The 57671-nt window shown below is 32.5% G+C and carries 53 protein-coding genes and 1 tRNA gene (2 of these 54 cut by a window edge); 25 read left to right on the top strand and 29 right to left on the bottom strand.

What is annotated here, in order from left to right; translation table 11 throughout:
* A protein-coding gene (locus Q4487_RS12055) for an N-acetylmuramoyl-L-alanine amidase (RefSeq protein ID WP_100894887.1) crosses the window boundary here: on the top strand, positions 1-745 show its 3' portion. The gene continues 272 nt to the left of window position 1, outside the view; the window shows 745 of its 1017 coding nt (coding positions 273-1017); the start codon falls outside the window, past its left edge; the stop codon is at positions 743-745.
* Here the strand turns inward: Q4487_RS12055 and Q4487_RS12050 are convergent.
* The 7 genes from Q4487_RS12050 to Q4487_RS12020 all read right to left on the bottom strand — a co-directional run bounded on the left by Q4487_RS12050 (position 742) and on the right by Q4487_RS12020 (position 4563).
* Positions 742-1440: a TIGR04283 family arsenosugar biosynthesis glycosyltransferase gene (locus Q4487_RS12050; protein ID WP_303543068.1), complete on the bottom strand. Its 699-nt coding sequence runs from the start codon at positions 1438-1440 to the stop codon at positions 742-744. The genes Q4487_RS12055 and Q4487_RS12050 overlap by 4 nt on opposite strands.
* Positions 1427-2173 (bottom strand): DUF547 domain-containing protein, encoded by a 747-nt coding sequence (locus tag Q4487_RS12045; RefSeq protein WP_303543070.1) that lies wholly within the window; start codon positions 2171-2173, stop codon positions 1427-1429. The genes Q4487_RS12050 and Q4487_RS12045 overlap by 14 nt, the downstream gene beginning before the upstream one ends.
* 45 nt (positions 2174-2218) lie before the next feature.
* Complete coding sequence (locus tag Q4487_RS12040; protein WP_100894890.1) at positions 2219-3034, bottom strand: purine-nucleoside phosphorylase; 816 nt, start codon at positions 3032-3034, stop codon at positions 2219-2221.
* Position 3035: 1 nt separating this feature from the next.
* Complete coding sequence (locus Q4487_RS12035) at positions 3036-3683, bottom strand: TIGR04282 family arsenosugar biosynthesis glycosyltransferase (protein ID WP_303543072.1); 648 nt, start codon at positions 3681-3683, stop codon at positions 3036-3038.
* Positions 3664-4161, bottom strand: a complete 498-nt coding sequence (locus Q4487_RS12030; RefSeq protein ID WP_303543074.1) for a rhodanese-like domain-containing protein — start codon at positions 4159-4161, stop codon at positions 3664-3666. Before Q4487_RS12030 ends, Q4487_RS12035 begins: the two co-directional genes overlap by 20 nt.
* Before the next feature lie 121 nt (positions 4162-4282).
* Positions 4283-4441, bottom strand: a complete 159-nt coding sequence (locus Q4487_RS12025; RefSeq protein ID WP_303543076.1) for a GIY-YIG nuclease family protein — start codon at positions 4439-4441, stop codon at positions 4283-4285.
* A gap of 49 nt (positions 4442-4490) precedes the next feature.
* A tRNA-Phe gene (locus tag Q4487_RS12020) sits at positions 4491-4563 on the bottom strand.
* Positions 4564-4661: 98 nt separating this feature from the next.
* Here Q4487_RS12020 and Q4487_RS12015 point away from each other — a divergent pair.
* The 7 genes from Q4487_RS12015 to Q4487_RS11985 all read left to right on the top strand — a co-directional run bounded on the left by Q4487_RS12015 (position 4662) and on the right by Q4487_RS11985 (position 12384).
* Positions 4662-5390 carry a type III pantothenate kinase gene (locus Q4487_RS12015; RefSeq protein WP_100894893.1) on the top strand — a complete coding sequence of 243 codons (729 nt, stop codon included), beginning with the start codon at positions 4662-4664 and terminating at the stop codon, positions 5388-5390.
* Positions 5391-6668, top strand: coding sequence for a hypothetical protein (locus tag Q4487_RS12010; RefSeq protein ID WP_303543079.1), 1278 nt, complete (start codon positions 5391-5393; stop codon positions 6666-6668).
* Between the two features lie 38 nt (positions 6669-6706).
* Positions 6707-8095 (top strand): hypothetical protein, encoded by a 1389-nt coding sequence (locus Q4487_RS12005; protein ID WP_303543081.1) that lies wholly within the window; start codon positions 6707-6709, stop codon positions 8093-8095.
* 55 nt (positions 8096-8150) lie between these two features.
* Positions 8151-8702, top strand: coding sequence for an LPS export ABC transporter periplasmic protein LptC (lptC, locus tag Q4487_RS12000; RefSeq protein WP_303543083.1), 552 nt, complete (start codon positions 8151-8153; stop codon positions 8700-8702).
* Positions 8699-8899 carry a hypothetical protein gene (locus Q4487_RS11995; protein ID WP_100894897.1) on the top strand — a complete coding sequence of 67 codons (201 nt, stop codon included), beginning with the start codon at positions 8699-8701 and terminating at the stop codon, positions 8897-8899. Before lptC ends, Q4487_RS11995 begins: the two co-directional genes overlap by 4 nt.
* Positions 8900-8901: 2 nt before the next feature.
* Positions 8902-10191, top strand: a complete 1290-nt coding sequence (locus Q4487_RS11990) for a hemolysin family protein (protein WP_303543086.1) — start codon at positions 8902-8904, stop codon at positions 10189-10191.
* 90 nt (positions 10192-10281) lie between these two features.
* Positions 10282-12384, top strand: coding sequence for a SurA N-terminal domain-containing protein (locus Q4487_RS11985; RefSeq protein WP_303543088.1), 2103 nt, complete (start codon positions 10282-10284; stop codon positions 12382-12384).
* A 52-nt stretch (positions 12385-12436) separates the two neighbouring features.
* Here Q4487_RS11985 and Q4487_RS11980 read toward each other — a convergent pair whose 3' ends face one another.
* Both Q4487_RS11980 and Q4487_RS11975 read right to left on the bottom strand, forming a co-directional pair.
* A complete protein-coding gene (locus tag Q4487_RS11980) occupies positions 12437-13360 on the bottom strand; it encodes a GYDIA family GHMP kinase (RefSeq protein ID WP_303543090.1) in 924 nt (307 codons plus the stop codon).
* Positions 13353-14672, bottom strand: coding sequence for a hydroxymethylglutaryl-CoA reductase, degradative (locus Q4487_RS11975; protein WP_303543092.1), 1320 nt, complete (start codon positions 14670-14672; stop codon positions 13353-13355). The genes Q4487_RS11980 and Q4487_RS11975 overlap by 8 nt, the downstream gene beginning before the upstream one ends.
* A 262-nt stretch (positions 14673-14934) precedes the next feature.
* On the opposite strand from Q4487_RS11975, the gene Q4487_RS11970 reads away from it, so the two are divergent.
* Positions 14935-16467: a peptide MFS transporter gene (locus Q4487_RS11970; RefSeq protein WP_303543094.1), complete on the top strand. Its 1533-nt coding sequence runs from the start codon at positions 14935-14937 to the stop codon at positions 16465-16467.
* Between the two features lie 76 nt (positions 16468-16543).
* Here Q4487_RS11970 and Q4487_RS11965 read toward each other — a convergent pair whose 3' ends face one another.
* The 6 genes from Q4487_RS11965 to surE form a co-directional block, all read right to left on the bottom strand.
* The gene (locus Q4487_RS11965) at positions 16544-17272 is read right to left on the bottom strand and encodes an MIP/aquaporin family protein (RefSeq protein ID WP_303543095.1); all 729 of its coding nucleotides are present in this window, start codon (positions 17270-17272) and stop codon (positions 16544-16546) included.
* A 103-nt stretch (positions 17273-17375) separates the two neighbouring features.
* Entirely contained in the window at positions 17376-19379 is a 2004-nt protein-coding gene (locus Q4487_RS11960) for a ComEC/Rec2 family competence protein (RefSeq protein WP_303543097.1), read from the bottom strand.
* 3 nt (positions 19380-19382) lie between these two features.
* On the bottom strand, positions 19383-19940 hold the full coding sequence (locus Q4487_RS11955; protein ID WP_303543099.1) for a C40 family peptidase: 558 nt from the start codon (positions 19938-19940) through the stop codon (positions 19383-19385).
* A gap of 54 nt (positions 19941-19994) precedes the next feature.
* Positions 19995-21119, bottom strand: coding sequence for a lipid-A-disaccharide synthase (gene lpxB, locus Q4487_RS11950; protein ID WP_303543101.1), 1125 nt, complete (start codon positions 21117-21119; stop codon positions 19995-19997).
* Between the two features lie 16 nt (positions 21120-21135).
* Positions 21136-21420 carry a hypothetical protein gene (locus Q4487_RS11945; RefSeq protein ID WP_100894907.1) on the bottom strand — a complete coding sequence of 95 codons (285 nt, stop codon included), beginning with the start codon at positions 21418-21420 and terminating at the stop codon, positions 21136-21138.
* Positions 21410-22192 (bottom strand): 5'/3'-nucleotidase SurE, encoded by a 783-nt coding sequence (surE, locus tag Q4487_RS11940; RefSeq protein ID WP_100894908.1) that lies wholly within the window; start codon positions 22190-22192, stop codon positions 21410-21412. Before surE ends, Q4487_RS11945 begins: the two co-directional genes overlap by 11 nt.
* A 219-nt stretch (positions 22193-22411) precedes the next feature.
* Here surE and Q4487_RS11935 point away from each other — a divergent pair, with 219 nt between their 5' ends.
* The 3 genes from Q4487_RS11935 to Q4487_RS11925 all read left to right on the top strand — a co-directional run bounded on the left by Q4487_RS11935 (position 22412) and on the right by Q4487_RS11925 (position 25915).
* Positions 22412-24538, top strand: coding sequence for a carboxy terminal-processing peptidase (locus Q4487_RS11935; protein WP_100894909.1), 2127 nt, complete (start codon positions 22412-22414; stop codon positions 24536-24538).
* Between the two features lie 117 nt (positions 24539-24655).
* Entirely contained in the window at positions 24656-25015 is a 360-nt protein-coding gene (locus Q4487_RS11930) for a lipocalin family protein (RefSeq protein WP_303543108.1), read from the top strand.
* A gap of 93 nt (positions 25016-25108) precedes the next feature.
* Positions 25109-25915: a DNA/RNA non-specific endonuclease gene (locus tag Q4487_RS11925; protein ID WP_303543110.1), complete on the top strand. Its 807-nt coding sequence runs from the start codon at positions 25109-25111 to the stop codon at positions 25913-25915.
* On the opposite strand, the gene rodA is transcribed toward Q4487_RS11925, so the two are convergent.
* The 6 genes from rodA to Q4487_RS11890 all read right to left on the bottom strand — a co-directional run bounded on the left by rodA (position 25912) and on the right by Q4487_RS11890 (position 33661).
* Entirely contained in the window at positions 25912-27195 is a 1284-nt protein-coding gene (gene rodA, locus Q4487_RS11920) for a rod shape-determining protein RodA (RefSeq protein ID WP_100894912.1), read from the bottom strand. The two genes, Q4487_RS11925 and rodA, sit on opposite strands and share 4 nt — an antisense overlap.
* A gap of 36 nt (positions 27196-27231) precedes the next feature.
* Complete coding sequence (locus Q4487_RS11915) at positions 27232-29112, bottom strand: penicillin-binding protein 2 (RefSeq protein WP_303543113.1); 1881 nt, start codon at positions 29110-29112, stop codon at positions 27232-27234.
* A gap of 505 nt (positions 29113-29617) precedes the next feature.
* Positions 29618-30430 carry a rod shape-determining protein MreC gene (mreC, locus tag Q4487_RS11905; RefSeq protein WP_100894915.1) on the bottom strand — a complete coding sequence of 271 codons (813 nt, stop codon included), beginning with the start codon at positions 30428-30430 and terminating at the stop codon, positions 29618-29620.
* Positions 30431-30495: 65 nt separating this feature from the next.
* On the bottom strand, positions 30496-31524 hold the full coding sequence (locus Q4487_RS11900; protein WP_013620356.1) for a rod shape-determining protein: 1029 nt from the start codon (positions 31522-31524) through the stop codon (positions 30496-30498).
* Positions 31525-31580: 56 nt separating this feature from the next.
* Complete coding sequence (gene purH, locus Q4487_RS11895; RefSeq protein WP_303543119.1) at positions 31581-33113, bottom strand: bifunctional phosphoribosylaminoimidazolecarboxamide formyltransferase/IMP cyclohydrolase; 1533 nt, start codon at positions 33111-33113, stop codon at positions 31581-31583.
* Positions 33114-33208: 95 nt separating this feature from the next.
* Positions 33209-33661 carry a GAF domain-containing protein gene (locus tag Q4487_RS11890; RefSeq protein ID WP_100894917.1) on the bottom strand — a complete coding sequence of 151 codons (453 nt, stop codon included), beginning with the start codon at positions 33659-33661 and terminating at the stop codon, positions 33209-33211.
* A gap of 176 nt (positions 33662-33837) precedes the next feature.
* Here Q4487_RS11890 and Q4487_RS11885 point away from each other — a divergent pair, with 176 nt between their 5' ends.
* The 3 genes from Q4487_RS11885 to Q4487_RS11875 all read left to right on the top strand — a co-directional run bounded on the left by Q4487_RS11885 (position 33838) and on the right by Q4487_RS11875 (position 36973).
* Positions 33838-34242 carry a hypothetical protein gene (locus Q4487_RS11885; protein ID WP_100894918.1) on the top strand — a complete coding sequence of 135 codons (405 nt, stop codon included), beginning with the start codon at positions 33838-33840 and terminating at the stop codon, positions 34240-34242.
* Positions 34243-34357: 115 nt separating this feature from the next.
* The gene (locus Q4487_RS11880; protein ID WP_303543122.1) at positions 34358-36607 is read left to right on the top strand and encodes a TonB-dependent siderophore receptor; all 2250 of its coding nucleotides are present in this window, start codon (positions 34358-34360) and stop codon (positions 36605-36607) included.
* A gap of 12 nt (positions 36608-36619) precedes the next feature.
* Positions 36620-36973, top strand: coding sequence for a heavy-metal-associated domain-containing protein (locus tag Q4487_RS11875; protein ID WP_100894920.1), 354 nt, complete (start codon positions 36620-36622; stop codon positions 36971-36973).
* A gap of 73 nt (positions 36974-37046) precedes the next feature.
* Here the strand turns inward: Q4487_RS11875 and groL are convergent, their stop codons facing one another.
* The 7 genes from groL to miaB form a co-directional block, all read right to left on the bottom strand.
* Complete coding sequence (gene groL / locus Q4487_RS11870) at positions 37047-38678, bottom strand: chaperonin GroEL (RefSeq protein ID WP_100894921.1); 1632 nt, start codon at positions 38676-38678, stop codon at positions 37047-37049.
* Between the two features lie 108 nt (positions 38679-38786).
* The gene (gene groES, locus Q4487_RS11865; protein ID WP_100894922.1) at positions 38787-39065 is read right to left on the bottom strand and encodes a co-chaperone GroES; all 279 of its coding nucleotides are present in this window, start codon (positions 39063-39065) and stop codon (positions 38787-38789) included.
* A 139-nt stretch (positions 39066-39204) separates the two neighbouring features.
* On the bottom strand, positions 39205-39555 hold the full coding sequence (gene secG, locus Q4487_RS11860) for a preprotein translocase subunit SecG (RefSeq protein WP_303543126.1): 351 nt from the start codon (positions 39553-39555) through the stop codon (positions 39205-39207).
* A gap of 3 nt (positions 39556-39558) precedes the next feature.
* Positions 39559-40599 carry a hypothetical protein gene (locus Q4487_RS11855; protein WP_303543128.1) on the bottom strand — a complete coding sequence of 347 codons (1041 nt, stop codon included), beginning with the start codon at positions 40597-40599 and terminating at the stop codon, positions 39559-39561.
* Positions 40600-40603: 4 nt separating this feature from the next.
* On the bottom strand, positions 40604-41134 hold the full coding sequence (locus Q4487_RS11850; RefSeq protein WP_100894924.1) for an LptE family protein: 531 nt from the start codon (positions 41132-41134) through the stop codon (positions 40604-40606).
* Between the two features lie 4 nt (positions 41135-41138).
* Positions 41139-42419 (bottom strand): sigma-54-dependent Fis family transcriptional regulator, encoded by a 1281-nt coding sequence (locus Q4487_RS11845; protein ID WP_100894925.1) that lies wholly within the window; start codon positions 42417-42419, stop codon positions 41139-41141.
* Positions 42420-42423: 4 nt separating this feature from the next.
* A complete protein-coding gene (gene miaB / locus Q4487_RS11840; protein ID WP_100894926.1) occupies positions 42424-43866 on the bottom strand; it encodes a tRNA (N6-isopentenyl adenosine(37)-C2)-methylthiotransferase MiaB in 1443 nt (480 codons plus the stop codon).
* 142 nt (positions 43867-44008) lie between these two features.
* Here miaB and Q4487_RS11835 point away from each other — a divergent pair, with 142 nt between their 5' ends.
* The 9 genes from Q4487_RS11835 (at position 44009) to Q4487_RS11795 (ending at position 55821) form a co-directional block, all read left to right on the top strand.
* Entirely contained in the window at positions 44009-44773 is a 765-nt protein-coding gene (locus tag Q4487_RS11835) for a hypothetical protein (RefSeq protein ID WP_303543133.1), read from the top strand.
* A 62-nt stretch (positions 44774-44835) separates the two neighbouring features.
* Complete coding sequence (locus Q4487_RS11830) at positions 44836-46068, top strand: LVIVD repeat-containing protein (RefSeq protein ID WP_303543134.1); 1233 nt, start codon at positions 44836-44838, stop codon at positions 46066-46068.
* Between the two features lie 118 nt (positions 46069-46186).
* Complete coding sequence (gene topA / locus Q4487_RS11825; RefSeq protein WP_303543136.1) at positions 46187-48703, top strand: type I DNA topoisomerase; 2517 nt, start codon at positions 46187-46189, stop codon at positions 48701-48703.
* Between the two features lie 6 nt (positions 48704-48709).
* Positions 48710-49867, top strand: a complete 1158-nt coding sequence (locus Q4487_RS11820) for a formimidoylglutamase (protein WP_100894929.1) — start codon at positions 48710-48712, stop codon at positions 49865-49867.
* A 114-nt stretch (positions 49868-49981) separates the two neighbouring features.
* Positions 49982-51340 carry a gliding motility lipoprotein GldK gene (gldK, locus tag Q4487_RS11815; RefSeq protein ID WP_100894930.1) on the top strand — a complete coding sequence of 453 codons (1359 nt, stop codon included), beginning with the start codon at positions 49982-49984 and terminating at the stop codon, positions 51338-51340.
* Positions 51341-51403: 63 nt separating this feature from the next.
* A complete protein-coding gene (gene gldL / locus Q4487_RS11810; protein ID WP_303543140.1) occupies positions 51404-52057 on the top strand; it encodes a gliding motility protein GldL in 654 nt (217 codons plus the stop codon).
* Positions 52058-52110: 53 nt separating this feature from the next.
* Complete coding sequence (gene gldM, locus Q4487_RS11805; RefSeq protein ID WP_303543142.1) at positions 52111-53670, top strand: gliding motility protein GldM; 1560 nt, start codon at positions 52111-52113, stop codon at positions 53668-53670.
* Between the two features lie 78 nt (positions 53671-53748).
* Positions 53749-54648, top strand: coding sequence for a gliding motility protein GldN (gldN, locus tag Q4487_RS11800; protein ID WP_100894933.1), 900 nt, complete (start codon positions 53749-53751; stop codon positions 54646-54648).
* A gap of 108 nt (positions 54649-54756) precedes the next feature.
* Positions 54757-55821 (top strand): FAD-binding oxidoreductase, encoded by a 1065-nt coding sequence (locus Q4487_RS11795; protein ID WP_100894934.1) that lies wholly within the window; start codon positions 54757-54759, stop codon positions 55819-55821.
* Here the strand turns inward: Q4487_RS11795 and Q4487_RS11790 are convergent.
* Entirely contained in the window at positions 55802-56203 is a 402-nt protein-coding gene (locus Q4487_RS11790; protein WP_100894935.1) for a DUF983 domain-containing protein, read from the bottom strand. The genes Q4487_RS11795 and Q4487_RS11790 overlap by 20 nt on opposite strands.
* A gap of 65 nt (positions 56204-56268) precedes the next feature.
* Between Q4487_RS11790 and Q4487_RS11785 the strand changes: the two genes are divergently transcribed.
* Positions 56269-57671, top strand: partial view of an ABC-F family ATP-binding cassette domain-containing protein gene (locus tag Q4487_RS11785; RefSeq protein WP_303543145.1) — the 5' portion only. Its footprint extends 508 nt past the window's final position; 1403 of the gene's 1911 nt are visible here — the first part of the coding sequence; it begins with the start codon at positions 56269-56271; the stop codon falls past the right edge of the window.

Here is a 57671-nt window from a genome sequence, read left to right as displayed (position 1 = left end):
AGCAATAGTAAATGGGTATCCTATTTTTGGAAGAAAGCACGCTACAGTGCAACAAAAAAGTACAAAACTTAAAGGTGCTGTTTACTATTTAATTTCTGGTCACGGTGGGCCAGACCCTGGAGCCGTAACTAAATATGGTAAAAAACTAATTTCTGAAGATGAGTATGCTTATGATATTACATTGCGTTTGGGTAGAGAGTTAATTTCACACGGAGCCTTAGTGTATATTATTATAAGAGATGAAAATGATGGAATTAGAGATGATAAAATTTTACCCTTAGATTATGATGAGGTTTGCTATCCTAATAAAACTATTCCGTTAAACCAGGTACAGCGTTTAAAGCAGCGCGTAGATGCTGTAAATGATTTGTATTTAAAAAATAAAGGTAAATACCAAAGGTTAATAGTTACACATATAGATAGTAGAAGTGTTGGGCAAAATATAGATGTTTTCTTTTACCATCATGAAAAAAGTAGTAATGGTAAACGCTTAGCAGAAAGCATTCACAAAACATTTGATTCTAAATACAGAGAATACCAGCCAAACAGAGATTATACAGGTACATTTTTAGATAGAAGTGGTTTGTATTTAGTTAAAAATACCATACCTGCTATGGCGTATATAGAGATAGGGAATATTAAGAATAAAAAAGATCAAAAAAGAATATTGGTTGCAGAAAACAGACAAGCACTTGCAAAGTGGATTAGTGAAGGTGTTTTGCTAGATCATTCTAGAAACAACTAGTTAGCTATATTTTTTTTGTAGTAATTATGTAATTCCTGCGGAGTTTTGCCTAAAATTTTTTTAAGGTGAATAACACCAAAATGGTATTGTAATTTTACCATTCCTTTTTCTTGGTATTTACGAGCAGATGTAGTTACCTTATCTTGTATTACGCTAAAATTTGTGGCTTTATATAGTCGTTCTATAAACTCGCCATCTTCATAAATTATGTACTCTTCGTTAAAGCCATCAAGTTTAAAGAATAAATCTTTGGTAATAAATAAAGATTGATCACCGCCTCTACATACTTTGTGATTAATACGAGTAAACCACGCAAAAAATTTCAGAAAAATACTTTTACTATCAAATTGCATTCTAAAGCTACCAGCAGCATTTTGGTCTGTTATGGCTTTTAATATTTTACAGTCAAATTGATAAGGAGGAATTGTGTCTGCGTGTAAAAAATAGAGAATATCACCATTGGCTACTTTTGCACCTGCATTCATTTGCTTGGCGCGTCCTTTTTCTGAAGAAATAACAGTTACATTTAAAGTAGTAGCAACAGTGGTAGTATTATCTGTACTACCACCATCTACAACTATTATTTCATCTATTTGTTTAAAGGTGCTACGTGTGTTAATCTCTTTAATTAGTTTGGCAATAGATGCCTCTTCATTAAAAACGGGTATTATAATGCTTAGCTTATTTTGCTTCATTTAAGCTCCAATTATAATCAATATATTTAACCTTGGCGTTATCTTTTACTTGTGTAGAGGAGTATTTGTTTATAAAGCCAATTAAAGTTGTGTTCTCTGTAAAATCGCTCTTAAACCATTTAAAAATTTCAGACAATTCTACTTTATTCGTGTTAATGATGTTTCGTTTTTTATCAGCAATAAAATCTAAAGCAGCAGTTTCTAATTGTGCGTCCATAGTATCTGCTAAAAAGGCTTTATTAACTAGTTTAGGACAAGAGTAAGATGCGCAATTTATAGCAAAATGTATGCGAGGTTCGTTCATTTTGCGCAAAACCTTGTGTTCTACATAGCCCAAAGAATACATTTTGTCGCCAATGGCAACAACATCTTTATCCCAAGGAGATTTAATGTCTTTAATGCTTTTAGTAGGGTAGTTGTCTATAATTAATTTTACTGTCCCAGCATTGTAAAGGTTTATATAATAAGCTAATTTTTGGTTTTTAGACCAATTTTTAGCAGGAGCATTTTTTTGCAATAGTGTTAGGTAAGCTTCTAGTTCTTTTTTATCATTTACAAAAGCCTTATAATTAACATCGCCATTAGAGTTTACATTTTTTTGTAATAATGTATTCCATTTTTGGTGACTAGGTACCTCGCTAAAATTTTCTTCTATAATTTTAGGTGTAGACCCAAAATAAAAGAACCCTATTATTGATAAAAATGCAGCTACCGCAGATATTTTATAAACCATTTTCAAAATGTATTTTTATAGTTTGTCCTTTTTAAGCTTTAAAACTTACAGAGTTTTAATTAGCTCTTTAAAAAGTTTAATCATTTTTGGTTCTGTTTCTCCTGCTATTTTAATTATTTCTTTAATGTCTGCAGTTGCTAAATTATCTGGGTCACACTCATCTGTTAGTACAGAAACGGCAATTATAGGTAATTTTAAATGGTTTGCTACAATTACTTCTGGTACGGTACTCATACCTACGGCATCTGCTCCAATAATTTTTAACATTCTATATTCTGCCTTTGTCTCTAGTTGAGGTCCAAGTACAGCAGCATAAACACCAGAGTGTAATGTAATACCTTCTTTTTTAGCAATGTTTTTTAAGGTATTAGTCATTTCTGTATCGTAAGGGTTACCCATGTCTACAAAACGTTCTCCAAACTGTGAAACTCCTTTAAAAGCAAGTGGAGAGCCTCCTAAAAGATTAATGTGATCTTCTAGCAACATCATATCGCCCTTTTTAAAATCTAGATTTATTGCACCAGCAGCATTAGATATAAAAAGCTTTTTAATTCCAAGTTTATGCATAACGCGTATTGGGTAGGTAACGTCTTGCAAGTCGTACCCTTCATACATATGAAAACGTCCTTGCATAACAACAACAGTTTTACCTTGTAATGTGCCGTAAATAAGTTTACCAGAATGAAACTCTACTGTTGCTAATGGGAAAAAAGGAATATGGTTATAATGAGCCTCAATAGGATTTTCTATTTCGTTAGCTAAGTTGCCTAAGCCGGTACCTAAAACTATTCCAATTTCTGGGGCATTAAATCCTTTGTTTTGTAAATACGCTACAGAATCTTCAATCTCTTGTTTAATCATTTTATATATTTTTTAAAAAAGGTTTAAAAGCATCAATGTCTTTTATATCTTCATAGTAATCAACATCGTTTTTAGCTTCTAATAAAATTGTTTTTTCGTCTTTTAAATTATTTAATGTGTCTTTTAAAACAGTGTCAGTACCCCATTTTTTGTTTTCAAAAATAGCTGAATTAAGTTTTTTCATTCCTAATAAATAGTAGCCGCCATCTGTTGCAGGACCAATAACAAAGTTATTTTTATTTAACTGCTTAAAAGCATTTTCTAGATCTGCTTTTGTAATATCATACATATCACTACCAATAATTATTATGTTTTGGTAACCATCTGCAAACCCCTGCTTAAAAGCATTTTCCATACGTATACCAAGATCGTCGCCATTTTGTAATTTTTTATTATAAATGCTGGCGTCCCAGATGTCGTTTTCTCTTATGGCAACAGAATAATGAACCTGCTTGTCTATATTTTTTAAGTTTTGCGTAACAGAAACTGTATGGTCTAATAAAAATTTATAAATATCCAATGCAGTTTTATCTCCCGTTTTTGCAGCTAAACGAGTTTTGCATTTTCCTAATTCTGGGTTACGGGTAAAAATTAACAGTAAGTTTTTATTCAATTTTTTCAAAATATAATTAATAAATTTTCTCGGCATTGGTCACTAATTTAGACCAATACTTACTGTGTGTATGTATTTTGTTTGTCTCTAGGCTGTCTTTAGAGTAAACAGGATTGTTTTTGTTTTTCCATTCAAAAATACCTCCGTAAAGATTTTTAATGTTAGTGTAGCCAGCTGCAGCTAGTTTTTCTCCAACATCTTCAGATCTTATACCAATAGAGCAATAAACTACTATTTCTGTGTCTTTATTTTTTATTGTTGATGTTACTTTTTCAATATTAAAAAAATCATAACCAACACAAATAGCATCTTTAATGTGGCTAACGTTGTATTCTTTCTCTTCTCTGGTGTCTAGTAAAACATACTCTTTTTTGGTTAAAAGGGAATCTAATGTAATGTATGGTATACTTTCTTTATTATGCTTTTTAAGTAGTTTTTTTATAGTTGGTTGTGCAGTACTTAAAAGCGGAACCAGCAGAAAAAGGTAAAAAAGTAATGTAAGTTTTTTAATCACAAGTATGCATATTTTAGGTAAAGATAAGATTTTGTGTTTTGTTATAAAACCAATAAAATTAAAATAACGTTCAGGGTTAATAAACTTAAATTAAAGATAACTTTTTCAATCAATATTTTTTTCAGAATACAATTTTCCAATCTTTAGCGCTTTTAGTAAAGCTATGTTTGTAATGCTGTTCTTGGTGCAGAATTAACCTATTTTTAAGGTTGTAAGTTTTTCCAATATAAAATCTATCAATAGATTTACTGTAAAGAAAATAGATAAAGTGTTGTTGCATAGGGTATAAAAAAGAAAAAACCCGAACATTTCTGATCGGGTTTTTAAAGTGGTGCCTCCAGGAATCGAACCAGGGACACATGGATTTTCAGTCCATTGCTCTACCAACTGAGCTAAGGCACCATGCCGTTAAGCGGGTGCAAATATAAGAGCTATTTTCGTATATCCAAACAAAAAATAAAAAAAGATTTTATTTTTTTAAATTTTATAATATTTGTAAAATGAATTTAATTGTAGATGCAGGTAATACCTCAGTAAAACTGGCGGTTTATAAAGGAAAGGAACAAGTTTATTTTGATTCAATAAAACTAAATAGTTTTTTAGACCAGGTACAAAAGACATTTTTAGCATTTCCGGATATTAAAGATGCCATTGTATCATCTGTAGGAGCATTGGGAGAAGAACAAATAACCAAACTTGCGGTGTATTGCAATGTGCACACATTAAGCGCATCAACCAAAATACCTTTTAAAAACTTGTACGGCACACCAAAAACGTTAGGTGTAGACCGTATAGCATTGGCTACAGCGGCATTTTATCAATATACAGGAAAAAATACATTGGTTATAGATGCGGGTAGTTGTGTTACATATGATTTTATAAATGAAAAAGGAGAATATCTTGGTGGTGCAATTTCTCCGGGAATAGCAATGCGGTTTAAAGCAATGCATAACCAAACAGCTAATTTGCCATTATTAGATAAAGAAGGTGAAATACAGTTAATTGGTGATTCTACAATATCTAGCATGAAAAGTGGCGTAATTCACGGAATTTGTTTAGAAATTGATGGTGTTATTAAAGAATATAAGGTTAGATTTGCAGATTTAACAGTTATTTTAACAGGCGGCGACGCTCATTTTTTGTCAAAACGATTAAAAAATACCATATTTGCGCATTCCAATTTTCTCCTAGACGGACTTAATTATTTGCTGGAATACAACAAAGACTAAATGATAAGAAAAATAATTATTGCAATAGTATGCTGTATGGCAGGTACTATTTATGCTCAAAACGGCACAGTTTCTCCTTATTCTTACTTTGGAATAGGTGATTTAAGATCTATAGGATCAGTAGAAAATCAAATGATGGGTGGTATAAGTATGTATGCAGATAGTATACACGTGAACCTAAATAACCCAGCAGCTTACGGTTTACTAGGAAGAACAACTTACACGGCATCTTTATCTAGAAAAGAATTAAGTCTAAAAAGTACAGGTGGTTCTCAAAACTCTTCTGTAACAAATTTAGATTATTTAGCTATTGGTTTTCCAATTGTTTTAGGTAAACTAGGACTTGGTTTTGGTATAAAACCATTTACTTCTGCAGGTTATGAGGTTGAAAATACATTTAGCACCGCAGATAATGGAGAAATTACAAATGTATATTCTGGTGAAGGCGGTGTAAATTCTGTTTTCTTTTCTTTAGGGGGTAAAATTATTGAAGATTTAAGTGTTGGTATTACAGCAAACTATTACTTTGGTGTTGTAGAAAGCAGAAGAGTGCAAGATGTAGAAGATGTACAATACGGTACTTTTGATTTTAGAGAATCTAAAGTTAATGGTGCTAACTTTAAAATATCTGCAAACTATACTCCAATGCTTACAGATAAAATTAGAATGAATACTTATTTTGGTGTAGAAACACAAAATAACTTATCATCAGATAACACAAAAACTATTGGGTCTTTTTCTTCTAGTACAGGACAAGAGATAGAAACTATAGATGTAGATTTAGACAACGTTGGTTTAGCAAGTAGAGGAGTAACAATACCAACAACAACTACAGTTGGTTTGGGTTTTGGTCAAGACAGAAAATGGTTTTTTGGAGCAGAATACGGAGCTCAGAAGTTTGAAGATTATACAGCTCCATTTTTTGCAGTTGATAATTTAGAATATGAAGATGCATCTAGAATTGCATTTGGAGGTTTTTATACACCAGACTACACATCTTTTACAAATTACTTTAAGAGAGTAACTTACAGGGCAGGAGCTAAGTTTGTTAACTCTGGTATGGTTGTTAATAATGAAGACATAAAAGACTTTGGCATAACTTTTGGATTAGGTTTACCAATGAACGCACCAAACGATCCTTTTTCTAACATAAATATTGGATTTGAAATTGGAAAAAGAGGAACAACAAGTGCAGACCTAATTCAGGAAAACTATTTTAAAGTTAACCTTGGAATATCTCTAAATGCCAAGTGGTTTGGTAAGAGAACAATAAATTAAAAAGAGTTTATAACCATTAATAATAAAAACCAATTAAGATGAAAAAGAAACTTTACTTTATAGCGATTGCTTTTATAAGCGTTATGGGTGTAAGCTATGCTCAGGAAACAGCTGCTGCTACAGTTGATAAGTCAGAATGTAAAAATAACTTTCAATTATATGCGCAGGATGCAAAAGTTAAAAATTATGATGCTGCATACGGGCCTTGGAAAAAGGTTTATGATGCATGCCCAGATCATCATCAAGCAAACTTTCAGTACGGAGAGCGTATTTTAAAGCATAAAATAAAAAATGCCTCTGGAGCAGAAAAAACTGAGTTTATAAATATGTTATTAGGGTTGTATGACAATTATATTAAATACTATCCTACAAAAACATCTAAGGCAGAAGTTATAATAGACAAGCAGTTATTAAAGTATGATAACAAAATGTCTACTGATGAAGAGGATTATGCTGAATTAGGTAAGGCTTTTACGGAAGACAGAGCTAACTTTAAAAGTGTAAAAGCATTATACTTATATTTTTCTAGCCTTGTAAACTTGCATAAAGCTGGTAAAGAGGAGTTACAAACTGTTTTTGATGTATATGATGATGTAACAGAAAAGATTGAAGAAGATAACAAAGCTTTAACTGCTAAAATTAGTACATTATTGGCTAAAGAAGATGCTGGTACAATTACTAAAAAAGAAGCTAATAACTTAAGAGTTTACAGTGCAAACTCTGGTAATTACGGTAAAGTATCTGGTAGTATAGACTCTAAATTAGGGGATTTAGCTAACTGTGAAAACTTAATACCATTATACGAGAAAAACTTTGAGGCTAAGCAAAATGACCTTAAGTGGGTAAAAAGAGCGGTAGGAAGAATGTACTCTAAAGATTGTTTAGATTCTCCAATGTTTAAAAAATTATTTGAAAAGCAATTGGCAATGGAGCCATCTGCAAGTGCTTACTTATACTCAGCTTCTTTAAAATTAAAGTCAGGAGATAACAAGGGTGCTTTAGCAGATTTTACAAAAGCTAGTGAGTTAGAAACGGATTCTTATAAAAAAGCAGATATTTTATATAAAATTGCTGCTAGATATAGCAGAATTAGTAAGTCTACATCTTACAAATATGCTAACAAGTCATTACAAGCAAACCCATCAAATGGTAAAGCTTATTTACTTATGGCTAGCTTAGTGTCTAGTAGTGCAAACTCTTGTGGATCTACTAAGTTTGAGAAATTAGCTGTAAATTGGAAAGCTGCAGAATTAGCTAGAAAAGCGGGTAGAGTAGATCCTTCTTTAGGTTCTGCTGCAAAATCAGCTGCTAGTAGATATGTACAGAGAGCGCCAACAAAAACAGATATTTTCTCTAACAACATGCAGGGCAAAACAGTTAGCTTTAAGTGTTGGGTTGGTGGTAGTGTAAAGGTGCCTAACCTATAAGATGATCACAATAAATACATATAAATTTTTAAAGAGCATTGCCATAATTTGTTTTATGGCAATGCTTTTTTCGTGTAAAGATAATTACAAGCGTGTTGGTGTAGAGGCAACTAAATTAGTCTACCCGCAAGGGATTGCCAATGATTTGGTGTTTACTTATACAGAAACTAAAGATCCTGTAAAAAATGAAAAAGAAGTAACTACTAGGGTTATGGCAGTGTTAACAGCTCCAGTTAGGGAAGATTTTAATAACCTTACATTTCCAAAAGAGGTTTTTCCAAAGGGGTTGCAAGTGGAGTTTTTTGATGATAAAAACCAGAAAAGCACAATAACTGCAGATTACGGTATTAGTTATTCTTCTACAAAATTAATAAGTTTACGAGGTAATGTTGTAATACATACACATGACGGTAAGCAATTTAAAACACCACAGTTGTTTTATGATCAGGTTAATAAATGGATTTTTACTCAGGAAAAATTTGAGTTTATAAACCCTGAAGATGAATCTGTAATGTATGGCGAAGGGTTTGATTCTGATAAAGATTTAAAACAAGTAAATGCACACAAAACAACAGGCTTAAAAACAATAAAAGACGAGGAGATATGATGAAAATTTTAAAGTATACAGAGGTTTTATATTTGGTAGTGGCTATACTAGCATCTGTAAAAATGTATACACTTTGGAGAGCAGGGCAAGACTTTTATTTATTTGCTTTTTTTGCTGTAATTTCTATTGGTATGTTCTTTTTTAGAAGACATTATCGTAAAAAGTTTGAAAGTAGAAAACAAGATAATAACTCATAACCTTGGTAACATCAATCATTATTATTGTTGTATCATTATTGCTATCTGCATTTTTCTCAGGAATGGAGATTGCATTTATATCTGCTAACAGAATACATTTAGAGATCGAGAAAAAACAAGAAGGTTTTTTGTCTACCGTATTATCTAAATTAACAGCCAAACCTTCTAAGTTTATTGCCACTATGTTAATTGGTAATAATATAGCTCTTGTTATATATGGTATGTATATGGGAGATTTGCTTATGAGTTGGTTTACTGGCTTATTGCCTACAAGCAGTGGTTTTGTAGATTTGTTACTAACAGATTTTGGATTATTATCTCAAACCATAATTTCTACTTTAATCATTTTAATTACGGCTGAGTTTTTGCCAAAAGTGTTTTTTCAAATTTATGCAAACTCTTTTTTAAAGGTTTTAGCAATACCTGCTTATTTCTTTTACGGATTATTTTCTTGGATCTCTAATTTTGTAATCAGTGTATCAGACTTTATTTTAAAAACATTTTTTAAAACAGACGGTGATCATAGTCAACTTGCTTTTAGCAAAGTAGAATTAGGAGATTATATTACAGAACAGTTAGAGACTGTAAATTTAGAGGATGAAGTAGATTCTGAAATACAAATTTTTCAGAACGCGTTAGAATTTGCAGCGGTAAAAGCAAGAGAAGTAATGGTGCCGCGTACAGAAATTGTTGCGGTAGAGTTACATGATACACCAAAAAATTTAACCAAATTATTTACAGAAACTGGTTTTTCTAAGATAATGGTGTACAAAGAAACTATAGACAATATTATTGGTTATGTACATTCTTTTGAGTTGTTTAAAAAACCAAAAACAATAAAGAGTATTCTGCTTCCTATAGAATTTGTGCCAGAAACTATGTTGGTTAGTGATATTTTAGATTCGCTTACAAAAAAAAGAAAAAGTGTAGCTGTTGTGTTAGATGAGTATGGTGGCACGGCAGGTATAATGACGGTAGAAGATATTGTAGAGGAATTGTTTGGTGAAATAGAAGATGAACATGATACCACAGATTTGGTAGAAGAGCAGCTAAAAGATTATGTTTATAAGTTCTCTGCAAGACTAGATGTAGACTATATAAACGAAAATTATAAATTAGAATTACCAGAGAGTGATGAGTATGAAACGCTTGGTGGTTTAATAGTAAACGAAACTGGAGAAATACCAGAAAAAGATTCAGAAATTAAAATTGAAAACTTCAATTTTAAAATAATAGAAGTGTCAAATACTAAGATAGATTTGGTAACCCTACATATACTTGAAAAAGAGTAGGTTTTTAGTGTTAAAAATTTGATAAAAATTAAATTTTAAAACCCAAAAAGAAATGGTATTTTTGCCCACTGATTTTAAACATTTTATAAAATGGCGATTTTAGAGAACATAAGAAAGAGAACAACTGTATTAATCCTAATTATAGGTTTAGCCTTATTTGCGTTTGTTATCTCTGGTATTTTTAGTGCAGATGGTATGTCTGGTGCAAAAACAGGTACTACTGTAGCAGAAATTAACGGAAAAGATATTTCTATTGATAAATTTAGAAGAGAGGTTGAAGCCGCTTCTAACCGTTTTGGAGCTGGTGCAACTTCTATGCAGGTTGTAAACAGTGTTTGGGATCAAGAAGTAAGAAATGCTGTTTTAAGTGATGAGTTTGATGATTTAGGAATCTCTATAGAACAAGACCAAATCATAAACTTTATTGCTTCTAACCCAGGATTTGCTCAAAACCCACAATACCAAAATGAAAATGGTGTTTTTGATGAGTATATTTTTAAAGAATTTATTTCTACTTTAAAAACAGAAAACCCTGGACAGTATGCATTGTGGATTCAGCAAGAGCAGGCTATTATGCAGGCTGCTAAAGAGCAAACTTACTTTAACTTAATTAAAGCAGGTTTGGGAGCTACTTTAAAAGAGGGTGAGTTAGACTATAAATTGGCTAACGATAAAATAGATATTAAATACGTAAGAGTACCTTATACTTCTATAGCAGATAGTTCTGTTGCTGTTAGTAAAGATGAAATCTCTTCATATATTAACGATCATAAAGAAGATTTTAAACAAGAAAAAGCTAGAGATTTTCAGTTTGTTTATTTTGAAGAAAAGCCATCTTTAGAGGATGAAAAAGCTGTAAAAGAAAAAGTACTTAGTTTACTTAATGATAGGGTAGAGTACAATGACACAATTTTAGGATTTAGAAATACTAAAAATGTAGAAGAATTTTTAGATCGTAATTCAGATTTAAAATATGACACTATATACAAAACTAAAAATGTTCTTACTCCAAAATTTGCTGATACTTTAATGGCATTAAATGTTGGTGATATTTACGGACCTTACCGTGATGGTAATTTCTTTAAAGTATCTAAAATGATAAGCAAGAAAAAAGACGGTAATGTAAAAGCTAGTCATATACTTGTTGCTTGGGAAGGTGCAGAAAGAGCAAACCCAGAAGTTAAAAGAACAAAAGAAGAAGCTAAGAAAAGAGCAGATGAGTTATTAAAAGATGCTAAAAAAGGAGATGTAGAGTTTTCTGTAATAGCTCGTGATAATTCAGATGGTCCTTCAGCAACAAGAGGTGGAGATTTAGGATATAGCCAACAAGGTAGAATGACTCCTAAGTTTGATGAGTTTATGTTTAGCAACAATGTAGGTACTATAGGTATGGTAGAAACAGAATTTGGTTACCATATTGTAAAGGTAGATGACAAGCAAGACTTAGTTCGTATTGCAACTTTAGCAAGAGCTATTGAGGCTTCAGAAGCAACTATAAACTCTTTATTTACTCAGGCTACTCAATTTGAAAGTGATGCCAAAGACACAGATAAAACATTTTTAGAATTATCTAAAGAGAAAAAATACGTTGCAAGACCAGTAAATAAAATTAAGGCTATGGATGAAAACCTTCCTGGCTTATCTGCTCAAAGAGCAATTGTACAATGGGCTTTTAATGATGATTCTAATGTAGGTGATATTAAACGTTTCTCTGTAAATAATGGTTATGCAGTAGTGCAATTAACTGGTAAATATGCAGAAGGTTTAATGTCTGTAGAGGATGCATCTTTTATGGTGTTACCAAAATTAAGAAAAGAGAAAAAAGCAGCTCAAATTATTGCTGCTAATAAAGGTAAAGATTTAGATGCTATTGCTAAGGCTAATAATGTATCTGCTTCTACAGCATCTGCATTAACTATGAAATCTCCAACAATACCTGGTGCAGGTAGAGAACCGTTTGTAGTAGGTAATGCTTTTGGTCTTAACCAAGGAGAAACTTCTGGTTTATTAGAAGGTGAAACTGGTGTATTTATGGTATTGGTTACTAAAAAGGAAGAAGCTCCTAAATTAGAAAACTATAGTACATATGCTAATATGGTACAAACAACAGCTACACAGAGAGTAAATTCTGCAGTTTATAATGCATTAAAGAAATCTGCTGAGATTGAAGATAACAGAGCAATGTTCTACTAAAAGAAATTGTTTTATTAATCATATAAAAAAAGCCTCCAATTTGGAGGCTTTTTTATTTTATAAAATCTGTATATTTAAAGATGGTATTGTAACCCTTTTGTTTAAAATAGGAGGGGGTTTCTTTATTTCCTGTGGCAAGTATAAAGTCGCCACCCCAGGCTCCTAAACTTTTTATGGCTCCGTTATAATCTGCAAACAATAACTCTTTAGCGGTTGTTGTTTTTAAGGCATTAGACAGTAGTTCTTCGTGCTTGTTAATAAGAGCCTCAAAAGTGCTTAAAAGGGTTGCAGAAGCTATTTTTTTGGTAATTTCTGTAATGTCTTTTATTAGTTCTTCTTTGTTAAAAGTACATTCTTTATATGCGGCAATGGCATCTCTGCTATTTTGTTTTTTATTTAAGTGAATAAAATATAAATGATCAATAAACAGAGGATTAAACTCTATAATCTTAACAGTAGGTATGCTATTTATTTTTTGATAGAAAATAGGAGTATTGTTTTGAGCACAAGCAATATCATAACCACTGCCTTCCATTGTGTTTTCTAATAATTTAAAAGCATCTACTTTAGCCCAAGTTGCAATATTATTTATTAAGGTAGATGAAGATCCAAGTCCCCAGTCTCTAGGGAAATCTAATTTAGTTTCTACTGCTAGACCTTTAGTGTTTTTTAAAAAGCCAGAATTTAACAGTTGAGCTTCTTTTAAAATAGATTGTAATGTTTTGGCAGTATCAATCCAGGTTTTATCTTTTTCTTCGGTATTTAGTATATGTAAATCGCTACATCTAAAATTAGTGCTAAACCAAGTATTGTTATTAACGTCTATGCTTTTCCAAGTAATGGTAGCGTTACTTGTTTTTGTTACCGTTAAATTTTGACCGTATATTGTAGGTACAGCTAAACTTGTAGCGCCATCTAAAACAACATATTCTCCTGTAAGTAATAATTTGCCGTTACTATAAAATTTCTTAGTCATTTTTTAAATTGTTGTAAGCAGAAACTACCGCGCTATGTGTAACCGTATTTGTTTTAAAATGGTTGGTAAGTGTCTTTTTTTCTTCGTCTGTAGCACCAAGCTGATTTAAAATATTTAACAAGTGCATTTTCATATGGCCCTCTTGTATGCCAGTTGTTACTAAAGAACGCAGTGCTGCAAAATTCTGAGCCAAACCAGTTGCTGCTACAATTTGCATTAATTCTGTTGCAGACGGTTTTTGTAAAATGTCTAGCGCAACTTTTACTAATGGATGTAAATTTGTTAATCCGCCTACGGTTCCTAACGCTAATGGTACATCAATCCAAAATTTAAAAACCCCATTTTCTATACTAGCATCTGTTAAACTGCTATACTTTCCGTTTTTACTAGCATAGGCGTGTATGCCAGCTTCAATAGCTCTAAAGTCGTTTCCTGTAGCTAAAATAACAGCATCAATACCGTTCATGATGCCTTTATTATGGGTAACGGCCCTGTAGGTTTCTACTTTTGCTATAGTAACTGCTTGTACAAGTTTTTCTGCTAAATGTTGTGCTTCTTCAATGTTGCCTTCGCTTAGCTCTTCAATTGTACAGCTAACCTCTGCTCTAACAACGCAATTTGGAACGTAGTTAGATAAAATGCTCATTACAACTTCAATATTTTTTTCATCATCAGAAAAATCAGCATAAACTAATGCTTCTGTTTTTAAAGTTTTAGCAAACTGTTCTAGACAAGAGTTTATAAAATTGGCGCCCATTGCATCTAATGTTTCAAAAGTGCAGTGTAGCTGGTAATAATTCTCTAAATCTTCAGTTTTATTACGGAGTTCTATGTTTGTAATTCCGCCACCACGTTTTTTCATACTAGTGGTAAGCTTATCGGCATCTGTGTAAATTTTAGATTTAATAGTATTAAAAAAAGCCTCTAACTTTTTTTCATCACCCTTAAAAATAAAATGAACCTGGCCTACTTTTTCTGTTCCTAGAATAGTAGTTTTAAATCCGCCTCTAGATAACCAAAACTTAGCAGATTTACTAGCTGCGGCAACTACAGAACTTTCTTCTATAGCCATTGGTACAGCATAAAGCTTGTTGTTAATTAAAAAGTTAGGAGCAATACCTAAAGGCAAATAATAATTAGATATGGTATTTTCTATAAACTCATCATGCAGTTTTTGGAGTTTAGTATCAGAATTCCAATACACTTTTAATACTTCTTTTGTGTGTTCAGTATTAAGGGTGTAATTATTTGCAATCCAGTTTATTTTTTCTTCTTTGCTTAGTTTAGAGAATCCTTGTATAGGGGCAGTCATAGTTGGTTTTTTACAAGAGCCAAAGATAAACATAATGTGGCAACTTTTTTTGACTCATATATCTGTGAGTTTTGCCTGTCTAATTACAATATTTAAGATAAAAAGTTTACTATTTATTAACATTATTAGCAAACTTGAAATTTTTATCTCATTTTTGATAAAATCGTAATAGTGTAGATTTATATACTGTATCAATGGGATGTAGTTTTGCTAATGGTTTTAGTTTATTGCAACCCCACTAATAAATTAATTTTTTATAATTATGGAAAACACTGTTAAATCAGTTGAAGAACAAGAGCTTTTTGGACATCCAAAAGGATTGTTTTATTTATTTTTTGCGGAGTTATGGGAGCGTTTTAGCTTCTATGGAATGCGTGCTTTGCTAACACTATATATGGTTGATGTTGTTTTTGCAGCTTTAGCATCTAGAGATTTTGCAGCAGCAGCAGTATACGCATCTTACGGCTCTTTGGTTTATGCTTCTACGGTAATTGGAGGTAGAATCTCTGATAAGATATTGGGAATGCGAAAGTCTATTTTTTTAGGAGGTATTTTAATGTCTGTAGGACATTTTGTTTTAGCCATAGAACATGATATTACTTTCTTTTTAGCACTTGCATTAATTGTTGTTGGTAATGGTTTTTTTAAACCAAATATATCAACATTTGTTGGCTCGTTATACAAGGACGGCGATAGTAGAAAAGATTCTGGTTTTGTAATTTTTTATATGGGGATTAATATCGGAGGTTTTGTTGCACCTTTAATTTGCGGTTATTTAGGTAAAACTTTTGGTTGGCATTATGGATTTGGACTGGCAGGTATTGGTATGCTATTGGGGCTTATATTCTTTTATAGTGGAATTAAAAAGAATGTTTTTGGAGATAGAGGTTTACCGCCTGTTAAAGGAGTTTTGGAAAAGACAATTTTAGGTGTTAAACAAGGTATAATGATTCCTATTTTGGCTGTTTTATCTGCTCCTGTTATTGCTTATTTACTGTCTTCTTATAAGTCTTTAGGAGAAAAGGGTACTTTTTTAGAAGATGATAACATTGTTAATATTATATTTTATTTAATTGCTATAGGTATTGCGGTTTTTTTAATAAATGTTTTAATAAAAGCTACAGTAGATGAACGTAAAAAGCTAATTGTAGCTATTTTGATTACGTTTTTTATGACACTTTTCTGGGGTTTTCATGAGCTTTCTGGTAGTGTAATAACGTTGTTTGCAGAAAGAAATGTGAATCTTACTTTTATCGACGCTTCACAAACTAATGCATTAAATTCAATGTTCATAATTATATTATCAATTCCAATATCAATGCTTTTTGCTTATTTGAGGAAAAAGAAAATGGATCCTAGAACACCATACAAATTTGGTTTAGGACTTGCTTTTGCCGGTATAAGTTTCTTTATACTTTCTTTAAGTAGTGGTAGTGCAGATGCAGACGGGATGGTTCCTTTTTCTTATTTGTTAATTATGTACTTTCTAATTTCTGTTGGGGAGTTGTTTATGTCTCCAGTAGGTTTATCTAAAATTACAGACCTTTCTCCAAAGCGTATTGTAGCTTTTATGATGGGAATTTGGTTTTTAGCTTCAGCATTTGCATTTCAAATTGTTGGTTTTATTAGTAAGCAATTGGCTGTTGAAAGTGATGATAAAAACGTAGGAGGGTTAGATACCTTAGGTATATACACAGACGGTTTCTTGTTAATATCTAAATATGCACTAGGGGCAGCTGTTATTGTTTTAGTGCTTTCTCCTTTAATTAAAAAGCTAATGGGTAAAGTTCATTAATTTTTATAAATACAATAAAAAAATCCCTTTTTACAATCTGTAAAAAGGGATTTTTAGTTTTAATAATCTTATTAAATTAACTTAAAGCAAGCATTAAAAAAGCAGCTAAAGAAGCTCCTAATATTGGTCCTACAACAGGAATCCAAGCATAGCTCCAATCGCTTTTAGCTTTATTTTTTATAGGTAATAATGCGTGTGCAATTCTAGGTCCTAAATCTCTTGCAGGGTTAATAGCATAGCCTGTAGTGCCACCTAATGATAAGCCTATAGCCCAAACTAAAAATGCAACCGGAATTGCTCCTACAGAGCCTAAACCAATAGTTGTATTAGATTCAGTTATTGTAGCATCAGAAAAATAAAAGATAGTTAGTAATAATACAAAAGTGCCTATAACCTCACTAAAAACATTGGTAAATGTGTTTTTTATGGCGGGTGCAGTACAAAAAACGGCTTTCTTTGCATCAGCATCTTCTGTGGCATCAAAGTGATTTTTGTATGTTAACCATACAGCAGTGGCGCCAAGCATAGCACCAATAAATTGCGCAAGAATATACATAGGTACTTTAGACCAAGCAAATTTACTTGCAATTGCCAAGCCAATACTTACTGCAGGGTTTAAGTGCGCACCACTATATGGCCCAGCTATAACAACACCAACATAAACAGCAAGTGCCCAACCAGTTGTTATAACAATCCAGCCACTATTATGACCATTTGTGTTTTTTAAAACAACGTTGGCAACAACACCGCCACCAAGTAAAATAAGAATAGCAGTACCTATAATTTCAGCAATAAATGGAGTCATTTTTTTATTTTTATTTTAAGGTTGTTCAATATTAAAGATCATTAATGTTTGGTGTATAATTCTCTATTTTTTTTAATAGAGGTGTAAAGGTAAATATCTGTAACTAATAAAATGTGTAATATCCTTTTTCGCCAGTATAATAAAAAGGAATGTTTCTTTTTAAGCAAGTAGCTCTCCAAAGTGCTATTGTACTTTTGTAATTACTACCGTCTGCAATTATTTGCTTAGGCTTAATTTCTGTAATTAACCTATTTAAATTTAGTTTGGCAGACTGTGTAAGTAACACAATACTATTTTCTTTTTTTGGGTAAACGGCTAAACTATCTACAATAATTAGTAGGTTGTTTTTGTATCTATAATTGTTTTTAAGTATAAATTTTGCTACAGAATCTATACGCTCTGCAGTGCTAATATTTGCTAAAGTTTGATTGTTTTTTAAATTGATATTAGAATGTACATTTAGTTCTTGTCCAGATTGATGAATCAAAATTGTATTTCTGTTTTGGTGTAATACATATAGTTGATCTTTGGTAGTGGAGTTGTAATTATAAAATATAATACAGGCCTGAAAAAGAAGTATACTGCCAAGTAAAAAAGCGGTTCTTTTAAAATTTCTTTTCTCAAAAAACATAAGCAATAGTACTAAAAACAGGTAACTTATTGCAATCTGAATTTTATTAAAAGAGATGGCTTTTATTAAAAAGTTTTCTTGTAATGCTACCCATTTCACAACACTATTCATTGCAAAAATAATACTGTTATAAATTGTAACTAAAAAATGTGGTAGTGTATTACACAATGCTAAAACAAGCACTAGAATACCTGTGCTTAGTATAATTCCTAAAAACGGAATTATGGCTAAGTTGGTAATAAAAAATAGTCCAGGAAACTGATGAAAGTAGTATAAGCTAATAGGCAATACACCCAGCTGTGCAGCAAAACTAACCGTTAACAGTTGCCATATTTTGTTTGTAATATAATATTTGGGTTGCAACAGTTTTTGAAAAATAGGATTAAAAAGAATTATAGAAAATACCGCAGCATAACTCATTTGTAAACCAACAGAAAATAAAAGATTTGGTTGTAGTAATAGGATAAAGAAAAGTGACAATGCTACTATATTAAACGAGCTTGTTGGTCTATTTAAATACATAGCATAAGCTACAAATGTAAACATAGTTACGGCTCTAACTAAAGAGCTAGATAAACCAGCAAGTAAAGCAAAACTCCACAAGAAAATAACTATTACAACTAGTTTAATTGTTTTACCTTTTGGGAGGTACTCTAAAGGAGAAAATATAAATTGTAATATTAATAAAAGAATACCTATATGTAAACCAGATAGTGCTAAAATATGTATCGCGCCAGCATTTTTATAAGCATCTAAAGTCTCTGCTTGTATAGTGTTTCGTTCTCCTAATAAAAGTGCTTTTATAATGCTAAGTTCTTCACTACCAAAACCAGCATTGTTTAGCTTGTTTGTTATTTTAGTTCTAACAGATGCTGCTATACCTTTAATTGTTTTGTTTGTAGATAGTAACTGTTTGTAGTTTTTTTTAATATCTATTTTATGGTAGACACCTAAATCCTCTAAATACGCTGCGTAATTGAATTGGTGTGGGTTTAGAGGTTTATTTATATTTTTTAGTTCAGAATAAACAGCAAGTTCGTCATCAACTAAAAAAGTAGTGTTTATAGAGTCTTTGGGTAAATTAATTAAAAAAACACCTTTAGTTTTTGTGTCATCTAGATTAATTAAAGTAGCAATGTATTTATGGTTATATGTATTAGATTTTAGAACCTCACTTATTTTTATATGCCACAAATGTGTATTGGCAAAATCTTTATTACTATAGTGTAATTTATTATTTTTTGGAGTGGCTAAGCTAGCTGTAAATACACCAAGAAAAATAACTGAAAGTATTGCAAAAATACCAAAAGATAATGCTCTTTTTTTAGATGTTTTAAAAAGAAAACCGAGACCTATTAAAAAGAATATTAACAAGCAAAAGGAAGTAAGTATTGGTAATTTTAGTATGGTTTGTATCAGAATTCCGGTAATTAAGTATAGTGTTAATTTTACCGAAATAAACTGAAACGGTTTCATAAATTAAAGTATTCTTGTAGCTTTTACAAAGGCATAATTCCAATATCCTTCTCTTAAAGATGATACAATTACACCTCTAGAAGTGCTTGCGTGTATAAATTTAATTTCGTCGTTATCTGTAGCAACAACCAATCCAACGTGGTTAATTCTTTTTCTTTTTTTTGATGTCCTAAAAAAAAGTAAATCTCCTTTTTCTACATCTTTAACCCTAACTTCTTTTCCTTCTTCTGCCATAACATAAGACACTCTGGGTAAAGATATGTCGTTTTCAGAAAAAGCAACGTAGAGTAGACCAGAGCAGTCCATTCCTCTTTTGGTGGTTCCTCCAAATTTATAAGGTGTGCCAGAAAAGGCTAAGGCAGAATTTATAATTTTGTCTGCTTTGCGCTCAACAGCAATTTCTTCAGCTTTTCTTTTAGACCTAGGAGAGTTTCCTTTTTCTATAATTGTTTTAGAAGGCGCAATACTTACTTTGCGCTCTTTATTGTAGGTGGTTTTCTTTTTAGAGCCACAACTGGCCAAAGAAATAATTAGCAGGAAAAAAGTTATTTTACGGATCATTCCAAGAAAAATTTAGGACACTTGCTTACCAAATTTAGTAAATTTAATTGGTTTTTATTCTTTAGGTTTTGTATTGGTAACAATTAATTCTGCCGCTTTTTTACTTGCACCTGCGCCTCCTAATTTTTTTTCGAGCTGATAATATTCTTCAAACACCTTTGTTCTGGTGTCTTTAGATAAAATTTTGTTTAGCTCAATAGTTAAACTTTTTGTATTTAAATCGTTCTGAATTAACTCCTTTATTACCTCTTTATCCATTATTAAATTTACTAATGAAATATATTTTAAAGTAATAATTTTTTTGGCAATATAGTATGATAGCCAGTGGGCCTTGTAACATACAACTTGTGGTACTTTAAATAATGCAGTTTCTAAGGTTGCAGTACCGCTTGTAACTAGTGCCGCTGTAGATAAAGTTAGTAAATTGTAAGTTTGGTTAGCTACAAAACCAACTTGTGGATTTTTTAGAAAAGGTTTGTAAAATTCTAAATCCAAGCTAGGAGCACCAGCAATTACAAACTGGTAATCTGTAAAGGATTTGGTTACAGAAAGCATTACGTCTAGCATTTTTTGCACTTCTTGCTTTCTACTACCAGGTAAAAGAGCAATAATTTGCTTTTTAGGGTCTAAATTATTGTTAGCTCTAAACTCAGCTTCATTAGGTAGTTTTTGTTTGCTTATAGCGTCTAATAAAGGGTGGCCAACAAAATGTACTGGGTAATTGTGTTTTTTTTCGTAAAAATCTTTTTCAAACGGAAGAATAACATGCATAGCATCTATATCTCGTTTTATTTTAGAAATTCTACCTTCTCTAGAAGCCCAAATTTGTGGAGAAATATAGTAATTAGTACGGTAGTTTTGTTCCTTAGCCCATTTTGCAATACGTAAATTAAAGCCAGAGTAATCTATAAAAATAATAGCATCTGGTTTAAAAGCATCAATATCAGTCTTGCAAAATTTTAAATTTTTAGATATTTTATTAATATTACTTATAACCTCTATAAAACCCATAAAAGCCATACTTTTATAGTGTTTTACTAGTTCACCGCCAGCTTGTTGCATGAGGTCACCACCCCAGCACCTTATATTGGCACTAGTATCTGCATTTTTTATAGCTTTTATAAGGTTAGATCCGTGTAAATCTCCAGATGCTTCTCCTGCAATAATGTAATATTTCATTTAATATATACTATTTTTAAAAAACCTTGTAATATAAAATAACAAGGGCAGTTAGCAATGTGGCTATTAAAACACCTCTTGCTCTGTAGTCTCTTCTTATTTTTAAAAATAGAAAAAAAGCAATTAAATTTAATATAGCTCCAAGCGCTAAAAGACTGCCAATATGGTCGCTCTCAATAGCAGCTTTAAAAGTCTCTACAATACTTAAATCAGAAAATAGTAAAATGTAAGCTAACGTACCAATAGAATTGGCAATTATACCTACAAGAAATCCAATTATAACCTCTTTTTTAGTGTTCATTTAAATTCCAGTTGTTTAGTTGTTGTATGGTGTGGTGTGCAGTTAAATCAAACTGAGTTGGAACCACAGAAATATAGTTGTTAGCTAAAGCAAATTCGTCTGTATCTTCGCCTTTATCAAGCAATTCAAACTCACCTGTAAGCCAGTAGTAATCTTTACCCATTGGGTTGGTTCTTTTGTCAAACTTTTCTTTCCAATTGGCACGTGCTTGTCTACAAACTTTTATTCCTTTTATAAGTTCATTTTCCTTAACAGGAATATTAACATTTAGTACAACACCTTTAGGAATTCCGTTTGCAAGTGCTTGTTTTACAATTTTTTGTACAAAAGGTTTTGCTTCTTCAAAATTGGCATCCCATGAAAAATCGCAAAGCGAAAAACCAATGGCGGGTATGCCTTCAATTCCTGCTTCAATAGCGGCACTCATTGTGCCAGAATATATAACGTTTATTGATGAGTTAGAACCGTGATTTATGCCGCTTATACAAATATCTGGTTTGCGGTCTAAAAGTTCTTGAAGTCCCATTTTTACACAGTCTGCTGGCGTTCCGCTACAGCTGTATTCTTGTTCTGCACCATCAACATCATCAATAGTTACTAGGTTTGCGTGGAGTGTGTTATTAATGGTAATTGCATGGCCCATTCCAGACTGAGGACTGTCAGGAGCAACAACAACAACATCTCCAATTTCTTTCATAAATTTAACCAATGATCTTAGGCCAGGAGCAGTAATTCCGTCATCATTGGTAACTAATATTAATGGTTTTTCCATTTAAAGTATAATTTATACCGTAAAAATACGTTTTTAAAATGTTTACAAGAATGCTTTTTAAAAATCTATCTTATAATTATCATAAATAGGTTAAAAAACTGTTGCAAACTTAGAATGTGGCATAGTTTTTTCAGTATCTTGGTAAAATAATTAAAATTTACGTTGTTTTTAATGTAATTTTAAGAAACCAAATTCTACTAAAGTTAAAATAATACATAGATGAAAAAGAATTTAATTGTTATGTCACTTGGGATGCTATTTGCAGTAGCGTCTTGTAGTTTCACAAATAAATCTTTAGACACAGTTAACGACGGTGATAAAGATAAATTACTGATAGAGATAATTGCATATATGTTAGAAAAAGGTCATTATGAACCTAAAGACATTAATGACGATTTTTCAGTGTCAGTTTTTGAAGAATTTATTGATGTTTTAGATCCTACAAAAAGATATTTTTTAGAAAGCGATATAAAAGAGTTTGAAAAGTATAAATTTCAGATTGATGATCAGATAAAAAATACTGACATCAGCTTTTTTGATTTAGTTCATAAAAGGTTAAAGAAGCGTATGGCTGAAGCATCTGACATATATAAAGATATTTTAAGTAAGCCTTTTAATTTTGATACAGCTGAGAAAATTGATATTAATTATGAGGAGCAGACTTTTGTTTCGTCAAAAAAAGAATTAAGAGAAAGGTGGAGAAAGCAACTTAAGTATGCAACCATTAGTACTTTTGATGATAAACTTACAGATAAAGATAAACCTTTGTCTAAGTCCGAAGCAGAGAAAGCTGCAAGAGATTTAACAAAAACAACTTTAGATGACTTTTTTGACTTTGTAAATAATGAGTACGATCGTGAAGATTGGTTTGGGCAATACATTAATACAATTGTAGAAGGTTTTGATCCGCATACATATTACTTTGCACCAGAAGACAAAGATAAGTTTGATGTTAGTATGTCTGGTAAGTTTGAGGGTATTGGTGCTAGATTACAGAAGAAAAAAGATCAGGTTAAAATAGTAGAAGTAATTTCTGGAGGTCCTATTTGGAGAGACCAAACTATAGAAGTTGGAGATGAAATTGTAAAAGTTGGTCAAAAACCAAACGAAGAGCCAATTGATATAACAGGGATGCAACTTAATGATGCTATTAAATTGATAAAAGGCCCTAAAGGAACTAGCGTTTATTTAACAATTAAAAAAGTAGACGGTTCTACTCAAGTAGTTAAAATTATGAGAGATTTGGTAGAGATGGAGGAGTCTTATGCTAAATCTGCTACTGTAAAAAAAGAAAACCATACGTATGGTGTAATAAATTTACCTAAGTTTTATGTAGATTTTAAAGATTATAGCAACCGTAATGCAGCATCTGATGTAGCTAAAGAAATAGAAAGATTAAAACAAGCCGGAATGGAAGGTTTGGTTTTGGATTTAAGAGATAATGGAGGAGGATCTTTACGTACTGTTGTAGAAATGGCAGGTTTATTTATAAAAGACGGTCCTGTTGTACAAGTAAAATCTTCTGGAGGTACAGAAGAAAAAGTAGTGCATGAAGATAAAGATGAACGTATACAGTGGGATGGTCCATTGGTTTTATTAGTGAATGAATTGTCTGCTTCTGCATCAGAGATTTTAGCAGCTGCAATGCAAGACTATAAAAGAGGTGTTGTAATTGGTAGCAAACAAACTTTTGGTAAAGGAACAGTTCAAAACTTATGGTCTTTGTCTGATATTGTTAGAAATAACGAACATGGAGATTTAGGAGCATTAAAAGTCACAACTCAAAAATTTTACAGAATAAACGGTGGTTCAACTCAGTTAGAAGGTGTAAAGAGTGATGTTGTTGTTCCGGACAAATACAGTTACATAGACCTTGGAGAAAGAGATCAGCAAAATCCATTAGCATGGGATAAAATAAGTCCTGCAGATTACAATGCATGGGATGGTTATATAGATTATAAGCAAACTATAGCTAATAGTGCTAAGCGTATGGCAGAAAACTCTCAGTTGAAGTTAATTGAAGAGAATGCTAAATGGTTAAAAGAGCAACAAGATGAAAATGTAGTTTCATTAAGTTACAGTGATTATAAAAAGGATAAAGAAAAACTTGTAGAAAAATCTAAGCACTTTAAAGCTATTTATGATTACAAAACAGATTTAACTTTTGAGTCTTTAAAATACGAGAAAGATTTGTTTGTAAAAGATACCATCTTAAAAGAAAAGAGAGAAAGATGGCATAGAGATTTAGCTAGAGACGTATACGTAGAGGAAGCTATTAGTGTTCTTAAAGATTTAAAAAAGAATAACATAAAAAACAATAACAAGTTAGCAGCAATAAAAGGCTAAACTTTTTGGTGATATTTTAAATGCCTAGTTATTTATTTAGCTAGGCATTTTTTATTTTAATACTATTGTTATAGTAACTGCGTTTAAGGTTATAATTAACTTAAACCATAATTTATTTTGAAAAAACTAATCCTTATTTTATTTGCCGTTGTATTAACTACAAGTTGTTCTAAAGATGATGATTCATCAAGTATTGTAGGTACATGGGCAAACGATTTTTCAGCTTCTTTTGAGGGGCAAGAAGAACAGACTTCTAGAGACGAGTGGAAATTTGCATCAGACAAAATGGGCACTTATAAAGAAACTAGTAACGGAGATTTAAAATTTAGTACAACTTTTACTTGGTCTAAAGATGGAGATAAATATTATGTAGAATACCTAGAGGGTAGATCTAATGATGTTTTTAAGATAGTGAAGCTTGCTGGTTACACAACCTTAGAAGATGAAAATGGTTATACAGCTGCTATTAGAGATTAGAGTTGCAACCATATTACAATAAAAAAATAAAGCTTTCAAGGTTTACTTTGGAAGCTTTATTTTTGGTGTCCATTAAAATAGATTCAAACTAAAATGAATAAAAAAACTACTTATTTAGTTTTAATGTTGCTGTGTGCGGTTGGTTTTTGGCTGTTTAATAATTTTTATACGCCAGACACTTATTCAGATGATAGTGTAAAAAATACAGAAGATGGCAGGGGCTTTACTAACTATTTACAGCCATCATCTACAACAGGTGCTGTGGTGCAGCACAATTACTATACCTTATCTTATAAAGAAAAGTATGAGCAGGCAGAATGGGTGGCTTATGTTTTAAGAAAACAAGATTTAACCTATGATGATAGAAAAAGGCCATATTTTATTGAAGACCCTAAAGTAGCAACTAAATCTGCAGATTGGCGTAATTATAAGCGTTCGGGTTATGACAGAGGACATCTTTGCCCTGCTGGCGACCGTAGGTTTTCTTTACAAGCCTATAACGAGACATTTTACACAAGTAATATAACTCCACAGAAAAATGATTTTAATGCGGGTATATGGAGCAGATTAGAGAAAAAAGTAAGACAGTGGGCAAAAAAAGATAAAGAGCTCTACATCATCACAGGAGGAGTTTTAAAAGGCAATATGGATGAGATAGGAGATGAAGATGTAGCGGTTCCTAATTCTTTTTATAAAATTATAGTTAAAGGGAAAAAAGACAATTTAAAAGTAATTGCATTTTTATTTCCTCATAAAGAAAGCAATAGGCCTATAAGTTCTTTTTTAGTTACTGTAGATAAAATAGAAAAAGAAACGGGTATTGACTTTTTTAAAAGCTTACCTGGAGCACAAGAGGAAGAGTTAGAAAGAGAGATTGTAAAAAACGGTTGGGAGTTTTAATCCCACTCTTTTAGTCGGTTTGCATCTAATTTTAAAAATATAAACAAAAGAAGTGTAAAGCCTAGTAACCCAGACCCACCATAACTCATAAATGGTAAAGGAATTCCTATAGTTGGCACTAATCCAATTACCATACCTATATTTATTAAATAGTGAAAAAAGAGAATAGATATTACTCCATATCCATATATTCTACTAAAAGCATTTTTTTGCCGCTCAGCAATATAAACCAATCGTAATAATAACACAGAAAATAACAAGACAACAGTAGATGTGCCTATAAAGCCCCATTCTTCACCTATAGTTGTAAAAATATAATCTGAGTGTTGTTCTGGTACAAAATCACCTTTTGTTCTAGTTCCTTGTAAAAAACCTTTGCCTGTAAACCCTCCAGACTCAATTGCTTTTTCAGACTGGTAAGTATTGTATCCTATTGTTTTTCTTATTTCTTCTAATTTTTTAGGGTCTTTTTCAAGTCTAAGCCAAAGATTAAATCTATCCCTGTGGTGTTGTTTAAAGACAGAATCAAAAACAAATCTTACAGATAAAGAAATTGTAACCGAAACAACAAAGAATAGAATAATTGGTACAGGAGATACTTTAACTCTTTCCTTTTTAGTTAAATAAAATAAAGCAATTAAAATACTAACACCTATAACAACCCATATAGTGCCAAATTTTAGTGTTGCCATAAATATTAGTAGCATTACCAATCCAATTCCTAGATAGTATAGAGGTAAACCCTCTCTAAACATAACAAAAGTTAAAGCTAAAAAAATGATACTACTTCCAGGATCTGGTTGCAATCCAATTAATACTGCAGGTATTATTAAAATACCAAAAGCATATAGTTTGTCTTTTTGCCTTTTAAGGTCTGTTTGTATATCACTTAAATATTTAGCTAGTGCAAGCGTAGTTGCAACTTTAGCGATCTCTGATGGTTGAAGGTTAAAAAAGCCTAAGTTGTACCATGATGTAGCTCCTGCTATAGTTTTTCCAAAAGGGAAAAGGCCTATTAACAAAAGAATACCAATGGCGTAGATAATGCCAGAAAAACGCTCAAATAGGTTTGCCTCTGTTGCAAAAATAAAAATTATAGCAAGTATGCTAACGCCAATAAAAAAGGCTTGTTTGCCATAAAGTGTTCCAAAATCAAATATAGATGGGTTGTTTTCTGAAAACGTACTAGAGTAAATACTTAGCCAGCCAATAACGGTTAAAGCTAGGTATATAAGTATACTAAGCCAATCTATTCTTTTTAAAAAGGTGTTTCCTGCCATAAAGGAGTTTTCTGCTAATTTTTGATTGCTAAAAAGTTACCAAGCTCTTTCATTAATAGGAAAAGGTTCGCCACTGTAAGGTTTGGCATATTCTTTTTCTAATGTTTTTTCTAGCATTCTCTTTTCTAAGTCTTTACGGGTAATTTCTCCTTTCAAGTATTTTTCTATCATTAAAGATGCAATATGTCCGGCGTATCTACCTCCAAAATAACCGTGTTCTATAAATATAGCTATTGCAATTTTAGGATTTTCTACCGGTGCAAAAGCAACAAAAATAGAATGGTCAGTTAGCTGAGTTCTTACTCCGTTTATTCTGGTGAAATTTTCTACAGTACCTGTTTTTCCGGCAATATCAATACCGGGAACTTGTAGCCAATGCGCTGTACCGCCAGGAGTTTTATATACAGCCTCCATACCTTTAATTACAGGATCAAAATTTTCTTTATCTATTGTAGTGTATTTTCTTTGGGTGTATTCCGGATTTGTAATTGGCTCTCCTTCTATTTTTTTTAGAATATGAGGGGTATAGTAATATCCTTTGTTGCCTATTGCCGCTGTCATATTAGCTAATTGTATAGGCGTTACGGCAACTTCTCCTTGTCCAAAAGAAAGAGAAACTATGTAGGACCAAGACCATCTGTTGTCTCCATAAATTCTATCATAATATTCTTTTCCTGGTATTCTTCCTCTACTTCCGGTAGGTAAATCTGTTCCTAGATATTCTCCTAAACCAAAGCTTTTAACATGTTTTTGCCAAACATCCATAGCTTCATCAGTGGTGTCAAACTTGTCAAAAATTTGTTTAAAAGTGCCAGCAAAATAGGCATTACATGATTGGTAAATGCCACTATTCATATTTCTTAATCCTCCACCACAGTGGCAACCTCTTTTTGTTCTGTTTTTACCAACATAAAACCCATTGTAGCAACGTATTGTTTCGTCTGGTGTCATTACATTTTCTTGTAAAGCAATAAGAGCGTTAATTACCTTAAAAGGAGATCCAGGAGATTCTTGTGCAAGTAAACTTCTGTCCCAAGTTGGCTTGGCAATACTGTCATAATATAATTTTGTATAATTAGCAGAACGTTTTCTACCTACTAAAAGGGCAGGATCATATGTTGGGCCAGATATTAATGATAATATTTCTCCAGAACTTGGTTCTAGAGCAACAATACCACCGTGTTTACCAACCATTAATTTTTCTCCGTATTCTTGAAGTTCTTTGTCTATAGTAAGTTGTATCTCTTTTCCTGGTTCGGGTAAAGTGTCTAAAGCTCCGTTTTTGTAAGGGCCTATATCTCTGTTAAATCTATCTTTTTGTATGTACTTTACGCCTTTTCTTCCGCGTAGTATATCTTCATATTGGTTTTCTACGCCAGTTTTTCCTTTTAATTCACCTTGAGTATAGTACGGGTTCTTTTTTAAGTCTCCTGGCGTAACTTGACTAATGTAGCCTAGTGCATTTGCGGCACTTTTTGTATCATAATATCTTAAAGACCTTTTTTGAATATAAAAGCCTTCATATTTGCGCATTTTTTCTTGTAATCTAGCATAATCTTCTTTTGAGAGTTGAGAAACCATTACATATGGTAATCTAGGAGAACGAATTCTTGCGGTCTTTATATTTTTAATGAAAGTGCTTTTATCAATCCCTACTAAATTGCAGAACTCTATAGTGTCTAGTGGTTTTACTTCTCTTGGTATTACCATTACATCATAAGCTGCTTGGTTTGCTACAAGTAATTTTCCGTTACGGTCGTAAATATAACCGCGTTCAGGAAAGTCATAAATAGCTTTAATGGCAGCATCTTCTAAAATTTGATTTGGAGAAAAACTAAAAATTTGCAAATAAGATAGTCTTCCTAAAAAGGTAAGACCTATTAAGATAATGAAAGATGAAAGAAGAATTTTTTTCATTTTTTCTGAATACTAAACAATGATTTTATTAGTAGGCAAAGGAGTAAGGATGCACTACCAACAATTAAAACTTTCTTTAAAATTAATAACAAATTATTGAAACTAAAAATTTCTAGAGAAAAGAAAATCAAATGATGAAATAATATTAATAAGGCTAAAAAAGTAACCTGCTGTAATGTAGTTGTGGAGGTCATTTTAAAGTTTTGAAAATCGTAGTTAACCCCAAAACAAAAACGCATTATTCCAGATCTTAAATAAGCAATTGTTAAACATGCGGCCGTATGTATAGCCATAGTGTCAGAGAAAAAGTCTATGGTAAGACCAAGAAAAAAACTAACAACAAGTAAAATAGACAAATTTTCTTTTACAGGATACCAATAAAAAAACAAAATGTAGACCATAGGGTTTATAAACCCTAAAAAGTTAAGGTTGTTAAAAACCAATACTTGTGCTAGAACAAGAAAGAAAAACCGAATAATATGTAGTACAAGTTTATTGTTTAGCATTATTTTATTCTCTTTTCTAATTCTTTAATTTCTACAATGTCTTTATTTTTTATGATGTAAACATTTTTAATATTAGCCATATCCTGAAATAAGGTTATGTTAATATGGTATACGTTTTCAGATTTTTTTAAGCTGTAATCTTTAATAACGCCAATAGGAATATCTTTAGGAAAAATACTAGAACTAGCTCCTGTAACAATAGTATCACCTATATTTAGCTTAACTAATCTAGGGATATCTGTTAGTTGTACCGTATTAAAATTTTTAGTATCCCAAATTAGAGAGCCAAAATAATCTAAGTTTTTGAGTTTGGCATTAATTGTAGACTTTGTATTTAGGATGCTTTGTACTAATGAGAAATTGTTAGATGTATGGTCTATAATACCTAAAATACCATTAGACGTTATAACACCCATATCTTCTTTTATATTCTGATTTTTACCTGCGTTTATAGTAATGTAGTTTTTAGATAACGAGTAGCTATTTTTAATAACATTTGCTTTAATTACATTGTATGTTGAGGTAGAATCTGTTTTTAGACTGTCTGGACTAACAATATTTTTATTAAAAAGTAAATTACGTAGCCTTTTGTTTTCTTCTAAAAGAGTGTTGTTTTCTTCTTGTAAAGAAAAGTAGGTAGACACATTGGTAGATGTTTGGTAAATATTACCAGAAAACCAATTTGTAGAATTTAAAAACTTAGATTGATGATATGAGTTTGCCTGTACCGTAAAACCCAATGCAATTAGTAATAAAAAAACATACAGTAGTCCGTTTTTGTTTCTTATTAAAAAGTTGATAATTTGCTGCATTCATTTTACATATTTGGCGGTATAAACTTAAGCTTATACTTATGTTATAAAAACATCCTAATTAATTATTTAATTAGGATATTCTTATAACGTTCTAAGTTTTTAAGAGCAATACCTGTTCCTCTAACAACTGCGCGTAAAGGATCTTCTGCTATATATACGGGTAAATCTGTCTTTTGGGATAACCTGCGGTCTAATCCTCTTAACATAGATCCACCACCTGCAAGGTAAATACCTGTGTTATAGATATCTGCAGCTAATTCTGGTGGAGTCTGAGATAAAGTTTCCATTACCGCATCTTCAATTCTTAAGATAGATTTGTCTAAGGCCTTAGCAATTTCTCGGTAAGAAATAGAAACCTGTTTAGGTTTACCTGTTAATAAATCTCTACCTTGTACAGACATTTCTTCAGGTGGTTCTTGTAAATCTTCAGTAGCAGAACCTATTGTTATTTTAATGTTTTCAGCAGTACTTTCACCAACATAAAGGTTGTGTTGTGTACGCATATAATAAATAATATCATTTGTAAATACATCACCTGCAATTTTTACAGACTTGTCACAAACAATACCACCTAATGCAATAACAGCAATTTCTGTAGTACCACCACCTATATCTACAATCATATTACCTTTAGGCTGCATAATGTCTAGCCCAATACCAATAGCTGCTGCCATAGGTTCATGAATTAAATAAACCTCTTTACCGTTTACACGTTCACAAGATTCTTTTACTGCTCGCATTTCTACTTCTGTAATACCAGAAGGAATACAAACAACCATACGCAATGCAGGCGGAAACCATTTCTTTTTTAATGCAGGTATGTTTTTAATAAACATATTTATCATCTTTTCAGACGCATCAAAATCTGCAATTACACCATCTTTAAGTGGTCTAATTGTTTTTATATTTTCATGGGTTTTACCTTGCATCATATTGGCATCTTTACCAACTGCAATTATTTTTCCGCTAATTCTATCTCTAGCAACAATAGAAGGGCTATCTACAACAACTTTGTCTAAATGTATTATTAGTGTATTAGCTGTTCCAAGATCTATAGCTATCTCTTCTGTAAAAAAATCAAAAAATCCCATGTATTATAAATTGGTTTCTGGACTAAAAGTAAGTTTAATCGACGAATGTAACAAAATTAATGTTTAAAATGACGTGTGCCAGTCATTACCATAGAAATTTTGTTTTCATTGCAATAATCTACACTTAATTGGTCTTTTATAGAGCCACCTGGCTGTATAACGCTTGTAATACCATTTGTACCTGCAATTTCTACACAGTCTGGGAATGGGAAAAAAGCATCACTAGCCATTACCGCTCCGTTTAAATCAAAATTAAAAGATTTTGCCTTGTGTATTGCTTGGTTTAAAGCATCTACTCTAGAGGTTTGTCCTGTTCCGCTAGCGCATAATTGTTTTCCTTTAGCAAGTACTATTGTATTAGATTTTGTGTGCTTACATAATTTAGAAGCAAATATTAAATCTTCAATTTCTTCTGCTGTAGGTTTTGTATCTGTAGCATTTTGTAAATCTGCAACAGTATCTGTTTTATGATCTTTATCTTGTACTAAAACACCGTTTAAACAAGTTCTTACCAATGTTTCTGGTAAAGTAACATCATTCTGTACTAAAATAATTCTATTCTTTTTACCCTTTAATACTTCTAAAGCATCAGCGGCAAAACTAGGAGCAATAACAACCTCACAAAATAATTTATGAATTTCTTCTGCTGTAGCAAGGTCTATTTCTTTGTTACTAATTAAAACTCCACCAAAAGCAGAAACAGGATCACCAGCTAAAGCATCTACATAAGCTTGGTGTAATGTTTCTCTAGAAGCTAAACCACAAGCGTTGTTGTGCTTTAATATTGCAAACGTAGGTTCATCATTTTTAAATTCACCCATTAGGTTTACGGCAGCATCTACATCTAATAAGTTGTTGTAACTTAATTCTTTACCGTGTAGTTTGTTAAACATTGCTTCAAAATCTCCGTAAAAGAATCCTTTTTGGTGCGGATTTTCTCCGTAACGTAAAGCCTTCCCGTTAGTTTCGCTAATTTTTAAAACAGTTTCTTCTTGCTCTTTATTAAAGTAGTTAAAAATAGCAGTATCGTAATGAGAAGATACATTAAAAGATTTGGCAGCAAAACGCTTACGATCTTCTAAAGTGGTTGTGCCGTTACCAGTAGTAATTATATCTAAAACTTCACTGTAATCTTCCATAGAAGAAACACAAAGTACATCTTTAAAGTTTTTAGCAGCGGCTCTAATTAAAGAAATACCACCTATATCAATTTTTTCAATAATATCTTGCTCTGGTGCACCACTAGCAACAGTTTTTTCAAAAGGATATAAATCTACAATTACAATATCTAACTGAGGAATATCAAATTCAGCTAACTGAGCCTGGTCATTCTCGTTTTCTTGCCTATTTAAAATACCACCAAAAACTTTAGGGTGCAAGGTCTTTACACGTCCTCCTAAAATAGATGGGTAGCTAGTTACATCTTCTACAGGTATAACATTAATTCCTAAATCTTTAATAAATTTTTCTGTGCCTCCAGTAGAGTAAATTGTTATTCCAAGTTCGTTAAACTTTTTTACTAAAGGTTCTAAACCGTCTTTGTGAAAAACAGAAATTAATGCTGATGTAGCTTTTTTTGTGGTACTCATTTTATGTGCTTATTGTTAAAAGATTGAATAAGGACACAAAAGTAATTTTTTTGCGATTAAGAACGGCAATGGTTTATCAACAAAAACACAAAGTTTTAAAGAATTTTAGCAACTTCTGCACATATAAACTCTAAAAAGTCTTCATCTTCTTTAGAAAAAGGATCTGGAGTGCCAGAATCTATGTCTATTTGCCCTACGTTTTCTCCATTAACAAAAATAGGAATTACTATTTCTGCTTTTACACTTATGCTGCAAGCAATATAGTTGTCTTGTGCTTGTACATCCGGAACAACAAAATTTTCATTAGATACAGCAACTTGTCCGCAAATACCTTTTCCAAACGGTATAATTACATGGTCTGTTGGTTCGCCAACATAAGGGCCTAGCTTAAGTTCGTTTTTATCACCATTTTTAAAATAAAAACCTACCCAATTGTAATACGGTACGTTTTCTTCTAGTAGCTCGCAAATAGCCAAAAGAGTCTGGTCTTTATTGCCTTTGTTGTTTTCTATAATAGTTAAAACTGATGGTTTAAGCTCTTGTAACATTGTGATGTTCTATAAGTTTTATGCAAAAATAAATCTTAATTTTTGAATTTGCATTATTATTTGTTTGAATAAAGTCGATGGTGAATAACAAAACTAACTTAGTACACAACATTTAATACTACTTTGGCAACCAAAACTGTGCAAATAAAACTTTTTTAGCTACTTTTGATGTTGTAATGAAACAGTTAGTACATAAAATAACAACTATAGCACTTGCATTATTAGTGCTGCTTTCTACAGTGTCTTTTGCTGTAGAAAAACATTTTTGTTGTGGCGAGTTAGTTTCTGTGTCTGTGTATCCAGAAGATTTTGGCTGTGGAGAAAGCGCTTTTTTAACCGTAAATAACATTACTGAAAATAATTGTTGTACGGGTATTTTAGAGGCAGTAAAGGGTCAGGATAGGTTAACTATTGCTTCAGACAAAAACGAAAAAGTAATAACAAAATATGTTATTACTTCCATTTCTTATTCAGCTCCTAGTACTGAAATTGTATTTCATCAAAAAGCTAGGTTTGTAAAGTATGTGCCGCCACTTTTGGTACAAGATGTGCAAGTAGCGCATCAGGTTTTTAGAATTTGATTTTTTTATTGGTTTATGTTTTACTACGCATATTGCTTCAATAGCAATTGTGAAGAGGGTTTATGTTGTGTAAACTTTAAAAATATGTTTCAATGATTAAAAATCAATTTTAAAAATGCAAAAAATAGTTTTTATTCTTCTTGTGTTGCCACTCTTTGTATTATCGCAAGAGCGTGTAACGGGTACAATATTTGAAGAAACAGCTAAAGGAGAAACACTGCCTTTAACAGGTGCAAATGTATATTGGCATAATACCAGTGTTGGTGTTATTACAGATATAGATGGTGGTTTTTCTATTCCATATAAAAAAGAATATTCTAAATTAATAATAAGTTATGTTGGTTTTAAGACCGATACACTTACTATTACTAAACCGGGTAAAATTACCCATAATCTGCAATCAACTAGTACATTAGATGAGGTTACAATTACCGCAAAAAAAGAAGCTACAACCAAATTGTATTTAAAAGCAGAGAATACAATGGTTGTTGGTAGTGATGAGTTGTTAAAGGCTGCTTGCTGTAACTTGTCTGAGAGTTTTGAAACTAACCCGTCTATAGATGTAAATTTTGCAGATGCAGTTTCTGGCACCAGGCAAATTAAAATGTTGGGTTTAACAAGTCCTTATATATTAATAGCTACAGAGAACATACCATCTGTACGTGGAGCGTCACAAGCATATGGGTTAAGTTTTATACCTGGTACTTGGGTAGAAAGTATACAAATTACCAAAGGTATGGGTAGTGTAATAAATGGGTATGAGAGCATAGCAGGACAAATAAATGCTGAGCTTAAAAAACCTTTTGAGGATGATGCCTTGTTTGTAAATGTTTACGGAGCAAGTAGTGAGCGTTTTGAAGTTAATACACACCTAAATACTAGAATAGGAGATAAGTGGAGTACGGGTTTGTATATACACGGTAATAGTCACGATAAAAAACATGATGTTAATAATGATGGCTTTATGGATATGCCTATCTACAATCAAATTAATATCATGAATAGGTGGCAGTATATAGATGTAGAAAAAGGATTTGCTACTTTTTTTAATTTTAAATATTTAAATGATGAAAAGCAAACAGGGGAGTTAAATTTTGATCCGGATACAGATAAGTTAACTACTAATGCTTGGGGAAGCGAAATTAATACAGAGCGAGCTGAGTTTTCTGCAAAGTTTGGTTATGTTAACCCAGAATTACCTTGGCAGGTTTTAGGAGCACAGTTTGCAGTAAGTAACCACAAACAAGACTCTTACTTTGGTTTAAACATATATGATATTGAGCATACAAGTGTGTATTCTAATGTAAATTACAACTCTATAATTGGGGACTCTAGACATAAAGTGAAAACTGGGATTAATTTTACGTATGATAAATATGATGAGTTAGTTTTGGAAGATAACTATGCGCGAATAGATAATTCTGTTGGTGGTTATTTTGAGTATGGTTATGATAATTTAGAGAAGCTAAATATAACAGCAGGTGTACGTGTAGATAACCATAATAGGCTTGGATTTTTTGTGACTCCACGAGTACATTTACGTTATTCTCCTTGGGAGAAATCTGCTCTAAGAGCTTCTTTTGGAAGAGGTAAGCGTACTGCTAATATTTTTGCAGAAAACCAGCGTATGTTTGCTACAGGTAGAACAATTAAGATTGATGATGATGGTGGTAATATATATGGTTTAGATCCGGAAATTGCTTGGAATTACGGAGTGTCTTTTTTGCAAGGCTTTAATTTGTTTGATAAAAAAGGTGATATTTCTGTAGATTTTTACAGAACAGATTTTGAGAATCAGATAGTTGTAGATTGGGAAAATCCACAAGAAGTTAGTTTTTATAATTTAGAAGGTGATAGTTATGCAAATAGTTTTCAGACAGAATTAAATTATGAGGTGTTTAGTAATTTTGATTTGCGAGTAGCTTATAAATTATATGATATAAAAACACAATACAAGTCTGCAAAGTTAGAAAGGTCTTTAACGCCAAAGCATAGGTTTTTTGCTAATGCATCATATAAAACAAAAGGACATGGTTTTATTAAAAAGTGGAAGTTTGATACTACTTTTAATTGGTTAGGTACGCAACGTTTTTCATCTACTTCTAGTAGTGCAGAAGAATATCAATTACCGGCTTACTCACCAAGAGTAGCTACTTTAAATGCGCAAATAACAAAAGTGTTTTCTTCTAAATTTGAAGTTTATGTAGGAGGTGAAAATATAACTAACGTTAGGCAAAATATGCCAATTGTAGGAGCTAATGATCCTTTTGGCTCTAATTTTGATACTACATTTGTATACGGGCCGGTTTTTGGAAGTATGTATTATGCAGGTTTACGATTTAAATTAAATAAGTTAAAAAAATAAAATATAAAAATTATGAAAAAAATAGCTGTTATAGTAATGATGTTGTTTGCTTATGTTTCTTTTGGGCAAAATAAAAATGCAAAAGGAAGTTTAGAGGTAAATGGTGTTTGCCAAATGTGTAAAGACCGTATAGAAAAAGCTTGTATAAAAACCAAAGGTGTAAAAAGTGCTATTTGGAATGTAAAAACTCATGAGCTTAAAGTTATTTTTGACGAACGAAAAACTAACTTAGATTCTATAGAAAGTAGTGTTGCGGCTGTTGGTCATGATACTAAAAATTTAAAAGCTCCAGATGATGTATACAACAGCTTGCATGCGTGTTGTTTTTATAGGGATAAAGAAGTTCAAGATGATCATAAAGAGTAATTGTAATACTCTAAAAAGCAAAACGCTCCAATGAAAATTGGAGCGTTTTTAGTATTCTTAAGTTTATAAAAGATTACATCATACCTGGCATACCACCACCCATTGGAGGTGCAGCAGCTGGTGTGTCTTCTTTAATATCTGTTAAAGCGCACTCTGTAGTTAAGATCATACCAGAAACAGAAGCAGCATTTTCTAATGCAACTCTAGTTACTTTTTTAGGATCTATAATACCTGCTTTAAGCATATCTGTGTAAGTTTCTGATTTAGCGTCGTAACCAAAATCTCCTTTACCTTCAATAACTTTAGCAACAACAACAGAACCTTCTCCACCAGCATTTTCTACAATTGTACGCAATGGAGCTTCTATAGCTCTAGCAACAATTTGTAAACCAGTTTCTTCGTCTGCATTTTCTGCTTTTATTTTAGATAAAACAGCCTTAGCTCTAACTAAAGCAACACCACCACCAGCAACAATACCTTCTTCTACGGCAGCTCTTGTAGCGTGTAATGCATCATCAACTCTATCTTTTTTCTCTTTCATCTCTACCTCAGAGGCAGCACCAACATAAAGTACAGCAACACCACCAGCTAATTTAGCTAAACGTTCCTGTAGTTTTTCTTTGTCGTAGTCAGATGTAGTAGTCTCTATCTGAGATTTGATCTGGTTAACTCTTGTGCTTATTGTAGCAGCATCACCAGAACCATTTACTATTGTAGTGTTGTCTTTATCTATAGCAACTTTTTCACAAGTACCAAGCATATCTAAAGTAGCGCTTTCTAAAGAGAAACCTCTTTCTTCAGAGATAACTGTACCACCAGTTAAAATTGCAATATCTTCTAACATTGCTTTACGTCTGTCTCCAAAACCAGGAGCTTTAACTGCAGCAATTTTTAAAGATCCACGTAACTTGTTTACTACTAAAGTAGCTAAAGCTTCACCGTCTACATCTTCAGAGATAATTAATAAAGGCTTACCAGATTGAGCAACTGGCTCTAATACAGGTAAAAGATCTTTCATTGCAGATATTTTTTTATCAAACAATAAAATATAAGGGTTTTCTAATTCTGCAACCATCTTTTCAGAATCTGTTACAAAGTAAGGAGAAAGGTAACCCCTGTCAAACTGCATACCTTCTACAACATCTACATAAGTATCTGTTCCTTTAGCCTCTTCTACAGTAATAACGCCTTCTTTACCAACTTTGCCAAAAGCTTGTGCAATTAGTTCGCCAATAGTTTCGTCATTATTTGCAGAGATAGATGCAACTTGTTTAATTTTGTCTGAAGAATCACCAACTTTTTTAGATTGCTTAGCAAGGTCTTCTACAATAGCTTCAACAGCCTTGTCTATACCTCTTTTTAAATCCATTGGGTTTGCACCTGCAGCAACATTTTTAAGTCCTTCTTTAACTATAGATTGTGCTAAAACTGTAGCGGTAGTTGTACCATCACCAGCTAAATCATTAGTTTTAGAAGCAACTTCTTTAACCATTTGTGCCCCCATATTTTCTAAAGGATCTGCAAGCTCTATTTCTTTAGCTACAGATACACCATCTTTAGTTACGGTTGGTGCTCCAAAAGATTTGCTAATAATTACATTTCTTCCTTTAGGGCCTAATGTTACTTTTACTGCGTTAGCTAAAGCATCTACACCTCTTTTAAGGCCGTCTCTAGCTTCAATGTCAAATTTAATATCTTTTGCCATCTTTTATTATGTGTTTTTAAGTTTTGCTATTAGCTTTTGGCTAATAACATAAGTTTGATTATTAATTAAGAGCTAAGAGTCATTAAAGACAAATAGCAAATAGCTATATTAGATAATAGCTAAAATGTCGCTTTCTCTCATCATTAAATAGTCAGAACCTTCTAACTTTAATTCTGTACCGGCATACTTACCGTAAAGTACAGTATCACCAATTTGTACAGTTATTTTCTCGTCTTTAGTTCCCGGGCCAACAGCAACTACTTTACCTTGTTGAGGTTTTTCTTTAGCAGTGTCTGGAATTATTAATCCAGAAGCCGTTTTAGTTTCTGCTGCCATCGGTTCAATTAGCACTCTATCTGCCAATGGTTTAATGTTAACTTTAGCCATATTTTATGATTTTTTAATATTAATTTTTCTGGTGTTATATAGGCAGAAATTGTGCCATAGCGTAAAACTGACAAGTTGTAAAACAAAAAATGCCAGCTTGTCATAAGCTGGCATTTTTAATATATTTTAAGGGTACGTTTTACTTAATACTGTCCATTAAGTTAGTGTCTGTACCTTCAGGAGTAGCTGTATCCGTAGCAGCAGGAGCTTCTGTATTTGTTTCTTGTAATAATTTAGAATCTGAGTTAGTACCCTTACCAGGTAATGCAACGTTAGACATTAAAATTAGTATAACTAATAAAGCAGCTAAAGTCCAAGTACTTTTATCTAAAAAATCTCCAGTCTTTTTAACACCACCAACTACTTGGTTTCCACCGCCGCCAAAAGAAGAAGATAATCCGCCACCTTTTGGGTTTTGTACCATAATTACTAACATTAGTAAAAGCGATACTATAATAATAAGAACTAAAAATATTGTAAACGTACTCATCTGTTATATGTTTTCTTTTTGAATTTTTTCTACCGATTTTATTCGGTTTGCAAAGAAACTACTTTTTTCTGGATATTTCAAACTTAAAATCCTATAAGCTTGAATTGCTTTTTTGTATTTTTTTTGTTCTAAATACACCTTAGCAAGTGTTTCGGTCATTAACTCGTCTTTATTAAGTTTTACCGAACTAGAAATATCTACTTTAGTTTCTATATTTTTTGCAGGTTTAATTTTAGGGTTTGTCTTTATAAACTTGTCTATAAGGTCAAACTTTTTATTTTTTTTTTGCTTTACTTCTTCAACAATTACTGGCTCCTCTTTTATTTCTTCTTCAATTTTATCCTCTTCATCCTCTGGTTTAGGGGTGGTAAGTTGTAGCCATTGAGCAAACGAATGTTTTTCTTTTTTTGTAAAGTTAAGAGGCTCACCAATATTTAGTTTTTCGCTTTCGGTTTTTTCTTCCTCTGGTTTTTCTGTCGGTAGAAGTTCTGTAGTTTCTTCTGTTCTGTTTTTTAGAGCATCTTCCTGAGCTTTAACTTCTAACTCATCAATATCATTAGGAGTTTCTAATTTTTCAACAGCAATAGCTTCTTCTTCTTCTTCTTCTTCTTCTTTGATTACCTCTTTAGTCTCAAAAAGGGCATCATCTAAAATCTTTTCAGCATCATCTATGTTTTGTGGTAAAGGCTTGTCTTCGCTTTCTTCTAACATATTTGGCGGAGATGCCACTTCTTCAGAAACTACATTTAGTTTTTTGAGATTAGCGTTTTCTCTAATCTCTTTAATTGTTGCAGTATTATTTAGAAATTCCGGAGACGTTATAAAATCGAATAAAACATCCCTGTTGGTAGTGTGTGCAGCTGTTACTTTTAAAGCATTATTGTATTTAAAACTATTGGTGTTTTTAAGGCCTTTTAAATGAATAGCGTGCGCAGCCTGAAAATAAGGGTAGTCTGTAATAATCTCTTCTAGCTGGTTTATTTGAGCTACAGAGTTAATGCTTTCTGGTTGTTGTAATAAATGTGTAAAATCTGTTATTTTCATAAAACTACCAGTCTGCTAAAGATTTGCTAAAAATATCCTGTGTAATACGCTCAAAAATTTCAGCGTGTGCTTCAGCCTTTACAGAAGCCAATAAAGAGTTTGCAGGGTAATCATAAAAGAATGAAAAACGCTGTTCAAAGTCTGAGTCTTCTTTTGTTTTATTGTAAAAACGTACATTAACCGTCATAGTTAATCTGTTTTGTGCCGCTGTTTGTGCCGCTGTAGCTGTCATTGGAGAAATACGGTATTCTACAATTTCACCTTCGTATACTAAATCTCCGTTAGATGTAGTTAAACTTACGCTTGTTTGACTTCCTATTAAATCTTGCAGTGCATTTGTAAAATTCCTATCCAGTCCAGGTTCTACAGTAGAACCTGCACTTTGCGATGCGTAGTTTTGAAAAAAGTTTACCTGGAAAGATTTAGCATCACCAACGCTACCACCTGTAAAATTGTAACCAACACTTTTTAGTCCGCATGCTTGTACTGTGCAAACAATAATTAGTAAAGCAAGTATGTTTTTTATGTTTTTCATCTAGTTATAAATCAAACTGTTTTATTTTTCTATATAAAGTACGCTCAGAAATACCTAGCTCGGCAGCAGCAGCTTTTCTTTTTCCACGATTTCTTTCTAAAGATTTTTTAATAAGTTCTATTTCTTTGTCTTGTAAAGATAGGGTTTCTTCCTCTTCTATTTCTTCTGCAAAATGGTATTTATCATCTAGTGGTGTTACAGGAGATATAACCTCTTCTCTTTCTCTGCTAGGGTTGGGTAAGTGTAAAATTTCTGAAGGAGAACTTTCTGCCTCTTCATAGTCATCTTCTTCGTGGTCCCCGTATATTTTCTGAATTAAGTGCTCGTTTTCTTCTTGTACTTTTTCACTATCGTTATTTTTCATTAACTCTAGTGTTAGCTTTTTAAGATCGTTAAGATCTGCTTTCATATCAAAAAGAACTTTGTATAAAATTTCCCTTTCGTTGCTAAAGTCGCTCTCTTTTTTTTCTTGATTTACAACAGCAGGTAAATTTGTGTTACCACCGTTTGGTAAATAAGAATGTAGGGTAGCAGCAGAAATATTACGATCTGATTCTAAAACAGAAACTTGTTCGGCAACATTTCGTAATTGTCTAATGTTACCTGCCCAACGGTATTTTTGTAGTATTTGCACAGCATCATCAGATAAACGTATTGTAGGCATTTTGTATTTCTGACTAAAATCTGATGCAAATTTTCTAAACAATAAGTGAATGTCTTCTAAACGCTCGCGCAAAGGCGGCAGATTTATTTCTACAGTACTTAGTCTGTAATACAAGTCTTCTCTAAATCTATTTTTTTTAATGGCTTCAAACATATTTACGTTTGTTGCGGCAACAATACGTACATTGGTTTTTTGCGTTTGTGAAGAACCAACTTTTAAAAATTCACCATTTTCTAGCACACGTAACAGGCGTACTTGTGTTGTTAAAGGTAGTTCACCAACCTCATCTAAAAAAATGGTACCACCATCTGCAACCTCAAAATACCCTTTACGGGTTGTTGTAGCACCTGTAAAAGCACCTTTTTCATGACCAAAAAGTTCACTGTCTATTGTGCCTTCTGGTATGGCGCCACAGTTAACAGCAATATATTTTGCGTGTTTTCTGTGTGATAATGAGTGTATTATTTTGGGAATAGCTTCTTTACCAACACCACTTTCACCGGTAACTAATACAGAGATATCTGTAGGGGCAACTTGTATTGCTTTTTCTATGGCTCTATTAAGTTGTACATCGTTTCCAATGATCTCAAACCTTTGTTTTATTGCTTGTATAGATTCCATTTCGTTATTTTTTTACAATACTACCTAAAAGGGTTCCTGTGGTGCAATCTTCAATTTTTACGCTTATAAATTGTCCTACTTGACTAATGCCATCTTTTGGAAAAACAACAACAGCATTTTGCGAGTTCCTACCCATCCAATGTTCTGTAGATCTTTTAGATTCGCCTTCAATTAAAACTTCATCAATTTTACCTAAACGTTGCTGTAACCTGTAACCAGAGTGCTGCCTTTGTAATGCTATAATTTCTGCGAGCCTCCTTTTTTTGTCCGCTTCTGGCACGTCATCTTCTAATTTACGAGCGGCCATAGTTCCTGGTCTTTCAGAGTAAGAATACATATAACCAAAGTCATATTTTACATATTCTAGTAAAGAAAGAGTGTCCTTGTGGTCGTCTTCGGTTTCTGTTGGGAAACCAGCAATCATATCCTGAGAAATAGCACAATCAGGAATAATTTTTCTAATGTTGTCTATTAAGGTAAAATATTCTTCTCTTGTGTGTAGGCGGTTCATAGCTTTTAAAACTCTATCACTTCCGCTTTGTACAGGTAGGTGTATGTGGTTGCAAATATTATCATATTTGGCCATTGTTTTAATAACATCTAAAGTTAAATCTTGTGGATTAGAAGTAGAAAAACGAATTCTCATTTCTGGTTGCGCTATTGCTGTCATTTCTAATAAATTAGAAAAATTAACAGCAGTTGCTTTTTGCATATCTGTAGCTTGGTCAAAATCTTTTTTCAATCCGCCACCATACCATAGGTAGCTATCTACATTCTGACCTAAAAGTGTAATTTCTTTGTAACCTCTGTTCCAAAGGTCGTTTACTTCTTCTAAAATAGATTGTGGCTCTCTACTACGTTCTCTACCGCGAGTAAAAGGAACAACGCAAAAAGTACACATATTATCGCAACCACGAGTAATAGATACGTAAGCAGAAATTCCGTTTGTATTTAAACGTACAGGAGCTACATCGCCATAAGTTTCTTCTTTAGATAGGATAACGTTTATAGCGTTACGGCCTTCATCTACTTCTTTTATTAAATTTGGTAAATCTTTGTAGGCATCTGGACCTACAACCATATCTACAATTTTTTCTTCTTCTAAAAACTGACTCTTTAAACGCTCTGCCATACATCCTAAAACCCCAACTTTTAAGTGAGGCCTAGTTCTTTTAACAGCGTTAAATTTTTGTAAACGCTTGCGTATGGTAAGTTCTGCTTTTTCTCTAATAGAACAGGTGTTTACTAAAACAAGGTCTGCATCTTCTAAAGTTTGTGTGGTGTTAAAACCTTCTTTTGCTAAAATAGATGCTACAATTTCACTATCAGAAAAATTCATAGCACACCCATAACTTTCTATGTATAGTTTACGTGTATTGTCTTTTTGGTTTTCTAATGTTAAAGAATTACCCTGTATTGTTTCGTCTATTACCTTCTCTTCTGCCATATCTAAATCTACTACTAGCTTGTAAAAGCACAAAGATAGTACTAAATCTAAAAAAGTGACAATTTGACAGTTAAATTTAATTAATTTTTAGCGGTAAAATCGCAGTTAAGTTTATTTTTGCTTTTTTAAACAAATTTTAGATATGAATTTTTACGACGTAGAGGGGAAAATAATTACAAAACCAGCATTGGATTTTGGTGCTCTTTTTAATAAAGGTATAGAGTTATTTAAAGTGGTTTGGTTGCCAGGATTTGTTACGGTGCTGTTTAGTACATTGTTAACATTATTGCTAGTTTTAGTTATGTACACGCCTTTAATAGCACTTGGTATTTTTAATGCAGAAGCATTTGAAAGTCAAGAACCGCCTATTGCTTATACTTTTCTTTCAATGTTTTTAATGCCGGTTATTGTGGTGTGTATTTTTGCTGTAAACCTGTTACTAATGGCTGGTTTTTATAGAATATGCAGGGCTAAAGATGCAAAACTAAACACAGATGGTCATTTTTACTACTTTAAAAAACAATACATAAGTAAAGCTTTTGTTTTAGCATTAATAACTATTGGCTTAGCTATAGTGGGTATGCTTGCTTGTGGTGTAGGTTTAATTTATTTAGGTGTGCCATTGGCTTTGTTTCCTGTGTTTTTAGCTTTTGAAGAAGAACTGTCTGCTTTAGAAATAGTAAAAGCTAGTTTTGCTTTAGGTAATAAAAATTGGTTGGTGCTTTTTGGAGTTACCTTTGTAATGGGGTTAATAGCACAACTTGGTGTAATTTTATGTGTAGTAGGAATTTTGTTTACAGCAATGCTTGCTAGAATTCCTATTTATTATGCTTATAAAGACGGTGTAGGTTTTAAAGATGATGATACCGAAGATAGGTTAAAAGCCCTTGCTTCATCAGATTTGTAAGTTGTTACGCAACCCTTATGTTTGTTCTGTATCTGTTTTGTAACAACCAAAAAGATATAAGAATGAAAAATCATTTTATTTTATTACTAGCATTAGCAGCTGTTTTTATTAGCTGTACAGATGATGTAGATGATAGTAAGTACGCAGATTTTCTAGTGGCAAAACCATTAAAAATTAGTCTGTCTGAGTTTGAAAGCAGTGGAAGTATTGTTGCGCCAAAACCTATTGAAGAATCGGGTAAAATTTATGCATACAATAATTATATTTTTATAAATGATAAATATAAGGGAGTACACGTAATAGATAATAAAAACCCAGAACAACCTAATAAAATAGCTTTTATAAGTATAATAGGTAATGTAGATATTTCTGTTAAAGACAATTATTTATATGCTGATAGTTTAGGGGATTTGTTAGTTTTTGATATTTCTAATAAAGATAATATTAAGCTCGTAAATAGGTTAAAAAATGTATTAAGAGATAATATTGTTTGGCCGGCAGCAGATATTTATGATTGGGAAAATGTTGGTGCTGCAGATGAAATTTTAGTGGGCTGGGAGGTAGTTACAGAACGCAGACTAAAAAAAGAAGTAAATGTTTGGTTTGAGAATGGGACGCTTAATAATACCACAGATGCAGGTAATGTAGGTCAGGGAGGATCTTTAGCTCGTTTTAAAATTGTAGCAGATTACTTGTATGCGGTAGACAATCACTCCATAAATGTTTTTGATATACAGGATTTAGAAAACCCTAAAGATTTAGAAGATATTTATGCTGGATTTGATATTGAAACTATTTTTAACAAAGGGAATCATTTGTTTTTAGGAAGTAGAAGCGGAATGTATATCTATGATATTTCTACGCCACAAACACCGGCATTTGTGTCGGAGTTTCAGCACGGTACTGCTTGTGACCCTGTTGTTGTAGATGGTAATTATGCATACGTAACTTTACGTGGTGGTAATACCTGTGGAGCAACAGAAAGTGGTTTGTATATTATAGATATAAGTACTATTGCAGATCCGGTTTTAGCAAAACAATACCCTTTAGATGGTCCTTATGGTCTAGGTATAAAAGGAGATGAACTTTTTATATGCGATGGGAATTCGGGTTTAAAAGTATATGATAAAACAGATGTAAATAATTTAAAAGAGGTAAATCATTTTAAAGATATTGTAACTTTTGATGTTATTCCTAGAGAAGAAAATTTGCTTATGGTTGGTGATAATGTGTTGTATCAATATAAATATTTAGAAAATAACATAAGCTTGTTAAGTAGCTTACATCTAGATTAATTTATACCTTAAAAAGACAAAAGACTGCTAATTTTAGCGGTCTTTTTTTGTTGGTTTCTACCTTATAACGTATTAAATAAAAAAATTGCTATACTTTTGTATAACCAAAAACCATAAAATGGCGAAGAATTTAGTAATTGTAGAGTCACCTGCAAAAGCAAAAACAATAGAGAAATTTTTAGGAAAAGATTATAAGGTAGAGTCGAGCTTTGGACACATAGCAGATTTGCCATCTAAAGAATTAGGGGTAGATGTAGATAATGACTTTACGCCTAAATATGTAGTAGATAGTGAAAAGAAAAAACTTGTAAAAAAACTTAAAGATTTAGCAGATAAAGCAGAAGTTATATGGCTTGCGAGTGATGAGGATCGCGAGGGAGAGGCTATTTCTTGGCATTTGGCAGAAGAGTTAAAATTAGACAAGAGTAAAACAAGAAGAATTGTTTTTAACTCTATAACAAAGTCTGCAATACAAAAGGCAATAGAAAACCCAAGAGAAATAAATTACAACTTGGTAAATGCACAGCAGGCACGTAGAGTTTTAGATAGGTTGGTTGGTTACGAGCTATCTCCGGTTCTTTGGAAAAAAATAAAACCAGGTCTTTCTGCTGGTCGTGTACAGTCTGTAGCAGTTAGGTTAATTGTAGAAAGAGAAAGATCTATTGAAGCTTTTACGCCAGAAGCTTCATTTAGAGTTGTTGCCGAATTTAAAACAGAATCAGGCAGTAGCTTTTCAGCAAAAATTAACAAAACATTCCCTAGTAAAAAAGCAGCTCAAGATTTTTTAAATAAAAATATTGGTGCAAATTTTTCTATAGCAAATTTAGATAAAAAACCAGCAAAAAAATCTCCGGCAGCACCGTTTACAACATCTACCTTACAACAAGAGGCAGCACGTAAATTGTATTTTTCTGTGGGTAGAACAATGCAGGTAGCACAACGTTTGTACGAGGCAGGTTTAATAACCTATATGAGAACAGATAGTGTAAACCTATCTAAAGAGGCATTAGATGCAGCTAAGGAAGCAATTGTAGAAAACTACGGTAAAGAATATAGTGAGGTGCGTAATTATGTAGGTAAAACCAAAGGTGCACAAGAAGCACATGAGGCGGTTAGACCTACAGATATGAAAAGGCAATCACCGTCTTTGGAACGTGACCAAGCAAGGTTGTATGAGCTTATTTGGAAACGAACATTAGCATCACAAATGAGTGATGCGCAGTTAGAGCGTACCAACGTAAAAATAAAAGCAGATAAGCATAAAGAAGAGTTTACTGCAAATGGAGAGGTTATTAAGTTTGATGGTTTTTTAAAGGTATACTTAGAAGGTCATGATGATGAGGAAACAGAGGAGCAAGAAGGTATGTTGCCAGCGATGAAAGTTGGAGAAACATTACTTAATAATTTTATAACAGCAACAGAACGTTTTTCTAGAGCTCCATACAGATTTACTGAAGCATCTTTAGTTAAAAAGTTAGAAGAGTTAGGAATAGGAAGACCATCTACTTATGCACCAACAATTTCTACAATCCAAAACAGAGGCTATGTAGAAAAAGGAACAATAGAAGGTGTAGAGCGTAAGTATACGCAGTTGGTTTTAGAAGCAGATAATCTAGAAGAAAAGAACTTAACAGAAACTGTTGGTTCTGATAAAGGTAAAATGGTACCTACAGATATAGGTATAATTGTAACCGACTTTTTAGTAAATCACTTTGAAACTATATTAGACTATAATTTTACAGCTAAGGTAGAAGAAGACTTTGATGAAATTGCAACAGGCGATGAAGACTGGGGTAAAGTAATGAAGGATTTTTATACAGATTTTCATCCAAAGGTTGAAGATGTAGAGCAAAACGCAGACAGAGCCAGCGGGGAACGTATTCTGGGTAAAGATCCAAAAACGGGTAGGCAAGTATCTGTGCGTTTAGGTAGATTTGGACCAATGGTACAAATAGGTACAGCAGAGGAAGAAGAAAAACCACAATTTGCTAGTTTGTTACCAGAACACTCTTTAGGTACTATTACTTTTGAGGAAGCAATGGAGCTTTTTAAATTGCCAAAAGATTTAGGTACTTATGAAGGAGAAGAAGTATCTGCAAACGTAGGTAGGTTTGGACCTTATGTTAAGTTTGGTAAAAAGTACATTTCTATGGAGAAAGGAGAAAGTGCTTTAGATATAACTAAAGAAAGGGCAATAGAGCTTATTGTAGAAAAGCAAAAAGCAGATGCGCCAATAGCTTCATATGAAGATTTAGAGGTTACCAAAGGTGTAGGTCGTTTTGGTCCGTTTATAAAATGGAACGGAATGTTTATCAATGTAAATAAAAAGTACGACTATGATACACTTTCTTATGAGGATATTGTAGAACTTATTGAAGCTAAAAAACAAAAAGAAATAGATAAGCTTATACAAGAATGGCCAGAAGAAGGCATACGTATAGAAAAAGCTAGATGGGGTAGACACAATGTGTTAAAGGGTAAAATAAAGGTTGAGTTGGCTAAAACAGTAGACGCTACTAAAATTACTTTAGAAGAAGCCCAAGCTATGATAGAAAAGAAAACCCCAAAGAAAAAAACAAAAGCTAAAGCAAAACCTAAGGCTAAAGCAAAAGCAAAACCAAAGACAAAGAAGTAAAAATATATGGCGTTCGATTTTTTGACTCCAGTGGCAGATAAAGTAATAGCTCATTGTGAGTTATTACCGTCGCAAGCATTAGGAAAAAAAATATACAAACACACAAAAAAAGATGGTTTACCGGTCTTGGCAATGGCATCTATAGCAATAATAGGCGTAAATGAATCTAGAAATGCTTTTGAAAAAAAATCAGAAGCATTAGATTTATCTGGCGTTAGGTTAGAGCTTTACAAGTTAATGGTAGGTAATTGGAATTCTACTATTATAGATCTAGGCGATGTAGAACCCGGAGAAAATGTTAGCGATACTTATTTTGTAGTAAAAGAAGTAATAGCTAGCTTAATTGAAGAAAACATTGTACCTATAGTAATTGGACCAACACAAGACCTAACATATCCTTGTTACAGGGCTTTTGATGGCCTCCGAAATATGATTAACCTAGTAAATGTAGATAGTAGGTTTGACTTTGGAGATCATGAAGAACTTATCTCTTCTCATTCTTATATGAGTAAAATTATTACAGATAAGCCCAATAATTTATTTAATTTTTCAAATATAGGTTACCAAAGCTATTTTAATTCTCAGGAAGAAATAGATCTAATGGAGCGTCTTTTTTTTGATGCTTATCGTTTAGGAGAGGTAACATCAGACATAACCTTAGTAGAACCAATTCTGCGAAATGCGCACATTGTTAGTTTGGATGCACGTTCTGTGCGGGCAAGTGAAATGGGTATGTTAAATAATTTTTCTCCAAACGGATTTACAGGAAGAGAAATTTGCGCCATAGCAAGGTATGCAGGTATAAGTGAAAAATTATCTGTCTTTGGTGTTTTTGAGAGCGAGAATTCAAATCAATCTTTTCAGCTCTTAGCCCAAATTATATGGTACTTTATAGAGGGTTATAACTTTAGAGTACAAGAATTACCTTATTTAAATAAAGAAGCATTTACAAAGTATATAGTTCCTTCAGACTTAGAAGAACTGGTTTTTTATAAAAGTAATTTAACAGAAAGGTGGTGGGTAGAAGTACCATCTATTTTAAATTCATATAATAAAAATGAAATGCCTGCGTTATTACCCTGCACCAAGGCGGATTATGTTGAGGCAACCAACCAAAACATTCCAGAAAGGTGGTTTAAGGCATTTAAAAAAGGCCTCAATTAAAAAAATAACAAAATAACGTGTCTTAATACAATATTTCGTTTAAAACGCTGTTTTAATGATTGAATATATATGTTTAAGAACTAAATATCTTAAATCGAAATTTAACCTATAATTATGAAGAAACTATTGTTAATGTCCATGGGATTTGTTCTTTTACTTGGCAGTTGTGGTAAGTCAGGAACAAAAGGAGAATTGGTAGGAGCCCAAGGAAAAAAATGGTATCCGGAGAAACCTTATGGTATGGAATTGATCCCAAGAGGATCTTTTATCATGGGTAAAACAGAAGAAGACCAAGCGCAGGTTTTAAATGCGCCAACTAAAACTGTTACAGTAACTTCTTTTTATATGGATGATACTGAAATAACAAATAGTGAGTATCGTCAGTTTGTAGAATGGGTTAAAGATTCTATTACAAGAACAAAATTGGCAATATTAGCAGATGAGTTAGGCTTAAGCCCAGAAGATGGTGGTATTGGTGATTATGCATTTAAAGATGCAGATACAACTAAAATGTCTGAGTACGATAAGTATATGATGGACAACTATGGTGGTGGTGGCCCATCAGGATATGAAGGTAGAGCCTTAAATAAGCAAGAAAAACTTATTTGGGATACATCTGAATACCCAGACGAGTATTATGTTGAGGTAATGGATAAGTTATACATTCCAGAAGAAGAAGCATATAACGGGCAACGTACTATAGATGTTACACAGCTTAAATATAAGTACAGTTGGATGGACATAGATGCAGCTGCAAGATCTAAAACTGGAAGCAGAAAAGATTTTATTAAGCAGACTGAGTTACCTGTTTACCCAGATACTACAGTATGGATTAAAGATTTTGAGTACTCATATAATGAGCCAATGCACAACGATTATTTTTGGCACGATGCATATAGCGAATATCCAGTAGTAGGTGTTACTTGGGATCAAGCAACAGCTTTTTGTAACTGGAGAACAAAATTAAAGAACGACGACCAAAAAAGTAGAGGTAAACAGCCAGTTAATAAATTTAGATTGCCTACAGAAGCAGAGTGGGAGTACGCTGCAAGAGGTGGTATAGAAGGTGGTATGTACCCTTGGGGTGGTCCTTATGTAATTAGTGATACTGGTTGCTATATGGCAAACTTTAAACCACAAAGAGGAGATTACGCTGCAGATGCAGCATTGTATACAGTAGAGGCTAAAGCATATGAGCCTAACGACTTTAACTTGTATAATATGGCTGGTAACGTGTCTGAATGGACAAGCTCTAGCTACGATCCAAGTACTTACGATTTTGTTTCTACAATGAACCCTAACGGAGGAGATAGTGGTAACGCAAGAAGAGTAATACGTGGTGGTTCTTGGAAAGATGTTGCTTACTTCTTACAAGTATCTACAAGAGATTATGAATACAGAGATTCTGCCCGTAGTTATATTGGCTTTAGAACTGTACAAGATTACATGGGAGAAGAAGATTCTACCGACTAAAAAACCGAATAAATTTAACCCTAAATACTTATAATTAATAAACCCAAATTAAAATTTAAAATTATGGCACAATCAAAATCAACAAAGAAATTATTTAATATGGCCTATGGCCTTGGAGCATCTGTAGTAATTATTGGTGCACTATTTAAAATCCTTCACTGGGAGTTAGGACCATTAAACGGTGGTGTTTTACTAGCAATTGGTCTTATTACAGAGGCACTTATTTTTGCAATTAGTGCATTTGAACCAATAGAGGATGAGTTAGACTGGTCTTTAGTATACCCAGAATTAGCAGGTGGTCAAGGATCAGCTAAACAAAAGAATGAAACTTTAGAAGTAAAAGAAACAGAAGCATCTTTATCTAAGAAATTAGACGAAATGTTAAAAGAAGCTGGTGTTGATGCAGAATTGATGGGAAGCCTTGGTAACAGCATTAAAAACTTTGAAGGTGCTGCTAAAGGAATTGCTCCTACTGTAGATGCAATGGAATCTACTAGAAAGTATTCTGATGAAATGGTACAAGCTGCTACGCAGATGGAATCATTAAACAGCTTATACAAAGTACAATTAGAAAGTGCTAGCAGACAAGCTTCAATTAATGAAGAAGTAGTACAAAACTCTTCAGCATTAAAAGATCAAATGGAATCTTTAGCAACAAACTTATCTTCTTTAAACGGAGTATACGGTGGTATGTTATCAGCAATGAGCAAAAACTAATTAGTTAATACTAATAACCCCAAATCAATTATTAACTAAAATTAGTAGAAAACATGGCAGGAGGAAAACAGTCACCACGTCAGAGAATGGTAAACTTAATGTACTTAGTGTTCATTTGTATGCTGGCGTTAAATATGAGTAAAGAAGTTCTAGCTGCATTCGGCTTAATGAATGTAAAGATGGAAGCTTCTAACAAAAAATCAACAGAAAACAATGTAGCTTTCTTAGAAGGTCTTGGAACAAAGGCAGAAGAGAATGCAGCAAAGTATGCTGAAGATTATAAAAAAGCGCAGCAGGTACAAAAAATATCTCAAGACTATTATGACTATTTAGAAGGTCTTAAAAATGAGATGACTAAGAACGTTGAAGATCCTACAGATTACCAAGTAATGGATAAGTCTGATTACTTAGATCAAAAATTCTTTAGCGGAGAAAACTTAGCAGAAGGTGGTAAGGAGTTCATGAAAAGAATTAACGATTACCGTGAGCAAGTATCTAAGTTAGTACCAGAAAAAATAAAAAGTTCTGTAAAGGCTAGATTTGAAACTGGAGATGCTAATGGTAAAGTAGAGAAGAAAGATAAGACCAAGCAAGATTGGATTAACTATCACTATGAAGGTTTTCCTTTAATAGCTTCTTTAACTAAAATTACAGCTTTACAGTCTGATATTAAGTCTACTGAAGAAGATGCTTTAAAAGCAATGTTAGAAGGTAACTTAACAGATCAGGTTTCTTTAAAGAAATTTAAAACATCACTTTTTGGATCTAAGTCAGCATTTTATGCAGGTGAAAAGTACGATGGTAAAATTATTATTAGCAAAACTGATGATTCTTCTACTCCAGTAAGAGCAGAATTAACATTAGATGGTAGAAAATTAAAAGAAGGTACAGATTATCAGCTTGAAGCTGGAGGTGTTAAAATGTTAATTGGTGCTGGTAACCCAGGAGATCACGAAGTAGCAGGTACACTTTTCTTTAAGCAAGATGGTGAAGAAGTTCCTGTAGAAGTTAAAAACTCTTTTGCAACTATATCTAAGCCAAGTGCAGCATTAATTGCAGCAGATAAGATGAACGTTGTTTACCGTGGTGTTGCTAACCCAATGACAATTTCTATACCTGGTATACCAAATAATAAAGTAAGAGCTTCTGCTCCAGGCTTAAAGTCGGTAAGTGGTAGTAAGTATGTTATGAATCCAGGTTCTGGAAGATCTGTAACTATTAAAGCTTCTGGTACTTTGCCAGATGGTAAAGCAGTTAGTTCTTCATCAGAATTTAGAATTAAAGATATACCAAGTCCAACAGGTTCTATTAGAGGAGAAACTGGTAGCGTTAAAATGCCACGTAAAAACTTAGAAGTATCTACAGTTGGTGCATTATTACAAGATTTTGATTTTGATTTAAATATTGGTGTAAGCGGTTTCAGCTTTAAAGTTCCAGGACAGCCAACAATTAGAGTTAATGGTAGAAAATTAGACAGTAGAGCTAAATCTGCATTAAAAAGAGCAAAAAGAGGTGATATGGTTCAGATATTTAATATCCAAGCTTATATTACAAATAACAAGAGTTATAGATTAAAGAAAGTTTCTAGTGTACTTGTAGAAATTACAAACTAGAATAAATGAAACTAAAAGGTAAGTTGCTATTGTAAAATAGCAACTTACTTATAGCTTCAAAATAAAATTATTTAAATGATGAATTGGAAAAACATTTTAGTAGTAGGTTTAGTAGCAATGTCTTCGATATCTGCTATGGCGCAATCAAATGTATTGAATGCCAAAAAACCAGAAGAAATTGGTATTAAAACAGAAGAACAAATTAAAAAAGATAATGACGGACCATTAAAGTATGGTTATGTAGACGACAGAGATGTTTTATGGTCTACTACTGTATGGGAAGTTATAGATTTAGATGAGCGTGTAAACTTTCCTTTATACTACCCAATTGATACTATAGACATAGGTAAAAACAGAAGATCGTTATACCACGTTTTAATGAAAGGTATTAAGAGTGGAGAATTAGAAGTTTATGCAGATTCTTACTTTACAGAAAAAAGAAAATTAGAAGACTTAAAAGCTTCTATGCAGAAGGTAGATACTACAGATTATGGTTACGACCAATATAATGCAGGAGAAACTGTTTCTGAAGAATATATTAACAAGAGAGATCTTGTTGCAGCAGATTTAGAAGAATACCTAATTAAAGGAATGTGGTATTTTGATAAAAGACAAGGAGAATTAAAATACCGTTTATTAGGTATTGCTCCAGTTGCACCAGATGTTAACTTTATAGATGATGAGTCTGTAGATATAGATGGTAATAAAATTCCTTTATTCTGGGTTTGGTATCCAGATGCTAGAGAATTGTTGCATACAGCAAAAGTGTTTAATCAACGAAACTCTGCAAGTCCAATTTCTTTTGATATGTTGTTAAACTCAAGAAGGTTCCATGCAACTATTTACAAAGAAGAAAATGTACACGGAGATCGTAAAATTAAAGATTACATTTCAGACAACGCATTGTTTCAGTTGCTAGAAGCCAAAAGAATTAAAGAGGTTATTAGAGACAGAGAACAAGATATGTGGAGCTATTAAATTGCTTTAGAATTCCAATTCAAATACAATAAGCAGACTCCCTAGGATTATATTCCTAGGGAGTTTTTTTATGCATATAAATTAAGCTACTTTATCTACTTTTGTAATATGGTAAATTATGTAGTTGTAGGCCTGGGGTTGGCAGGTATTTCTTTTTGTGAAACACTAGAAAAAAATAATAAAACGTTTAAGGTGGTTGCAGATAACTCACAGACATCTTCTGTAGTTGCAGGTGGTTTGTATAACCCAGTTATTTTAAAACGTTTTACACTTGCCTGGAACGCAAAACAACAATTAGACCTTGCGCTACCCTTTTACAAGGCTTTAGAAGATAAGCTAAAAGTACAGTTAGACTATAAAATACCTGTAATACGTAGGTTTGCTTCTGTAGAGGAGCAAAATATGTGGTTTGAGGCTATGGATAAGCCAAGTCTTAATTACTTTTTATCACCAAAAATTATTCAAAATAAAAATGCTGATATAAATGCAAACTTTGGCTATGGCGAGGTTTTACATACAGGTAGAATAGATACAAAGGAGCTTTTATCAGCCTATAAAAATTACTTAATTAAAAAAGAAGCTATATTACAAGAAACGTTTGATTTTGATGCTTTACAAATTGAAGAAAACGGAGTTATATACAAAGGTATTAAGGCAGAAAAAATAGTTTTTGCTACTGGTTTTGGATTAAAAAGCAATCCGTTTTTTAATTATTTACCGTTAAATGGAACAAAGGGAGAGCTTTTAACTATAAAGGCTCCAGATTTGAAAGAGAAAAGTGTTATAAAATCATCTGTCTTTATAATACCTATGGGTAATGATTTGTATAGGGTAGGAGCCACTTATAATAGAGACGACAAAACAAACAACGTATCTGAAACCGCTAAAGAAGAGTTGTTAACCAAATTAAATACCTTTTTAAAATGCAGTTATGAGGTTGTAGACCACAAAGCAGGTGTTAGGCCAACAGTAGCAGATAGAAAACCACTAGTTGGCGAGCATCCAAAGCATAAAAATGTATATGTTTTAAATGGTTTTGGTTCTAGAGGCGTTATGGCAGGACCTTACGCAGCTAAACATCTTTTTAATTTTATAGAAAACAAAGAGTTGCTACCAAAAGAGATAAATTGTAATCGTTTTATTAAAAGATACCTTAATGCTTCTGGCTCTTAAACTTAGCGGCTGCGTTTTTATCATAATGTATAAACATATTTATCCAAATATTACGAGACAATCTCATAATTATTGGCATAAAACCAACTAACGTAGCTACAATACAAATAAAACTTACTAAAAGACTCGTTTCAATAAAAATAAAAGAGATTATAAAAGCAGCAACAGCAAATGCAATACCAACACCATAACTTACGTACATTGCTCCGTAAAAGAACGAAGGCTCCATTTGATATTTGGTACCACAATGAGAACAACGCTCGTGCATATCGTACACATTTGATAAATGGTAAGGGTTTTTATCCTTGTACATGTTCTCTAAGTGACATTTTGGACAAGTTCCTGTTAAAATACTGCTGAGTTTGTTTCCTTTTTTTAACATTTGCAAAAAGTTTTTACAAAAATACTATTTTCTATAATTTTCATCTGTAACATTAGTCACATTTTATGCTTAATATTCACAATTTATCTGTCTCTTTTGGAGGAGAGTTTTTATTTGAAGAAATTTCTTTTAGGTTAAACCCAGGAAACCGTGTTGGACTTATAGGAAAAAATGGTGCAGGTAAGTCTACCTTATTAAAACTATTGTCTAAAGAAATGCCAATAGATAGTGGTACAATTGCAGCAGATAAAGATGTAAAAATTGGCTTTTTAAAACAAGATATAGATTTTGTAGAAGGAAGATCTGTTTTAGAAGAGTCTTACCAAGCGTTTGAAGAAATTAAAGCTTTAGAGTTAAAGTTAGATGAAATTAATCATCAATTAGCAGAACGTACAGACTACGAAAGTGATAGTTACAGTCAGCTTATTATAGATTTAAATGATATTACGCATCATTATGAAATTTTAGGAGGTTATAATTACCAAGGAGAAACAGAAAAAGTTTTACAAGGTTTAGGTTTTAGTAGAGCAGATTTTGATAAAAAAACGGAGACATTTTCTGGAGGCTGGCGTATGCGTATAGAGTTGGCAAAACTACTATTACAAACTAACGATGTGCTGCTGCTGGATGAGCCTACCAACCACTTAGATATAGAATCTATTATTTGGTTAGAGCAGTTTTTAAAAGGATATTCTGGTGCTGTAGTAATTGTATCGCATGATAAAATGTTTTTAGATAATGTTACCAACAGAACCATAGAAATATCTTTAGGTAGAATATACGATTACAATAAACCGTATTCAGAATACTTGGTTCAGCGTAACGAGCTTAAAACACAGCAATTAAGCGCGCAAAAAAACCAAGAAAAGCAAATACAGCAAACAGAAAAGCTGATAGAGAAATTTAGAGCAAAAGCATCTAAGGCAACTATGGCGCAATCTTTAATTAAAAAGTTAGATAAGATTGATAGGATAGAGGTAGATGAGGATGATAATAGCGTAATGAATTTACGTTTTCCTATATCTATAAATCCAGGTAAAATTATAGCGGAGATTGAAGATTTGTCTAAAAACTATGGCGATAGAAAAGTTTTAAATAATATAGATTTATTAATAGAACGCGATAGTAAAACAGCCTTTGTTGGTCAAAACGGACAAGGAAAATCTACTTTAGCAAAAATTATGGTGGGTGAGTTAGAGTATAGCGGTCACTTAAAATTAGGGCACAATGTACAAATAGGATATTTTGCTCAAAACCAAGCAGAGTATTTAGATGGTACAAAAACTATTTTAGATACTATGATAGATGCTGCTAACGAAACTAACCGTAGTAAGGTTAGAGATATTTTAGGATCGTTTTTATTTAGAGGAGATGATGTAGATAAGTATGTAAGAGTATTGTCTGGTGGTGAGCGTAACCGTTTAGCTTTGGCTAAAATGTTACTACAACCATTAAACGTATTGGTAAT

This window comes from Cellulophaga sp. 3_MG-2023, from assembly GCF_030546975.1.
Lineage (GTDB): Bacteria > Bacteroidota > Bacteroidia > Flavobacteriales > Flavobacteriaceae > Cellulophaga.
The sequence above is the reverse complement of the archived record's forward strand: the minus strand, read 5'-3'. Positions and strand labels throughout refer to the sequence as shown.

Coding starts and splice junctions, on each gene's coding strand:
- Q4487_RS12050 (WP_303543068.1), bottom strand. CDS start 1,440: ATGAAGCAAAATAAGCTAAGCATTATAATACCCGTTTTTAATGAAGAG.
- Q4487_RS12045 (WP_303543070.1), bottom strand. CDS start 2,173: ATGGTTTATAAAATATCTGCGGTAGCTGCATTTTTATCAATAATAGGG.
- Q4487_RS12040 (WP_100894890.1), bottom strand. CDS start 3,034: ATGATTAAACAAGAGATTGAAGATTCTGTAGCGTATTTACAAAACAAA.
- Q4487_RS12035 (WP_303543072.1), bottom strand. CDS start 3,683: ATGCCGAGAAAATTTATTAATTATATTTTGAAAAAATTGAATAAAAAC.
- Q4487_RS12025 (WP_303543076.1), bottom strand. CDS start 4,441: ATGCAACAACACTTTATCTATTTTCTTTACAGTAAATCTATTGATAGA.
- Q4487_RS12015 (WP_100894893.1), top strand. CDS start 4,662: ATGAATTTAATTGTAGATGCAGGTAATACCTCAGTAAAACTGGCGGTT.
- Q4487_RS12010 (WP_303543079.1), top strand. CDS start 5,391: ATGATAAGAAAAATAATTATTGCAATAGTATGCTGTATGGCAGGTACT.
- Q4487_RS12005 (WP_303543081.1), top strand. CDS start 6,707: ATGAAAAAGAAACTTTACTTTATAGCGATTGCTTTTATAAGCGTTATG.
- lptC (WP_303543083.1), top strand. CDS start 8,151: ATGGCAATGCTTTTTTCGTGTAAAGATAATTACAAGCGTGTTGGTGTA.
- Q4487_RS11995 (WP_100894897.1), top strand. CDS start 8,699: ATGATGAAAATTTTAAAGTATACAGAGGTTTTATATTTGGTAGTGGCT.
- Q4487_RS11985 (WP_303543088.1), top strand. CDS start 10,282: ATGGCGATTTTAGAGAACATAAGAAAGAGAACAACTGTATTAATCCTA.
- Q4487_RS11980 (WP_303543090.1), bottom strand. CDS start 13,360: ATGACTAAGAAATTTTATAGTAACGGCAAATTATTACTTACAGGAGAA.
- Q4487_RS11975 (WP_303543092.1), bottom strand. CDS start 14,672: ATGACTGCCCCTATACAAGGATTCTCTAAACTAAGCAAAGAAGAAAAA.
- Q4487_RS11970 (WP_303543094.1), top strand. CDS start 14,935: ATGGAAAACACTGTTAAATCAGTTGAAGAACAAGAGCTTTTTGGACAT.
- Q4487_RS11965 (WP_303543095.1), bottom strand. CDS start 17,272: ATGACTCCATTTATTGCTGAAATTATAGGTACTGCTATTCTTATTTTA.
- Q4487_RS11960 (WP_303543097.1), bottom strand. CDS start 19,379: ATGAAACCGTTTCAGTTTATTTCGGTAAAATTAACACTATACTTAATT.
- Q4487_RS11955 (WP_303543099.1), bottom strand. CDS start 19,940: ATGATCCGTAAAATAACTTTTTTCCTGCTAATTATTTCTTTGGCCAGT.
- lpxB (WP_303543101.1), bottom strand. CDS start 21,119: ATGAAATATTACATTATTGCAGGAGAAGCATCTGGAGATTTACACGGA.
- Q4487_RS11945 (WP_100894907.1), bottom strand. CDS start 21,420: ATGAACACTAAAAAAGAGGTTATAATTGGATTTCTTGTAGGTATAATT.
- surE (WP_100894908.1), bottom strand. CDS start 22,192: ATGGAAAAACCATTAATATTAGTTACCAATGATGACGGAATTACTGCT.
- Q4487_RS11935 (WP_100894909.1), top strand. CDS start 22,412: ATGAAAAAGAATTTAATTGTTATGTCACTTGGGATGCTATTTGCAGTA.
- Q4487_RS11925 (WP_303543110.1), top strand. CDS start 25,109: ATGAATAAAAAAACTACTTATTTAGTTTTAATGTTGCTGTGTGCGGTT.
- rodA (WP_100894912.1), bottom strand. CDS start 27,195: ATGGCAGGAAACACCTTTTTAAAAAGAATAGATTGGCTTAGTATACTT.
- Q4487_RS11915 (WP_303543113.1), bottom strand. CDS start 29,112: ATGAAAAAAATTCTTCTTTCATCTTTCATTATCTTAATAGGTCTTACC.
- mreC (WP_100894915.1), bottom strand. CDS start 30,430: ATGCAGCAAATTATCAACTTTTTAATAAGAAACAAAAACGGACTACTG.
- Q4487_RS11900 (WP_013620356.1), bottom strand. CDS start 31,524: ATGGGATTTTTTGATTTTTTTACAGAAGAGATAGCTATAGATCTTGGA.
- purH (WP_303543119.1), bottom strand. CDS start 33,113: ATGAGTACCACAAAAAAAGCTACATCAGCATTAATTTCTGTTTTTCAC.
- Q4487_RS11890 (WP_100894917.1), bottom strand. CDS start 33,661: ATGTTACAAGAGCTTAAACCATCAGTTTTAACTATTATAGAAAACAAC.
- Q4487_RS11885 (WP_100894918.1), top strand. CDS start 33,838: ATGAAACAGTTAGTACATAAAATAACAACTATAGCACTTGCATTATTA.
- Q4487_RS11880 (WP_303543122.1), top strand. CDS start 34,358: ATGCAAAAAATAGTTTTTATTCTTCTTGTGTTGCCACTCTTTGTATTA.
- Q4487_RS11875 (WP_100894920.1), top strand. CDS start 36,620: ATGAAAAAAATAGCTGTTATAGTAATGATGTTGTTTGCTTATGTTTCT.
- groL (WP_100894921.1), bottom strand. CDS start 38,678: ATGGCAAAAGATATTAAATTTGACATTGAAGCTAGAGACGGCCTTAAA.
- groES (WP_100894922.1), bottom strand. CDS start 39,065: ATGGCTAAAGTTAACATTAAACCATTGGCAGATAGAGTGCTAATTGAA.
- secG (WP_303543126.1), bottom strand. CDS start 39,555: ATGAGTACGTTTACAATATTTTTAGTTCTTATTATTATAGTATCGCTT.
- Q4487_RS11855 (WP_303543128.1), bottom strand. CDS start 40,599: ATGAAAATAACAGATTTTACACATTTATTACAACAACCAGAAAGCATT.
- Q4487_RS11850 (WP_100894924.1), bottom strand. CDS start 41,134: ATGAAAAACATAAAAAACATACTTGCTTTACTAATTATTGTTTGCACA.
- Q4487_RS11845 (WP_100894925.1), bottom strand. CDS start 42,419: ATGGAATCTATACAAGCAATAAAACAAAGGTTTGAGATCATTGGAAAC.
- miaB (WP_100894926.1), bottom strand. CDS start 43,866: ATGGCAGAAGAGAAGGTAATAGACGAAACAATACAGGGTAATTCTTTA.
- Q4487_RS11835 (WP_303543133.1), top strand. CDS start 44,009: ATGAATTTTTACGACGTAGAGGGGAAAATAATTACAAAACCAGCATTG.
- Q4487_RS11830 (WP_303543134.1), top strand. CDS start 44,836: ATGAAAAATCATTTTATTTTATTACTAGCATTAGCAGCTGTTTTTATT.
- topA (WP_303543136.1), top strand. CDS start 46,187: ATGGCGAAGAATTTAGTAATTGTAGAGTCACCTGCAAAAGCAAAAACA.
- Q4487_RS11820 (WP_100894929.1), top strand. CDS start 48,710: ATGGCGTTCGATTTTTTGACTCCAGTGGCAGATAAAGTAATAGCTCAT.
- gldK (WP_100894930.1), top strand. CDS start 49,982: ATGAAGAAACTATTGTTAATGTCCATGGGATTTGTTCTTTTACTTGGC.
- gldL (WP_303543140.1), top strand. CDS start 51,404: ATGGCACAATCAAAATCAACAAAGAAATTATTTAATATGGCCTATGGC.
- gldM (WP_303543142.1), top strand. CDS start 52,111: ATGGCAGGAGGAAAACAGTCACCACGTCAGAGAATGGTAAACTTAATG.
- gldN (WP_100894933.1), top strand. CDS start 53,749: ATGAATTGGAAAAACATTTTAGTAGTAGGTTTAGTAGCAATGTCTTCG.
- Q4487_RS11795 (WP_100894934.1), top strand. CDS start 54,757: ATGGTAAATTATGTAGTTGTAGGCCTGGGGTTGGCAGGTATTTCTTTT.
- Q4487_RS11790 (WP_100894935.1), bottom strand. CDS start 56,203: ATGTTAAAAAAAGGAAACAAACTCAGCAGTATTTTAACAGGAACTTGT.